The sequence below is a fragment of the Pandoraea bronchicola genome (assembly GCF_902459805.1).
Classification (GTDB): domain Bacteria; phylum Pseudomonadota; class Gammaproteobacteria; order Burkholderiales; family Burkholderiaceae; genus Pandoraea; species Pandoraea bronchicola.
Window position 1 is genome coordinate 112,234 of record NZ_CABPST010000012.1, and the last position, 55,582, is coordinate 167,815.

The 55,582-nt window shown below is 61.7% G+C and carries 61 protein-coding genes (2 of these 61 running past the window's edge); 10 read left to right on the forward strand and 51 right to left on the reverse strand.

The window, feature by feature from the left end:
- Positions 1 to 1,391 carry the 5' portion of a cytochrome c biogenesis protein ResB gene (locus tag PBR20603_RS19495; RefSeq protein WP_246174852.1) on the reverse strand. Its footprint begins 745 nt before the window's first position, so the window shows 1,391 of its 2,136 coding nt (coding positions 1–1,391); it begins with the start codon at positions 1,389 to 1,391; the stop codon falls past the left edge of the window.
- Between the two features lie 166 nt (positions 1,392 to 1,557).
- Positions 1,558 to 2,214 (reverse strand): c-type cytochrome, encoded by a 657-nt coding sequence (locus PBR20603_RS19500; RefSeq protein WP_150561146.1) that lies wholly within the window; start codon positions 2,212 to 2,214, stop codon positions 1,558 to 1,560.
- A 297-nt stretch (positions 2,215 to 2,511) separates the two neighbouring features.
- Between PBR20603_RS19500 and yihA the strand changes: the two genes are divergently transcribed.
- Together yihA and hemB are read left to right on the forward strand one after the other, a co-directional pair.
- The gene (yihA, locus tag PBR20603_RS19505; protein ID WP_150561147.1) at positions 2,512 to 3,180 is read left to right on the forward strand and encodes a ribosome biogenesis GTP-binding protein YihA/YsxC; all 669 of its coding nucleotides are present in this window, start codon (positions 2,512 to 2,514) and stop codon (positions 3,178 to 3,180) included.
- 614 nt (positions 3,181 to 3,794) lie between these two features.
- Positions 3,795 to 4,793, forward strand: coding sequence for a porphobilinogen synthase (gene hemB, locus PBR20603_RS19510; RefSeq protein ID WP_150561148.1), 999 nt, complete (start codon positions 3,795 to 3,797; stop codon positions 4,791 to 4,793).
- Between the two features lie 218 nt (positions 4,794 to 5,011).
- Here the strand turns inward: hemB and dsbD are convergent, their stop codons facing one another.
- The 35 genes from dsbD to rpsL all read right to left on the reverse strand — a co-directional run bounded on the left by dsbD (position 5,012) and on the right by rpsL (position 26,682).
- Complete coding sequence (gene dsbD / locus PBR20603_RS19515; RefSeq protein WP_246174855.1) at positions 5,012 to 7,000, reverse strand: protein-disulfide reductase DsbD; 1,989 nt, start codon at positions 6,998 to 7,000, stop codon at positions 5,012 to 5,014.
- Complete coding sequence (gene cutA, locus PBR20603_RS19520; protein WP_150561149.1) at positions 6,993 to 7,325, reverse strand: divalent-cation tolerance protein CutA; 333 nt, start codon at positions 7,323 to 7,325, stop codon at positions 6,993 to 6,995. The genes dsbD and cutA overlap by 8 nt, the downstream gene beginning before the upstream one ends.
- Positions 7,326 to 7,519: 194 nt before the next feature.
- A complete protein-coding gene (gene rplQ, locus PBR20603_RS19525) occupies positions 7,520 to 7,912 on the reverse strand; it encodes a 50S ribosomal protein L17 (RefSeq protein WP_010804110.1) in 393 nt (130 codons plus the stop codon).
- Positions 7,913 to 8,067: 155 nt separating this feature from the next.
- Positions 8,068 to 9,045, reverse strand: a complete 978-nt coding sequence (locus tag PBR20603_RS19530) for a DNA-directed RNA polymerase subunit alpha (RefSeq protein WP_010804111.1) — start codon at positions 9,043 to 9,045, stop codon at positions 8,068 to 8,070.
- Between the two features lie 102 nt (positions 9,046 to 9,147).
- The gene (rpsD, locus tag PBR20603_RS19535) at positions 9,148 to 9,771 is read right to left on the reverse strand and encodes a 30S ribosomal protein S4 (protein ID WP_042113418.1); all 624 of its coding nucleotides are present in this window, start codon (positions 9,769 to 9,771) and stop codon (positions 9,148 to 9,150) included.
- A 150-nt stretch (positions 9,772 to 9,921) separates the two neighbouring features.
- Positions 9,922 to 10,326 carry a 30S ribosomal protein S11 gene (rpsK, locus tag PBR20603_RS19540; RefSeq protein WP_010804113.1) on the reverse strand — a complete coding sequence of 135 codons (405 nt, stop codon included), beginning with the start codon at positions 10,324 to 10,326 and terminating at the stop codon, positions 9,922 to 9,924.
- Between the two features lie 18 nt (positions 10,327 to 10,344).
- Positions 10,345 to 10,710 carry a 30S ribosomal protein S13 gene (gene rpsM, locus PBR20603_RS19545; RefSeq protein WP_010804114.1) on the reverse strand — a complete coding sequence of 122 codons (366 nt, stop codon included), beginning with the start codon at positions 10,708 to 10,710 and terminating at the stop codon, positions 10,345 to 10,347.
- Between the two features lie 35 nt (positions 10,711 to 10,745).
- The gene (rpmJ, locus tag PBR20603_RS19550; protein WP_010804115.1) at positions 10,746 to 10,862 is read right to left on the reverse strand and encodes a 50S ribosomal protein L36; all 117 of its coding nucleotides are present in this window, start codon (positions 10,860 to 10,862) and stop codon (positions 10,746 to 10,748) included.
- A gap of 19 nt (positions 10,863 to 10,881) precedes the next feature.
- Positions 10,882 to 11,100 (reverse strand): translation initiation factor IF-1, encoded by a 219-nt coding sequence (gene infA / locus PBR20603_RS19555; RefSeq protein ID WP_010804116.1) that lies wholly within the window; start codon positions 11,098 to 11,100, stop codon positions 10,882 to 10,884.
- Positions 11,101 to 11,109: 9 nt separating this feature from the next.
- Positions 11,110 to 12,447, reverse strand: coding sequence for a preprotein translocase subunit SecY (gene secY, locus PBR20603_RS19560; RefSeq protein ID WP_010804117.1), 1,338 nt, complete (start codon positions 12,445 to 12,447; stop codon positions 11,110 to 11,112).
- 23 nt (positions 12,448 to 12,470) lie between these two features.
- Positions 12,471 to 12,905, reverse strand: coding sequence for a 50S ribosomal protein L15 (rplO, locus tag PBR20603_RS19565; protein WP_010804118.1), 435 nt, complete (start codon positions 12,903 to 12,905; stop codon positions 12,471 to 12,473).
- An 11-nt stretch (positions 12,906 to 12,916) separates the two neighbouring features.
- Complete coding sequence (rpmD, locus tag PBR20603_RS19570; protein WP_010804119.1) at positions 12,917 to 13,099, reverse strand: 50S ribosomal protein L30; 183 nt, start codon at positions 13,097 to 13,099, stop codon at positions 12,917 to 12,919.
- 11 nt (positions 13,100 to 13,110) lie between these two features.
- On the reverse strand, positions 13,111 to 13,629 hold the full coding sequence (gene rpsE / locus PBR20603_RS19575) for a 30S ribosomal protein S5 (RefSeq protein WP_010804120.1): 519 nt from the start codon (positions 13,627 to 13,629) through the stop codon (positions 13,111 to 13,113).
- Positions 13,630 to 13,642: 13 nt separating this feature from the next.
- Positions 13,643 to 14,008: a 50S ribosomal protein L18 gene (gene rplR, locus PBR20603_RS19580; protein WP_010804121.1), complete on the reverse strand. Its 366-nt coding sequence runs from the start codon at positions 14,006 to 14,008 to the stop codon at positions 13,643 to 13,645.
- A gap of 11 nt (positions 14,009 to 14,019) precedes the next feature.
- Complete coding sequence (gene rplF / locus PBR20603_RS19585) at positions 14,020 to 14,553, reverse strand: 50S ribosomal protein L6 (RefSeq protein ID WP_010804122.1); 534 nt, start codon at positions 14,551 to 14,553, stop codon at positions 14,020 to 14,022.
- Between the two features lie 15 nt (positions 14,554 to 14,568).
- Positions 14,569 to 14,964, reverse strand: a complete 396-nt coding sequence (gene rpsH / locus PBR20603_RS19590) for a 30S ribosomal protein S8 (RefSeq protein ID WP_010804123.1) — start codon at positions 14,962 to 14,964, stop codon at positions 14,569 to 14,571.
- A gap of 13 nt (positions 14,965 to 14,977) precedes the next feature.
- The gene (gene rpsN / locus PBR20603_RS19595; protein WP_017235792.1) at positions 14,978 to 15,283 is read right to left on the reverse strand and encodes a 30S ribosomal protein S14; all 306 of its coding nucleotides are present in this window, start codon (positions 15,281 to 15,283) and stop codon (positions 14,978 to 14,980) included.
- 7 nt (positions 15,284 to 15,290) lie between these two features.
- Positions 15,291 to 15,830 (reverse strand): 50S ribosomal protein L5, encoded by a 540-nt coding sequence (rplE, locus tag PBR20603_RS19600; RefSeq protein WP_010804125.1) that lies wholly within the window; start codon positions 15,828 to 15,830, stop codon positions 15,291 to 15,293.
- An 18-nt stretch (positions 15,831 to 15,848) separates the two neighbouring features.
- The gene (gene rplX, locus PBR20603_RS19605; protein WP_010804126.1) at positions 15,849 to 16,160 is read right to left on the reverse strand and encodes a 50S ribosomal protein L24; all 312 of its coding nucleotides are present in this window, start codon (positions 16,158 to 16,160) and stop codon (positions 15,849 to 15,851) included.
- A gap of 11 nt (positions 16,161 to 16,171) precedes the next feature.
- Positions 16,172 to 16,540 carry a 50S ribosomal protein L14 gene (rplN, locus tag PBR20603_RS19610; protein ID WP_010804127.1) on the reverse strand — a complete coding sequence of 123 codons (369 nt, stop codon included), beginning with the start codon at positions 16,538 to 16,540 and terminating at the stop codon, positions 16,172 to 16,174.
- Between the two features lie 265 nt (positions 16,541 to 16,805).
- On the reverse strand, positions 16,806 to 17,078 hold the full coding sequence (gene rpsQ, locus PBR20603_RS19615; RefSeq protein ID WP_150561150.1) for a 30S ribosomal protein S17: 273 nt from the start codon (positions 17,076 to 17,078) through the stop codon (positions 16,806 to 16,808).
- Positions 17,075 to 17,269, reverse strand: a complete 195-nt coding sequence (rpmC, locus tag PBR20603_RS19620) for a 50S ribosomal protein L29 (RefSeq protein WP_010804129.1) — start codon at positions 17,267 to 17,269, stop codon at positions 17,075 to 17,077. The genes rpsQ and rpmC overlap by 4 nt, the downstream gene beginning before the upstream one ends.
- A gap of 14 nt (positions 17,270 to 17,283) precedes the next feature.
- On the reverse strand, positions 17,284 to 17,700 hold the full coding sequence (rplP, locus tag PBR20603_RS19625) for a 50S ribosomal protein L16 (protein WP_010804130.1): 417 nt from the start codon (positions 17,698 to 17,700) through the stop codon (positions 17,284 to 17,286).
- 2 nt (positions 17,701 to 17,702) lie between these two features.
- On the reverse strand, positions 17,703 to 18,506 hold the full coding sequence (gene rpsC, locus PBR20603_RS19630) for a 30S ribosomal protein S3 (RefSeq protein WP_150561151.1): 804 nt from the start codon (positions 18,504 to 18,506) through the stop codon (positions 17,703 to 17,705).
- A 9-nt stretch (positions 18,507 to 18,515) separates the two neighbouring features.
- Positions 18,516 to 18,848 (reverse strand): 50S ribosomal protein L22, encoded by a 333-nt coding sequence (rplV, locus tag PBR20603_RS19635; RefSeq protein ID WP_199065170.1) that lies wholly within the window; start codon positions 18,846 to 18,848, stop codon positions 18,516 to 18,518.
- A gap of 7 nt (positions 18,849 to 18,855) precedes the next feature.
- Positions 18,856 to 19,131: a 30S ribosomal protein S19 gene (rpsS, locus tag PBR20603_RS19640; protein WP_010804133.1), complete on the reverse strand. Its 276-nt coding sequence runs from the start codon at positions 19,129 to 19,131 to the stop codon at positions 18,856 to 18,858.
- 13 nt (positions 19,132 to 19,144) lie between these two features.
- Positions 19,145 to 19,972, reverse strand: a complete 828-nt coding sequence (gene rplB / locus PBR20603_RS19645) for a 50S ribosomal protein L2 (protein ID WP_039374943.1) — start codon at positions 19,970 to 19,972, stop codon at positions 19,145 to 19,147.
- A gap of 2 nt (positions 19,973 to 19,974) precedes the next feature.
- A complete protein-coding gene (rplW, locus tag PBR20603_RS19650; RefSeq protein ID WP_010804135.1) occupies positions 19,975 to 20,289 on the reverse strand; it encodes a 50S ribosomal protein L23 in 315 nt (104 codons plus the stop codon).
- Positions 20,286 to 20,906: a 50S ribosomal protein L4 gene (rplD, locus tag PBR20603_RS19655; protein WP_042113423.1), complete on the reverse strand. Its 621-nt coding sequence runs from the start codon at positions 20,904 to 20,906 to the stop codon at positions 20,286 to 20,288. Before rplD ends, rplW begins: the two co-directional genes overlap by 4 nt.
- A gap of 2 nt (positions 20,907 to 20,908) precedes the next feature.
- Positions 20,909 to 21,565, reverse strand: coding sequence for a 50S ribosomal protein L3 (gene rplC / locus PBR20603_RS19660; protein WP_010804137.1), 657 nt, complete (start codon positions 21,563 to 21,565; stop codon positions 20,909 to 20,911).
- A 204-nt stretch (positions 21,566 to 21,769) separates the two neighbouring features.
- Positions 21,770 to 22,081, reverse strand: coding sequence for a 30S ribosomal protein S10 (gene rpsJ / locus PBR20603_RS19665; protein WP_010804138.1), 312 nt, complete (start codon positions 22,079 to 22,081; stop codon positions 21,770 to 21,772).
- Positions 22,082 to 22,199: 118 nt separating this feature from the next.
- Entirely contained in the window at positions 22,200 to 23,408 is a 1,209-nt protein-coding gene (gene tuf / locus PBR20603_RS19670) for an elongation factor Tu (RefSeq protein WP_150561152.1), read from the reverse strand.
- Between the two features lie 82 nt (positions 23,409 to 23,490).
- Entirely contained in the window at positions 23,491 to 25,593 is a 2,103-nt protein-coding gene (gene fusA / locus PBR20603_RS19675; RefSeq protein WP_150561153.1) for an elongation factor G, read from the reverse strand.
- Positions 25,594 to 25,710: 117 nt separating this feature from the next.
- Complete coding sequence (rpsG, locus tag PBR20603_RS19680; RefSeq protein ID WP_010804141.1) at positions 25,711 to 26,181, reverse strand: 30S ribosomal protein S7; 471 nt, start codon at positions 26,179 to 26,181, stop codon at positions 25,711 to 25,713.
- A 126-nt stretch (positions 26,182 to 26,307) separates the two neighbouring features.
- Positions 26,308 to 26,682: a 30S ribosomal protein S12 gene (rpsL, locus tag PBR20603_RS19685; protein WP_010804142.1), complete on the reverse strand. Its 375-nt coding sequence runs from the start codon at positions 26,680 to 26,682 to the stop codon at positions 26,308 to 26,310.
- A gap of 387 nt (positions 26,683 to 27,069) precedes the next feature.
- Between rpsL and PBR20603_RS19690 the strand changes: the two genes are divergently transcribed.
- The 3 genes from PBR20603_RS19690 to PBR20603_RS19700 all read left to right on the forward strand — a co-directional run bounded on the left by PBR20603_RS19690 (position 27,070) and on the right by PBR20603_RS19700 (position 30,804).
- The gene (locus PBR20603_RS19690) at positions 27,070 to 28,464 is read left to right on the forward strand and encodes an aminotransferase-like domain-containing protein (protein ID WP_150561154.1); all 1,395 of its coding nucleotides are present in this window, start codon (positions 27,070 to 27,072) and stop codon (positions 28,462 to 28,464) included.
- 130 nt (positions 28,465 to 28,594) lie between these two features.
- Positions 28,595 to 29,863 carry a hypothetical protein gene (locus PBR20603_RS19695; protein WP_150561155.1) on the forward strand — a complete coding sequence of 423 codons (1,269 nt, stop codon included), beginning with the start codon at positions 28,595 to 28,597 and terminating at the stop codon, positions 29,861 to 29,863.
- Between the two features lie 218 nt (positions 29,864 to 30,081).
- A complete protein-coding gene (locus tag PBR20603_RS19700; protein ID WP_150561156.1) occupies positions 30,082 to 30,804 on the forward strand; it encodes an HAD family hydrolase in 723 nt (240 codons plus the stop codon).
- Here PBR20603_RS19700 and PBR20603_RS19705 read toward each other — a convergent pair.
- Positions 30,752 to 31,543, reverse strand: a complete 792-nt coding sequence (locus PBR20603_RS19705) for an AraC family transcriptional regulator (protein WP_150561157.1) — start codon at positions 31,541 to 31,543, stop codon at positions 30,752 to 30,754. The two genes, PBR20603_RS19700 and PBR20603_RS19705, sit on opposite strands and share 53 nt — an antisense overlap.
- Before the next feature lie 121 nt (positions 31,544 to 31,664).
- Positions 31,665 to 32,063 (reverse strand): CopD family protein, encoded by a 399-nt coding sequence (locus PBR20603_RS19710; RefSeq protein ID WP_150561158.1) that lies wholly within the window; start codon positions 32,061 to 32,063, stop codon positions 31,665 to 31,667.
- A gap of 149 nt (positions 32,064 to 32,212) precedes the next feature.
- Here PBR20603_RS19710 and PBR20603_RS19715 point away from each other — a divergent pair, with 149 nt between their 5' ends.
- The gene (locus PBR20603_RS19715; RefSeq protein WP_150561159.1) at positions 32,213 to 32,521 is read left to right on the forward strand and encodes a DUF4148 domain-containing protein; all 309 of its coding nucleotides are present in this window, start codon (positions 32,213 to 32,215) and stop codon (positions 32,519 to 32,521) included.
- Between the two features lie 299 nt (positions 32,522 to 32,820).
- On the opposite strand, the gene PBR20603_RS19720 is transcribed toward PBR20603_RS19715, so the two are convergent.
- Together PBR20603_RS19720 and PBR20603_RS19725 are read right to left on the reverse strand one after the other, a co-directional pair.
- Entirely contained in the window at positions 32,821 to 33,531 is a 711-nt protein-coding gene (locus PBR20603_RS19720) for a dienelactone hydrolase family protein (RefSeq protein WP_150561160.1), read from the reverse strand.
- Positions 33,532 to 33,806: 275 nt separating this feature from the next.
- Positions 33,807 to 34,214: a DUF302 domain-containing protein gene (locus tag PBR20603_RS19725; protein WP_150561161.1), complete on the reverse strand. Its 408-nt coding sequence runs from the start codon at positions 34,212 to 34,214 to the stop codon at positions 33,807 to 33,809.
- Positions 34,215 to 34,463: 249 nt separating this feature from the next.
- Here PBR20603_RS19725 and PBR20603_RS19730 point away from each other — a divergent pair, with 249 nt between their 5' ends.
- Entirely contained in the window at positions 34,464 to 34,940 is a 477-nt protein-coding gene (locus tag PBR20603_RS19730) for a hypothetical protein (protein ID WP_150561162.1), read from the forward strand.
- Between the two features lie 23 nt (positions 34,941 to 34,963).
- On the opposite strand, the gene PBR20603_RS19735 is transcribed toward PBR20603_RS19730, so the two are convergent.
- On the reverse strand, positions 34,964 to 35,896 hold the full coding sequence (locus PBR20603_RS19735) for a LysR family transcriptional regulator (RefSeq protein WP_150561163.1): 933 nt from the start codon (positions 35,894 to 35,896) through the stop codon (positions 34,964 to 34,966).
- 134 nt (positions 35,897 to 36,030) lie between these two features.
- On the opposite strand from PBR20603_RS19735, the gene PBR20603_RS19740 reads away from it, so the two are divergent.
- Positions 36,031 to 37,230, forward strand: a complete 1,200-nt coding sequence (locus tag PBR20603_RS19740) for an amino acid aminotransferase (RefSeq protein ID WP_150561164.1) — start codon at positions 36,031 to 36,033, stop codon at positions 37,228 to 37,230.
- A gap of 77 nt (positions 37,231 to 37,307) precedes the next feature.
- The gene (locus tag PBR20603_RS19745) at positions 37,308 to 38,594 is read left to right on the forward strand and encodes an MFS transporter (protein WP_150561165.1); all 1,287 of its coding nucleotides are present in this window, start codon (positions 37,308 to 37,310) and stop codon (positions 38,592 to 38,594) included.
- A gap of 74 nt (positions 38,595 to 38,668) precedes the next feature.
- Here PBR20603_RS19745 and PBR20603_RS19750 read toward each other — a convergent pair whose 3' ends face one another.
- The 6 genes from PBR20603_RS19750 to hpaH are packed head-to-tail and all read right to left on the reverse strand — an operon-like array spanning position 38,669 to position 44,712.
- Positions 38,669 to 39,658: a 2-dehydropantoate 2-reductase gene (locus PBR20603_RS19750; protein WP_150561166.1), complete on the reverse strand. Its 990-nt coding sequence runs from the start codon at positions 39,656 to 39,658 to the stop codon at positions 38,669 to 38,671.
- A gap of 4 nt (positions 39,659 to 39,662) precedes the next feature.
- On the reverse strand, positions 39,663 to 40,613 hold the full coding sequence (locus PBR20603_RS19755; protein WP_150561167.1) for a fumarylacetoacetate hydrolase family protein: 951 nt from the start codon (positions 40,611 to 40,613) through the stop codon (positions 39,663 to 39,665).
- Positions 40,614 to 40,625: 12 nt separating this feature from the next.
- On the reverse strand, positions 40,626 to 41,489 hold the full coding sequence (locus tag PBR20603_RS19760; protein WP_150561168.1) for a DODA-type extradiol aromatic ring-opening family dioxygenase: 864 nt from the start codon (positions 41,487 to 41,489) through the stop codon (positions 40,626 to 40,628).
- Positions 41,490 to 41,538: 49 nt separating this feature from the next.
- Positions 41,539 to 43,014, reverse strand: coding sequence for an aldehyde dehydrogenase family protein (locus PBR20603_RS19765; protein ID WP_150561169.1), 1,476 nt, complete (start codon positions 43,012 to 43,014; stop codon positions 41,539 to 41,541).
- A 59-nt stretch (positions 43,015 to 43,073) separates the two neighbouring features.
- Positions 43,074 to 43,859 carry a 4-hydroxy-2-oxoheptanedioate aldolase gene (gene hpaI, locus PBR20603_RS19770; protein ID WP_150561170.1) on the reverse strand — a complete coding sequence of 262 codons (786 nt, stop codon included), beginning with the start codon at positions 43,857 to 43,859 and terminating at the stop codon, positions 43,074 to 43,076.
- Positions 43,860 to 43,902: 43 nt separating this feature from the next.
- Complete coding sequence (gene hpaH, locus PBR20603_RS19775) at positions 43,903 to 44,712, reverse strand: 2-oxo-hept-4-ene-1,7-dioate hydratase (protein ID WP_150561171.1); 810 nt, start codon at positions 44,710 to 44,712, stop codon at positions 43,903 to 43,905.
- A gap of 509 nt (positions 44,713 to 45,221) precedes the next feature.
- Between hpaH and PBR20603_RS19780 the strand changes: the two genes are divergently transcribed.
- Positions 45,222 to 47,408, forward strand: a complete 2,187-nt coding sequence (locus PBR20603_RS19780; protein ID WP_150561172.1) for a TonB-dependent receptor family protein — start codon at positions 45,222 to 45,224, stop codon at positions 47,406 to 47,408.
- 56 nt (positions 47,409 to 47,464) lie between these two features.
- On the opposite strand, the gene PBR20603_RS19785 is transcribed toward PBR20603_RS19780, so the two are convergent.
- The 3 genes from PBR20603_RS19785 to rpoB all read right to left on the reverse strand — a co-directional run.
- Positions 47,465 to 48,889: a mannose-1-phosphate guanylyltransferase/mannose-6-phosphate isomerase gene (locus tag PBR20603_RS19785; RefSeq protein ID WP_150561173.1), complete on the reverse strand. Its 1,425-nt coding sequence runs from the start codon at positions 48,887 to 48,889 to the stop codon at positions 47,465 to 47,467.
- A gap of 229 nt (positions 48,890 to 49,118) precedes the next feature.
- Positions 49,119 to 53,330: a DNA-directed RNA polymerase subunit beta' gene (gene rpoC, locus PBR20603_RS19790; RefSeq protein WP_150561174.1), complete on the reverse strand. Its 4,212-nt coding sequence runs from the start codon at positions 53,328 to 53,330 to the stop codon at positions 49,119 to 49,121.
- A 26-nt stretch (positions 53,331 to 53,356) separates the two neighbouring features.
- A protein-coding gene (gene rpoB, locus PBR20603_RS19795; RefSeq protein ID WP_150561175.1) for a DNA-directed RNA polymerase subunit beta crosses the window boundary here: on the reverse strand, positions 53,357 to 55,582 show its 3' portion. 1,881 nt of this gene lie beyond the right edge of the window; the window shows 2,226 of its 4,107 coding nt (coding positions 1,882–4,107); its start codon lies beyond the right edge, outside the window; the stop codon is at positions 53,357 to 53,359.

Genomic DNA, 55,582 nt, shown 5'->3' on the forward strand with positions numbered 1-55,582 from the left:
AACGGGCCGTCCGGCGTGTCGCGCACCCCCGTCATGAAGACACGCTCACCGTCATCCACCAGAATCGGCAGCATGTAGTTGCGGTACTCCTTCGCCTGCCCGCTGCGATCGCGCAACTTGTATTGCACCGACGGTCCGACGTTGCGCAGATCCTTGCTCAGATCCGTGCGGGCACCCGAGCCGAGTTGGGCACTCAGATCGTCGCGCAACGACTTGCGCGCCACACCGCGCACGTCGCGCTCCCCCCCGCCATTGCTGATGTTCTCGACGTTGATCGCCCGAAAGTCGCTGAACTCGACGGTGTATTCGTCCTTGCCCGCAGCCCCCCCGCGCAATTGCGTCGAGCCGCCCACATCGCCCGAGAATGCAAACGGGCGATCCGACGCGCCGTGCATGGGATACCCGGTCAGCTTCAGCTTGCTGCCACCGTCCTCGAAGCTCGATTGATAGATCGCCACGCCCTTGAAGATGAACGGCTCATTGACCTTCACGGTCGCGTCCATCGTCTTGCCGGTCTCGGGGTCGGTGACCGCGATGTCGCTCGCGAACAGCTTCGGCATGCCCGTCGAATAGTAGTCGACGTGGAATTTCTTCAGTTCGATGGCGAACGGCAGATCCTGCACGACCGAGCCGTCCTGAAAATTCAGAATCGCTGTGGTCGATTTGCCGCCCTCCGGCACGAATGCGTAACCGCGGAACGCCGGATTGTTCGGCGAGAGACGATGCGTCGGTGGAATCTGTGCGATCACGGCATTGCCTTGCAGCGGCGACTTGCCGAACAGTGCCATCTGTACGCGGATCAGCAGATCACTGTCGACTAGGCCACCCAGACAGATGATGACGATTGCACTGTGCGCAAAGATGTAGCCGATCTTGTTAATCGCGCCTGCCTTGGCCGCGACAAGCGTCGCACCGTCGCGCTCGCGCACAACGAAACGGTAGCCGCGGTGTCCGAGATAACCCGTGAGGCGCGGCAGAAGCTCACCACGCGACGCCGGCCCGGTGAACTCGGCCTTGTGACCGAAGGCGCGCAGACTGCCCTCGCGCACGTGATCGCGCCAACTGCGGATGTCCGCAATCATCTTCGGCCCATTGCGCACGATGCACAGCGTCGTGGACGCCATCAGGAAGAAGAGGATCAGCAGGAACCACCACGAGCTGTACACGGTGTACAGGCCGAGCGAACGGAAGACACCGGCCCAGAATGGACCGAACTGATTGACGTAGTTGGGATACGGATCGCCCTGCTTAAGCACCGTGCCAACAATGCTGGCAATGGCGAGCACGGTCAGCAGGCTGATGGCAAAACGCATCGAGCTGACCAGCTCGACACCGTCGCGCACCCATCGTTGCGCGCCTTTGATCTGCATTCCGGAGGTACTGATGCTCATCCTGTTTCCGACAACAAAAAAGGGCGGGGACGCGTATCTCACGCGCCCGCCACCCTGTGTATGCTAAACCAGATCTACCCGGTCGCTCTGCGGCGCCGCTGCTGGTTTCGTTATAAGTCAGCGAATATACCCTGACGTTCACATGGTGTCAGGGCAGGACTGCCGATCAGCGCAAACCGGCGATGTAATCCGCGACTGCCTTGATTTCCTTGTCCGACAACCGCGAGGCTATGGTATGCATCGGCGCGTTGTTCTTGCGGGTCTCGTCGCGGAACGCGACCAGTTGGGCAGCGGTGTATTCCGCCCATTGGCCGGACAGACGCGGGTACTGCGACGGCATGCCGGCGCCGGCTGGTCCGTGGCAAGAGGCGCAGGCGGGAACCCCCTTTTCGGCCAGACCACCACGGTAAATTTTCTCGCCCAGCGGCACCGTGTCCTTGTTGCGCGCGACACCCGGCTTCGCGGTCTGCGAGGCGAAATAAGCGGATACGTTGCGCATGTCCTGTTCGGACAGTGCCGCGACCATGCCGGCCATGATGGGATTGTTACGCGCGGGAGTTTTGCCGGGCTGCGCCTTGAAGTCGGCGAGCTGTTTGTCCAGATATTCGGCGTGCTGGCCGGCGAGCTTCGGATAGGCGCCGCCGGTACTATTGCCGTCTGCCGCGTGGCAAGCGGCGCAGACCTGACTGGCAATGGCCTGTCCCCGGGCCAAGTCTGGTTTGGCGGGCGCCTGAGGCTCGGCGGCTTGTCCTGCACCGCTCAGAAGAAAGCATGCCAGCGCCAACGGTGTTGCAGCGAGAGACTTCCACACTCCTCGGTTCATTCGCACACCTTATATCTGTTTTGTCGGGAAATCGGTCGTTCGAACTCACCGTCCGACGCCGTGTTTCTCCTCCAACCTCACGGCGCGCGAGACGTTCGGGCAAGCCCTGGCAAGGCCAAGGTTAACTTTCATATTGTACAATAAAGTCTTTCCCCGACTTTAGGGGATTTCCATGTAGAAGGCCGCAGTACGGGGCTCCCCGGCCTGTCGCCGGTGGGCATCGAACCCGCCGTTCTGCGCCCCTGCGCCCGCGTTGCAGCCCGATCCCTGTGGCTGCGGCGCTCCCCGGTTTCTGCCATGTCCCTACTTCATCAAGCCCGCTTCTTTACGACCGTCAATCATCTGCGCGACCTGCCGCCCACGGCCGTGCCCGAGGTCGCCTTCGCGGGACGCTCGAACGCGGGCAAGTCCAGCGCGCTCAACATCCTCTGCAATCAGAAGCGGCTGGCCTTCTCGAGCAAGACGCCGGGACGCACGCAGCACATCAACTACTTCGAGATCGCTCACCTCGAGCATCTGTATGGCTATCTCGTCGATTTGCCCGGCTACGGCTACGCCGAGGTCGGCGGCGGGGTGAAGGTCCACTGGCAGAAGCTCCTCGGCGACTATCTCGTGCAGCGCCCGCAACTGCGCGGCCTCGTGCTCGTGATGGACTCGCGCCGGCCCTTCACGGACCTCGACTGCGAGTTGATCGACTGGTTCATGCCGACGGGACGTCCCATCCACGTGTTGCTGACCAAGGTGGACAAACTCACGCGTCAGGAAGCCACTGTCGTACTGCGCGACACGCAAAAACGTCTGGCCGCCCTGCCGCGCACCGACGGTCTGCCGTCCGACGATCCGGCAACGCCGCCGCAGTTCACGGCCCAACTGTACTCATCGCTCAAGCGCACCGGTGTCGACGCCGCGCAGCGCGTGCTCGAGGACTGGCTCGCCATTCCGGCGCGCGACGCCGCCAAGAAGTGAGCTTGTCCTGATCGTTTGTCCTGATCGTTCGCGCGCCGGGAGATCGGGTACGTCCTCGCCGCCCGCCTTCGCTCGCGCGAACGATGTCACCTTGCAGACGCGGGACAGCCTGCCGTCAAACCGTCAAACCGCCAAAGCAGATGGCAGACAGGCTCAGCGGACGCGGCAAATCGTCGCGGTGAACCGCATGGCGCTTCGTCAGTTCGATGGCAATTGGCGTGCGCAAGCGATGGCTTGGCATCCCCTCAGCCGAACGGATGAGGCCTGTCGAATCGGCCGGAAAGCATGGCTGTCCGGGGCGTTGCCATGACGATTCGTGCGCACATAAAAAAACCGCCGTGTAGGCACGGCGGGTTTAAATAAGCCTTATCGTAGAACGACAGGCGCCCGCTCAGGGAGGAGAAGCGGGGGACCCTCGCACACAGTGCGAACGTCCGGTTGGTATGATATACCATGCATTCGAAAGTTTCCCGGCAAGTGCCGTTTTTTGCGCGCCTTCCCTCTTAGGGAATCGTTGAGCCAGACGCAACGACCATCCGTTTTCGGGACACGTCCACACGACCGATTTCGCGGGAATCTTCGAAGCACCACTCTCCGTCCAAAGGACCGATCGCATGAGTTCCTACCCCCTGCTTCGCCCGCGCCGCATGCGACGCGATGACTTCTCACGTCGTTTGATGCGCGAAAACCGCCTGACTTGTGACGACCTCATATATCCGGTGTTCGTGCTCGAAGGCGAGAACCGTCGTGAAGCCGTCGATTCGATGCCTGGTGTCGAGCGTGTCTCTGTCGACGAACTGCTTCGCGTAGCCGATACATGCGTCACGCTCGGCGTCCCGGTGATCGCGCTGTTTCCGAACATCGAGGCCTCGCTGAAGACACCCGACGGCATCGAGGCAGCCAACCCGGACGGCCTGATCCCGCGCGCTGTGCGCGAATTGAAGCGCAACTTCCCCGATCTCGGCGTGTTGACCGACGTGGCGCTCGACCCATACACGAGCCACGGTCAGGACGGCGTGCTCGACGAAAACGGCTACGTCATCAACGATGTGACGACCGGTATTCTGGTAAAACAGGCCCTCACACAGGCCGAGGCCGGCGTGGACATCGTCGCCCCCTCCGACATGATGGACGGGCGCATTGGCGCCATTCGCGAAGCCCTGGAAGCGAATGGGCACATCCATACGCGAATCATGGCCTATGCCGCCAAGTACGCATCGGCCTTCTACGGCCCGTTCCGTGACGCAGTCGGGTCGGCATCGAATCTGGGCAAGGGCAACAAGATGACCTACCAGATGGACCCGGCCAACTCGGATGAAGCGCTGCGCGAAGTCGCGCTCGACATCGAGGAAGGCGCGGACATGGTGATGGTCAAGCCGGGCATGCCGTATCTCGACATCGTGCGCCGCGTGAAGGACGAGTTCCATTTCCCCACCTACGCGTATCAAGTGAGCGGCGAGTACGCGATGCTCAAGGCGGCTGCACAGAACGGCTGGCTGGATCACGACAAGGTCATGATGGAATCGCTGCTTGCGTTCAAGCGTGCGGGCGCGGATGGCGTCCTGACGTACTTCGCGCTTGATGCGGCACGCCTGATTCGCGCGCAAGCCTGAATACGGCACGCGGTCGACGGGATTTGCAAGCGGATTCAGGCGCGCCCCGGCGACTTAGCCGCCGGGGCGTGTGTTAGTAAAATCCTCGTCGCATAAATGAAAACGGCCAGCCCGATCTCGGGTTGGCCGTTTTGCGTTGCACATGACATCAAGCGTGCCGCCAGATCTGCGGACTCCCGCTCGCGGAGGCATTAACTGCCGCTCAGAGACTCAGACGCTCAAACCGCAGGGCCGTATGCTTTCTCAAGGCTGCGCAGGAACTGTTCTGCGGATTGTGCGCCGATGACGCGCGTGCCAGCGACCTCCTTGCCACTGCCATCAAAGAAGATGATGCCCGGCGGCCCAAACAGCCCGAAGCGCTTGAGCAGCGCCTGGTCGTCGGCATTGTTCGCGGTCACGTCCGCCTGCACGAGCACCATCGGGTCAAGTCGTGCCTTCACCTTCGGATCCGTAAAAACGAAACGCTCCATCTCCTTGCAACTGATGCACCAGTCCGCATAGAAATCGAACATCACCGGCCGCCCCGCCGTCGCCAATACCTGATCGAGTTCCGCAACGCTGCGGACGCGCTGAAACCGGATGCCTTCCGCAGTCGCCACACCCGCGTTGGCGCTTCCGGAGGCCACCGCCGTCAATCCGGCGAGGGGTGCGAGCGGATCACGTGCCCCGGCTGCGGCCCCCACCAGCGCGACAGCCCCCAGAAGGGCGACGGCAACGCCGAGGCCCTTGAGAAGACGTCGGACACCGCCGGCCCCCTCGGGCAGGGTATCGAAAACGCGCATGAACGTGGCGGCCACCAGCAGCAGGACGCCCCAACCCAGCAACAGAACCGGCGTTGGCAGCAACGGCCGCACAATCCAGAGGGCAACACCGAGAAGCAGGAAGCCGAAGAAACGCTTCACACCCTCCATCCACGCCCCGGCACGTGGCAGCAACGCGCCCCCGCCCCCCGCGAGGATCACGAGCGGCAAGCCCATTCCCAACGACAATGCGAAGAGCGTAGCGCCACCAAAGACCGCATCGCCCGTCTTCGCGATGAAGGCAAGCGCTGCGGCCAGCGGGGCGGTCACACACGGGCTGACGATCAGCCCCGAGAGCACCCCCATCATGGCAGCACCGACCCATTGACCGGACTGCTGCTTGCGCGCCGCGTCGTCAATTCGGGCACGCAGCGCCGAGGGCAACTGGATTTCGTACACCCCGAACATCGACAGCGAGAGAACGACCATCAGCAACGCAAACAAGGCCAACACCCAAGGCGCTTGAAGGAACGCGATGAGGCCTTGCCCGAGCAACCCGGCGGCTACGCCGATGACGGTGTTCACTACCGCCATGCCGAGCACGTAAGCGACGGCAAGGCGTATCGCCTTACCTCGGCTCGCCTCCTGTCCCGCGACGATCGACAGAAGAATCGGCACCATCGGCAACACGCACGGCGTGAAAGCCAACCCGACGCCAAGCGCGAAGAAAATCCCCAGTGCCAATGCAAAGCTGCCGCCGGAGAGAATGCGCTCTGCCTCGCTGTAGTCCTCTCGCGCCGACAACCAACCACCCGCCGTGCTGGCGGAAGGCGCCGCCGCAGCAACAGCGGCAGCCTGCAAGCCACTCGACGCTTTCGGACCACCGCCGAGCAGCGCTTGCGTGGCCGGCCCTGGCGTCACTGCCGCACTCGAACTCCCGCCCGTTGTACCGCCAACCGCTGCTTCTGAAATCTTGAGCGGCTTGTCCATTGGCGGATAGCACAGCCCCTTGTCCGCACACCCCTGCATGGTGACGTTCAGTGTGAACGGAGCGCCCGCCTGATTGACAGGAATTCGAACATCGATGGGCTCGTGGTACACCTCCATGTCCTTGCCGAAAGTCTCGTCGTGCTTAACCTCACCCTTCGGAAATACCGGCGTCCCGAGTGTGACGGCAGGGTTGTCGGCCGCGAAGGCGAATCGCTCACGGTAGAGGTAGTACCCCTTGGCAACGTCGAAATGCAGCAGAACGGCACCGGGCTGCTCCGTCTTCGATACCTTGAAGGCGACATCCGGATCGAGAAAATCGTCGGCCGCATGCGCACGCCCCGCGCCGAATGAAAGCAAGGCGGCCACGACAAGCCACGCAACCGCCCAAAATCGCACAACGCGACTTCGCATCGAAGCGCTTTGATCGCTGCCAGCTTCCGCAGGCGTCGCCACCACCATCATCGTCGAATCAGACATGCAATTTCCCCCGCGTCTCCTCTTCGACCCAGCGTGCATAAGCTGGCAACGCTGTGGCGGCGGGCCATGCAACGATCTCGGGCACGTCGTAAGGATGATGTTCTTTGATGTACTGCTCAAGCGCGCTATAGCGCGCGGCGGTCGTCTTGATCATGAGCGGCACTTCCACGCTGGTTTCGCGCTTGCCTTGCCAGTGATAGCTTGAGCGCACCGGCGCCATTTGCTGCACGCACGCCGCCAGCCGCTCGGCAAGCATACCGTCGATCGCGGCTTCGGCGCTGGCCTCGTCGGGAAACGTCGTCATGACGATAAGAAGGGCATCCATGGTGTCCGGTAGACCATTCAAACGGAAGGATTGTTCACTGTACACCGAGGCTATGAAAAGTGCGCAATCGGCCGGCGATTTCCGGACTGATGTCACCATGCCTTCGGACAACACCTCAAAATAAAAAAAGCCAGGTCAACGACCTGGCTTCTTCTTACGGCTGACGATCTAGAAAAGACCGTTGCGCGAATCGCTTACTCAGCGACTTCCGGCGCTTCCGTGTCGACTTCCGGACGGTCCAGCAGTTCGACGAAAGCCATCGGCGCGTTGTCGCCCACGCGGAAACCCATCTTCAGGATACGCAGGTAGCCGCCCGGACGGTTGGCAAAACGCGGGCCGAGTTCGTTGAACAGCTTGGTGACCATTTCGCGGTCGCGCAGGCGGTTGAACGCCAGACGACGGTTGGCAACCGAGTCCTTCTTACCCAGCGTGATGAGGGGCTCGACGACCTTACGCAGTTCCTTGGCCTTTGGCAGCGTGGTCTTGATCGCTTCGTGCTGGATCAACGAGTTCGACATGTTACGCAGCATTGCCAGACGGTGGCTGCTGGTACGGTTCAGTTTACGCAGACCATGACGGTGACGCATTTCAACTTTCCTTTAAACAGAGTTTTCGACCTAGCTCTTCTATCGGTGACAAACACCGCGGGCCGGTACCTTCGCTATCGGCCGTATCGGAACACTCCGACGCGCCGCACTTACGTAGCAACATGGCCACCCGAAGGCGGCCATGTCATTACACCTTACTTCTCGAGACCGGCCGGCGGCCAGTTTTCGAGCTTCATGCCCAGCGTGAGACCACGCGAGGCAAGCACTTCCTTGATCTCGTTGAGCGACTTGCGACCCAGATTCGGGGTCTTGAGCAATTCGTTCTCGGTACGCTGGATCAGGTCGCCGATGTAGTAGATGTTTTCGGCCTTCAAGCAGTTGGCCGAACGCACCGTCAACTCGAGATCGTCCACCGGACGCAGCAGGATCGGATCGATCTGCGGCGCACGCGACGGCGCTTCGCTGGCGGCTTCCGTGCCTTCCAGCGCAGCGAACACCGACAGCTGGTCGACGAGGATGCGAGCCGATTGACGGATCGCTTCTTCCGGCGACACCACACCGTTGGTTTCGATGTTCATCACGAGCTTGTCCAGGTCAGTGCGTTGCTCCACACGGGCCGATTCGACCGCATAGCTCACACGCTTGACCGGCGAGAACGACGCGTCGAGGACGATACGACCAATCACCTTGGCCGAATCATCGCCATAACGGCGCACGTTACCCGGGACATAACCACGACCCTTTTCGATCTTGATCTGGACGTCGAGCTTGCCGCCCTTGGCCAGATGCGCGATCACGTGATCGGGGTTGATCAGTTCCACATCATGCGGCACTTCGATATCCGAAGCGCGCACTACACCTTCACCATCCTTGCGCAGCGTAACGGTGACTTCGTCACGGTTATGCAGCTTGAACACCACACCCTTCAGGTTCAACAGGAAGTTGACGACATCTTCCTGCACACCGTCGATGGTGGAGTATTCATGCACAACGCCAGCGATCGTCACTTCGGTCGGCGCGTAGCCCACCATCGACGACAACAGCACGCGGCGAAGCGCGTTGCCCAAGGTGTGGCCGTAGCCACGTTCGAACGGCTCCATCACGACTTTGGCGTGATGCTCACCGACCGGCTCAACCGCAATGATCTTGGGCTTCAACAAACTGGTTTGCATAGGTTTCCTTTTCAATACCCTCGGCTCGTTACACCGATAAGGCTGATGGGTGACAACCTGCACGGAACGCAAAACGCGCCGTGAGGCGCGTCAGCATACGGATTAACGCGAATACAATTCGACGATCAGGCTTTCGTTGATGTCGCCCGCGATATCGCTACGTTCCGGCAGTGCCTTGAAAGTGCCTTCCATCTTCTTGGCGTCAACCGAAACCCAGATCGGGAAACCGACTTGCTCAGCCAGCGACAGCGATTCTTGAATACGCACTTGCTTCTTGGCCTTTTCGCGCACGGTGATCACGTCACCGGCCTTGACCTTGATCGACGGGATGTTGGCGACAACACCGTTCAGCACGATCGCCTTATGGCCGACCAGCTGGCGCGCTTCGGCGCGCGTCGAACCAAAGCCCATGCGGTACACGACGTTGTCCAGGCGCGACTCGAGAACCTGCAGCAGGTTTTCACCCGTGTTGCCCTTGAGACGGTCGGCTTCCGCGAAATAACGACGGAACTGACGCTCGAGCACGCCGTAAATACGCTTGACCTTCTGCTTTTCGCGCAGTTGGTTGCCGTAGTCCGACGTACGAGCACCCGAGGTGCGGCCATGCTGACCCGGCTTGCTATCCAGCTTGCACTTGTCGGCGAGCGAGCGGCGTGCGCTCTTCAGGAAGAGGTCAGTACCTTCACGGCGGGAGAGTTTGGCCTTCGGGCCGATATAACGTGCCACGGTTGTTCCTTTATCTCAAAATTTGACGCAGCGAACTTTGTCCACTACGCAAGTCCGGTACCAATGTACCGGACGGTGGTCTTAGAAATTGCTTCGCGCACGGCCGAGACCGTGCGCGAACCCGCGATTATAGCAGGATTCTGAAGCGTCTTAGATACGACGACGCTTCGGCGGGCGGCAGCCGTTGTGCGGGACCGGCGTCACGTCCGAGATGGCCGTGATTTTGATACCCAGCGCATTCAGCGCGCGAACCGCCGATTCGCGACCCGGGCCCGGGCCCTTGATGCGAACTTCCAGGTTCTTCACGCCGTATTCCAGTGCCACGCGGCCAGCCGACTCAGCAGCAACCTGGGCAGCGAACGGGGTCGACTTACGCGAACCCTTGAAGCCCTGGCCACCCGACGTCGCCCATGCCAGCGCATTGCCCTGACGATCGGTGATCGTGATGATGGTGTTGTTGAACGAAGCGTGGACGTGCACGACGCCTTCTGCAACGCTCTTCTTGACCTTCTTGCGAACGCGCTGCGAAGCGGCGTTGTTCTGTTGCTTAGCCATGAGTTTCCTATCCTCTGGTTACTTCTTCAGCGAGACGCCGGCCTTACGCGGGCCCTTGCGGGTACGCGCATTGGTACGGGTACGCTGACCGCGAAGCGGCAAGCCCTTGCGGTGACGCATACCACGATAGCAGCCCAGATCCATCAGGCGCTTGATGTTCATGGTCACTTCACGGCGCAGGTCGCCCTCGACCGTCAGTTGACCGACTTGATCACGCAGCTTTTCGAGATCAGCGTCGTCGAGGTCCTTGACCTTCTTCGAGAACGGCACACCAGCGGCTTCGCAAATCTGGCGAGCGCGCGTGCGGCCGACACCGTAAATAGCCGTCAGGCCGATAGCGGTGTGCTGGTGGTTCGGGATGTTAACCCCTGCGATACGAGCCATTCGTAATTCCCCAACTAAATAGCGTTAAAGGCCGATTAGCCCTGACGTTGCTTGTGGCGCGGATCCGAACTGCAGATCACGCGCAGCACGCCTTTGCGCTTCACAAACTTGCAATTGCGGCAGATGCACTTAACAGATGCCAAAACTTTCATGACAATTCCCTCTCTCTAATCACTTCGCCCGGAAGACGATCCGCGCACGCGACAGATCGTAGGGCGTCAACTCTACCGTCACCTTATCTCCGGGAAGGATGCGGATGTAATGCATCCGCATCTTGCCGGAAATATGTCCGAGTACTACATGGCCATTTTCCAGCTTTACCCGGAAGGTGGCATTGGGGAGGTTTTCAAGGACCTCACCCTGCATTTGAATAACGTCGTCTTTCGACATGATCCAGGATCAGCGAAGCGTCATGTTATTGCCGCCCTTGAAATTCGCCTTACGGAGCAGCGACTCATATTGTTGCGACATCACATACGACTGCACTTGCGCCATGAAGTCCATTGTCACCACCACGATAATCAGCAGTGAGGTTCCACCGAAGTAGAACGGGACATTCCAACGCAACACCAGGAACTCAGGCAGCAAACACACCAAGGTGACGTAAGCTGCGCCGGCCAGTGTGAGGCGCGTCAGGATCTTGTCGATATACCGCGCCGTCTGGTCGCCCGGACGAATCCCCGGAACAAACGCACCGCTCTTCTTCAGGTTCTCGGCGGTCTCCTTGCTGTTAAACACCAGAGCGGTGTAGAAGAAGCAGAAGAACACGATCGCCAGTGCGTAGAGCATCACGTAGATCGGCTGACCCGGCGACAACTTCGCCGCGATATCCTTGAGCCAGCGCGCGTTATCACCCGCACCAAACCAATTCGCGATCGTTGCCGGGAACAGGATGATCGACGATGCAAAGATCGGCGGAATCACGCCTGCCATGTTCAGCTTGAGCGGCAGGTGCGAAGCCTGACCGCCGTACACCTTGTTGCCGACCTGACGCTTGGCGTAGTTCACAAGGATCTTGCGCTGACCACGTTCGACGAACACGACGAAGAACGTCACGAGCACCACGAGGGCACAGATCACGATGGCCGAGAACGGACCAATCGAACCCGTACCGACAAGCTCGAACAAACCGCCCACAGCATTCGGCAAACCGGCCGCGATACCACCGAAGATGATGATCGAGATACCGTTACCGAGACCGCGTTCAGTGATTTGCTCACCGAGCCACATCAGGAACATCGTGCCGGTCACGAGCGTGATCACCGTCGTCAGGCGGAACAACATGCCCGGATCGACGACGAGCCCCGGCTCGCTTTCCAACGTCACCGCGATCGCTGCTGCCTGGAAGAGCGCGAGCACCACCGTGAAATACCGGGTGTACTGCGTGATCTTGCGCTGTCCGGCCTGGCCTTCCTTACGCAATGCTTCCAACTGAGGCGAAACCATCGCCAACAGCTGCATGATGATCGATGCCGAAATATACGGCATGATCCCCAGTGCGAAGATCGTGAAACGCGACAACGCACCGCCCGAGAACATGTTGAACATGCCCAGGATCCCGCCCGACTGGCGCTGGAACAACTGCGCCAGCTGATCGGGGTCGATGCCCGGCACCGGGATATGCGCACCAATACGGTAGACAATCAGCGCCAGCAGCAGGAAAACCAGCCGCCGACGCAGATCCGCATACTTCGGGCCCTGCGTACCAGGCTTAGCGAGATTAGGAGACTTGGCCAATGCTGGCTCCGGGGTGACCTAACTTACTCTGCAACCGAACCGCCAGCCGCTTGAATGGCGGTGAGCGCACCCTTGGTGACGCCCAGACCCTTCACAACGACTTTGCGGGTGATCTCGCCCGAGGCGATGATCTTGGCCGACAGCGACAGCTCGCTCACCAGACCAGCCTGCTTCAGAACCAGCAGATCGATCTCGTCGACCGGCAGGTTGTTCAGGTCGGCCAGGCGAACTTCGCCCACGAAACGACGCGTCAGCGACTTGAAACCACGCTTCGGCAGACGACGTTGCAGCGGCATTTGACCGCCTTCGAAGCCCACCTTGTGGAAGCCGCCCGAACGCGACTTCTGACCCTTGTGACCACGGCCGGCGGTTTTACCCAGCCCCGAACCGATGCCACGGCCAACGCGGCGCTTGGCGTGCTTGGCGCCTTCTGCCGGCTTAATCGAATTCAATTCCATTTTGCCCTCGCTCAGTCGACGATCTTCACAAGGTACGAGACCTTGTTGATCATGCCCCGCACAGCGGGCGTATCCTGCAACTCGCTGACCGAATTGAGGCGACGCAGGCCCAGGCCCTTGACGGTCGCGCGGTGTTCTTCACGCGTACCGATCAGGCTCTTGACCAGCTTAACTTTCACAGTTTGCTGCGACATATTGATCACCCTTAGCCGAGGATCTCTTCCACCGACTTGCCACGCTTGGCGGCGATGTCAGCAGGAGTCGATTGTTTCTTCAGGCCGTCGAGCGTGGCGCGGACCAGGTTGTACGGGTTCGTCGAGCCAAGGCTCTTCGTCACCACGTTGGTCACGCCCATCACCTCGAACACCGCGCGCATCGGGCCACCGGCGATAACACCGGTACCGTCCTTCGCCGGCGACATCAGGACGCGCGAGGCGCCATGCTGGCCGAGAACGTTGTGTTGCAGGGTGCCGTTCTTCAGGGGCACCTTGAACATATTGCGGCGGGCTTGTTCCATTGCCTTTTGAACGGCAACGGGGACTTCCTTCGCCTTGCCCTTGCCCATGCCGATGCGGCCATCGCCGTCACCAACCACGGTCAACGCGGCAAAACCGAGAATACGGCCACCCTTCACAACCTTCGTGACACGGTTGACCGCGATCATCTTCTCGCGAAGGCCGTCGTCGCGTTCGTCAGCCTGAACTTTCGCTTGCATCTTTGCCATGACGGATCCTTACTTAGAACTTGAGGCCGGCTTCACGGGCAGCGTCGGCAAGAGCCTTAACGCGACCGTGATAGCGGAAGCCCGAGCGGTCGAAAGCAACGCTTTCGATGCCGGCAGCCTTCGCCTTTTCGGCGATACGACGGCCGATCAGCGCTGCAGCGGCAGCGTTGCCACCCTTGCCTTCCTTGTCGCCCAGTTCCTTGCGCACTTCGGCTTCCAGCGTCGAAGCGCTGGCCAGCACTTGCGTGCCGTCTTCCGAGAAAACTTGCGCGTAAATGTGCACGTTGGTGCGATGCACGGAAAGGCGATGCACCTTCTGAGCTGCCAGCTTGATACGAGTCTGGCGAGCGCGGCGCACACGTGATTGTTTCTTGTCCATGTTTCGCACCCTTACTTCTTCTTGGTTTCCTTGAGGATCACCACCTCGTCCGCATAGCGGACGCCCTTACCCTTGTAGGGCTCGGGCGGACGGTAACCGCGAACTTCCGCAGCCACTTGTCCGATGCGTTGCTTATCAACGCCTTTGATGATGATCTCCGTCTGCGTCGGGGTCTCGGCCTTCACGCCTTCCGGCATGGCATGCACAACATCGTGCGAGAAACCCAGCTCGAGCTTCAGGTTGTTACCTTCAGCCTTGGCACGGTAACCCACGCCAACGAGTTGCAGCTTCTTTTCGAAACCCTTGCTCACGCCGGTCACCATATTGTTGACCAGCGCACGTTCCGTACCGTACAGCGCATTCGCTTCGCGGCTTTCATCGGCCGGGGCGAAGGTGACGGTGCCGTCTTCGATCTTGACGATCACAAGCGGGTTGATGCCGCGGGTCAACGAACCCAGGGCGCCCTTGATCGTCAGCACATTGCCAGCCAGCGTTGCTTCAACGCCCTTCGGCAGTGCAATGGGACTCTTACCTACTCGAGACATTTCTACTCTCCTCGGTTAGGCCACGTAGCAGATGACTTCGCCGCCCACGCCGGTGGCGCGTGCTTTGCGATCGGTCATCACGCCCTTCGGGGTCGAGACGATAGCAACGCCCAGGCCGTTCATGACCTGCGGGATGTCGTTGCGGCTCTTGTACACACGCAGACCCGGACGCGACACGCGCTCGAGGCGCTCAATCACAGGACGGCCAGCGTAGTACTTCAGTGCGATGTTCAGCACCGGCTTCGTTTCTTCTGCTTCAACCGCGAAGTCTTCGATATAGCCTTCGTCCTTGAGGACCTTGGCGATCGAGACCTTCAGCTTGGACGAGGGCATCTTCACCGATGCCTTCTCAACCATCTGAGCGTTGCGGATGCGAGTCAGCATATCGGCGATAGGATCGCTCATGCTCATGGTGCTTCTCCTATTACCAGCTTGCTTTGGTCACGCCCGGGATTTCGCCACGGAAGGCGATTTCACGGATCTTGTTACGGGCCAGGCCGAATTTGCGGAAGGTACCGCGCGGACGGCCGGTCAGGTCGCAACGATTGCGTTGACGCGTCGGGTTGGCGTTACGCGGCAGCTGTTGCAGCGCCAGGCGTGCTTCATAACGCTCGTCTTCCGACTTGCTGGTGTCTTCGATGGTCGCTTTGAGGGCGGCGCGCTTGGCAGAAAATTTCTGCGCCAGACGGGCGCGTTTCTTTTCGCGTTCGATAAGTGCCAGTTTAGCCACGATTACCTCAGTTACGGAACGGGAATTTGAACGCCGACAGAAGAGCCTTGGCTTCTTCGTCAGTCTTCGCGGTCGTGGTGATGCTGATGTTCAGACCACGCAGCGCGTCGATTTTGTCGTACTCGATTTCGGGGAAAATGATCTGCTCTTTCACACCGATGTTGTAGTTGCCACGACCGTCGAACGCACGACCCGAAATACCACGGAAGTCACGCACGCGCGGCAGAGCCACGGTGATGAAACGATCCAGGAATTCGAACATACGCTCACCGCGCAGCGTCACCATCGTACCGATCGGGTAACCTTCGCGGATCTTGAAACCGGCGATAGCCTTGCGAGCCTTCGTCACCACCGGCTTTTGACCGGCAATCTTCGTCAGGTCGCCAACGGCGTGCTCAATGATCTTCTTGTCAGCAACGGCTTGACCAAGGCCCATGTTCAGGGTGATCTTGGTGATGCGCGGCACTTCCATGACAGACTTGTAACCGAACTGCTTAGTCAGCTCGGCGACAACTTTGTCCTTATAGAATTCTTGCAAACGGGCCATTATCTATACTCCCTGCGATTAGGCACCGACGACCGTAGCACCGGTCGTCTTGAGGAAGCGGACCTTCTTGCCGTCTTCGACCTTGATGCCCACGCGCGACGGCTTGCCATTGGCATCCACCAGCGCCACGTTCGAAACGTGGATCGGCATCGTTTTGTCGACCACGCCACCTTGCGTGCCCTTCATCGGGTTCGGCTTGACGTGCTTCTTAGCAACGTTCACGCCCTCGACGACCAACTTGTCGCCATCAACGGCCAGGACCGTGCCACGCTTGGCCTTGTCCTTACCCGTCAGCACGATGACCTGGTCACCCTTGCGAATCTTGTTCATGTGTCGGCTCCTTACAGCACTTCCGGGGCCAGCGACACGATCTTCATGAAGCGTTCGGTACGCAGTTCACGCGTAACCGGCCCGAAGATACGGGTGCCGATCGGCTCGAGCTTGGTATTAAGCAGCACGGCGGCGTTGCCGTCGAATTTGACCAGCGAGCCGTCCTGGCGACGCACGCCCTTGGCGGTACGCACGACCACTGCATTGTAGATTTCGCCCTTCTTGACGCGACCACGCGGGGCAGCATCCTTCACGCTGACCTTGATGATGTCGCCAATGCCGGCGTAGCGACGCTTGGAGCCGCCCAGCACCTTGATGCACATCACTTCACGCGCACCGGTGTTGTCGGCTACTTCGAGCCGGGTTTCAGTTTGAATCATGGTGTTATCTTCCCAACTTAATCCGACACATACGCGTCGGTCAGTCTTGGTCCCCGTCAGCACCAAAGGGTGCCGTTTGGGTTGAGTCGTTCAAAAGTGGACAACCTTGCTACCTTGACCTGACCCGTAGAGGATACGAATCGGCTTCGGAAGCCATCCACTCCCTTGCGAAACCAAAGACCGGTTTTAGCGAAAGAAGCGGAAAGTCCGGAATTATACAATGATAATTCCGGACTTGCAAGTCAAGCCTTCGCTTCAGCTCACCTTAGATGATACGGGCGGCTTCCACGAGACGGGAGACCGTCCAGGCCTTGGTCTTCGACAGCGGACGAGTTTCTTGAATCTCGACCGTATCGCCTTCCTTGATCTGGTTGGTCTCATCGTGCGCGTGGTACTTCTTCGAACGCACGATGTACTTGCCGTAGAGCGGGTGCTTCATTTGACGCTCGACCAGCACGGTAACCGTCTTGTCCATCTTGTCGCTGATAACTTTACCCACGAGGGTACGCTTCAGCGAGGTCTTAGCGGTATCGTTCATTTCTGGCTCGCCTTCTCAGTCAACACGGTACGCACACGCGCGATGTCCTTGCGCACCTTCTTCAGCTGGCTGGTGTTGCTCAGCTGTTGGGTGCCCGCTTGCATGCGAAGACCGAATTGGGCCTTCAGCAGATCCGACAGTTCCTTGTTCAGGCCGTCGACATCCTTGGCACGAAGTTCGGATGCTTTCATTTCAAATTCTCCCCTCAGGCGCCAAGGCGACGTACGAAGAACGTCGTCTGAATCGGCAGCTTGGCAGCAGCCAGGCGGAACGCCTCGCGTGCCAGCGCTTCATCCACACCGTCCATTTCGTACAGCATCTTGCCCGGTTGAATCTCGGCGACGTAGTACTCCGGGTTACCCTTACCGTTACCCATACGCACTTCTGCCGGCTTTTGCGAGATCGGCTTGTCCGGGAAAATACGGATCCAGATACGACCACCGCGCTTGATGTGGCGGGTCATGGCACGACGCGCGGCTTCGATTTGACGAGCCGTCAGACGACCACGACCGACCGCCTTCAGGCCGAATTCGCCGAACGACACTTCGTTGCCACGGGTGGCGACGCCAGTGTTACGGCCCTTCTGCTCTTTGCGATACTTTCTGCGTTTCGGTTGCAGCATGATTATTCTCCAGTCTTGGCGTCGCCTTCAGGCTTGCCAGCCGGACGGCGTGCACCACCGCGCTTCGCACCGGCCTTATCGCCAGCGTCGTCACGACGGGGGCGACGGTCGCCCGGACGCGCGTTGCGGCGCGGACGCTTTTCTTCGGCCGGCTCTTCAGCCACCGGAGCGTCGTTGCGGCCCAGCGTGTCACCCTTGTACACCCACACCTTGATACCGATGATGCCGTACGTCGTCTTCGCTTCCGCAGTTGCGTAGTCGATGTCAGCGCGCAGCGTGTGCAGGGGCACACGGCCTTCGCGGTACCACTCGGTACGGGCGATTTCGATACCGTTCAGACGGCCGGCGCTCATGATCTTGATGCCTTGGGCACCCAGACGCATCGCGTTCTGCATCGCACGCTTCATTGCGCGACGGAACATGATACGGCGCTCGAGCTGCTGAGCGATCGAATCAGCGATGAGCTGCGCATCGGTTTCCGGCTTGCGGATTTCCTCGATGTTCACATGCACGGGCACGCCCATGCGCTTTTGCAGCTCGGCCTTGAGGATTTCGATGTCCTCGCCCTTCTTACCGATCACAACGCCCGGACGCGAGCTGAAAATCGTAATACGAGCGTTCTTTGCCGGACGTTCGATGATGACACGGCCAACCGAAGCGTTCTTCAGCTTCTTCTTCAGATATTCGCGAACGCCGATGTCTTCCTTCAGCATCTGCGCGAAATTCTGATTGTTGGCGTACCAACGCGAAGCCCAGTTACGACTGACAGCCAGACGGAAGCCAGTCGGATGAATTTTCTGTCCCATCGTGACCCCTTAGTTGCCCAGCGTCACAGTGATGTGACAGGTTTGCTTCTCGATCTTGTTACCACGGCCTTTTGCACGCGCCGTGAAACGCTTGAGCGAGGTGCCCTTGTCGACAAAAATGCCCTTGACGCGCAGTTCGTCGATGTCAGCACCTTCATTGTGCTCGGCGTTGGCGATAGCCGACTCGAGCACCTTCTTGATGATGACCGCGGCCTTCTTCGGCGAGAAGGTCAGGACATTGAGTGCACGCTCCAGCGGCAGGCCACGAATCTGGTCAGCGACCAGACGCGTCTTCTGCGCCGAGATACGGGCACCGCGATGAATTGCTTTCACTTCCATGATCGGCCCCTTATTTCTTCGCCTTCTTGTCGGCCGCATGGCCCTTGAAGGTACGGGTAAGTGCGAACTCACCCAGCTTGTGGCCGACCATGTTTTCCGTCACGTACACCGGCACGTGCTGACGGCCGTTATGCACGGCGATCGTCAGGCCGATGAAATCGGGCAGGACGGTCGAACGACGCGACCAGGTCTTGATCGGCTTTTTGTCACGCGATGCAGCTGCCGCTTCCACTTTCTTCAGCAGATGAGCGTCGCAAAACGGACCTTTTTTAACAGAACGAGTCATTTGCTAGCTCCAATTAACGCTTCTTGCGACGCTGAACGATCATGCTGTCGGTGCGCTTGGTCGAGCGGGTACGCTTACCCTTGGTATGCTGACCCCACGGGCTGACCGGATGACGACCAGCAGCCGTACGACCTTCACCACCACCATGCGGGTGATCCACCGGGTTCATCGCCACACCGCGAACGGTCGGGCGAATACCGCGCCAACGCTTTGCACCGGCCTTGCCGAGTTGGCGCAGGCTGTGCTCTTCGTTACCGACTTCACCGATGGTGGCGCGGCACTCGATGTGCACGCGACGAACTTCACCCGAACGCAGACGCACTTGAGCGTACGTGCCTTCGCGAGCCAGCAGCATTGCCGAGGTACCAGCAGCACGGGCGATTTGCGCGCCCTTGCCCGGTTGCAGCTCGATGCCGTGAATCGTGGTACCGACCGGAATGTTACGGATCGGCAGCGTGTTACCGGCCTTGATCGGCGCTTCCGAGCCGCTCACGAGTTGCTGACCGACGGTCAGACCCTTCGGTGCCAGGATGTAACGACGCTCGCCATCGGCGTAGCACAGCAGAGCGATGTTCGCGCTGCGGTTCGGATCGTATTCCAGACGCTCAACCTTCGCCGTGATGCCGTCCTTGTTGCGACGGAAGTCGACGATACGGTAGTGCTGCTTGTGACCGCCACCCATATGACGGGTGGTGATGTGACCGTTGTTATTACGGCCAGCGGTCTTGCTCTTGGTATCGAGCAACGGGGCGAACGGCTTGCCCTTATGCAGATCCTTGTTGACGACCTTGACCAGCGAACGGCGGCCCGGCGACGTCGGTTTCGTTTTGACGAGTGCCATGATTACTTGGCCTCCGCTTCAAAATTGATTTCCTGACCCGGCTTCAAGCTCACGTAAGCCTTCTTCTCGTGGTCGCGACGACCCATGAAGCGGCCAAAGCGCTTTTGCTTGCCCTTGCGGTTCAGGATTTGCACCGACTCGACTTCCACCTTGAAGAGAAGCTCAACTGCAGCCTTCACTTCTTGCTTGTTCGCGTCGCGTGCAACTTGGAACACCACTTGTTCATTCTTGTCAGCCACCAGCGTCGCCTTTTCGGAGATCACCGGCGCGAGCAGGACCTGGTACAGACGATGGTCGTTTTTACGCACGTCGCTCATGACAGCATCTCCTCAATCTTGGCGATCGCGCCCTTCGTCAGCAGCACCTTCTTGAAGTAGATGAGCGACAGCGGGTCGGCGAAACGCGGCTCGGTGACGGCAACGTGAGCCAGATTGCGCGAGGCCAGGAACAAGTTCTCGTCCACGCTATCCGTGATCAGCAGCACCGAGTCAAGACCCATGGCCTTGACCTTGTCAGCGAGCAGTTTGGTCTTCGGAGCATCCAGCTTGATGTCCTCGACGACCGACAGACGACCTTCACGGGCGAGCTGCGACAGAATCGAGCACACACCGGCGCGGTACATCTTCTTGTTGACTTTGTGGGTGAAGTTCTCTTCCGGCGAATTCGGGAAGATACGGCCACCGCCGCGCCACAGCGGGCTCGACGACATACCGGCACGAGCGCGGCCCGTACCCTTCTGACGCCACGGCTTCTTGGTCGTGTGCTTGACCTGTTCACGGTCCTTCTGCGCACGATTGCCGCTACGGGCGTTGGCTTGATAAGCCACCACAACCTGATGGATCAGCGCTTCGTTGTAGTCACGGCCGAACACGACGTCCGACGCGTTGACAGCAGCGCCTTCCTGACCTTGCTCATTCAGGAGCTTCAGTTCCATTGTTACGCTCCCTTCGCGAGTTTGGCCTTGACTGCCGAGGTCACGAAAACCTTGCCTTCGTTAGCGCCCGGAACGGCACCCTTCACGAAGATCAGGTTACGCTCAGCGTCAATGCGCGCGATTTCGAGATTCTGCACCGTCGTGGTGACATCGCCCAGGTGACCCGTCATGCGCTTGCCCGGGAACACACGACCCGGATCCTGCGCCATACCGATCGAGCCCGGCACGTTGTGCGAACGCGAGTTACCGTGCGATGCGCGGCCCGAAGCGAAGTTGTAGCGCTTGATGGTACCGGCGTAGCCCTTACCGATCGACACGCCTTGCACGTCGACCTTCTGGCCTACCTGGAACAGATCGACGCCAACGACTGCGCCCGGCTGCAGTTCAGCAGCTTTGGCAGCGTCAACGCGGAATTCCTTGAGGATTTCACCGGCTTCGACACCCGCTTTCGCGAAGTGACCGGCGGCGGCCTTAACGACGCGCGTAGCGCGGCGATTGCCGAAAGTGACTTGAACGGCGGTGTAGCCGTCCGTTTCATCCGTCTTGATTTGCGTCACGCGGTTGTTAGACACGTCGAGCACGGTGACGGGAATCGAATCGCCGTCGTCCGTGAAAATACGCGTCATGCCAACCTTGCGACCGACAAGGCCAAGGCTCATGATTTTCTCCATTCCCGACTGCGATTGGCCGGGGCTAAATGACAAAAGGATGGTCCACGGATGTGGGCCATCTTTTCAAAACTACACTTGAGCCCGCCATTATAGACGGACTTTTATCGCTTGACAAGTGTTGCTAAATCGCATAACAAAGCCCCGCCGGTCCAGCATTGGCGGGGCTTTCAAGAGCAAAGTCGCTCGCAAGCCTTACTGCAGCTTGATCTCGACGTCGACGCCAGCCGGCAGATCCAGCTTCATCAACGCGTCGACGGTCTTGTCCGTCGGATCGACGATGTCCATCAGGCGCTGGTGCGTGCGGATCTCGAGCTGGTCACGCGACGTCTTGTTGACGTGCGGCGAACGCAGGATGTCGAAACGCTCGATGCGCGTCGGCAGGGGCACCGGGCCCTTGACGATCGCGCCGGTGCGCTTGGCGGTTTCAACGATTTCGGCGGCCGACTGGTCGATCAGGCGGTAGTCGAAAGCCTTCAGGCGAATGCGGATTTTCTGGTTCTGCATGGAAATTCTCCAAAGAGCATGGCAGCCCTCGTTCGGGTGCCGGGTAAATCACAAAGAGCAAACAGACTTAGAGAAACAGGCGCCGGCAGTCCCGGCACCCGTCTCATCGAATCCGCAATTAGTCTTCAATCTTGGCAACCACGCCGGCGCCGACGGTACGGCCACCTTCGCGGATTGCAAAACGCAGACCTTCTTCCATGGCGATCGGCTGAATCAGCTCAACCTTGATCGACACGTTGTCGCCCGGCATGACCATTTCCTTGCCTTCCGGCAGGGCGATCGAGCCAGTCACGTCCGTCGTACGGAAGTAGAACTGCGGGCGATAGTTGTTGAAGAACGGGGTATGACGGCCGCCTTCGTCCTTCGACAGGATGTAGACCTCGCCCGAGAACTTGCGGTGCGGCTTGATCGTGCCCGGCTTGGCCAGAACCTGACCACGCTGAACTTCTTCACGCTTCGTGCCGCGCAGCAGAATACCGACGTTGTCGCCAGCCTGACCTTGGTCGAGCAGCTTGCGGAACATTTCGACGCCCGTGCAGGTCGTCTTGTCGATCTTCGGCTTGTCGCCGTCCATGGCGATACCGACGATTTCGATTTCTTCGCCGACCTTGATGATGCCGCGCTCGATACGACCGGTCACCACGGTACCGCGACCCGAGATCGAGAACACGTCTTCCACCGGCATCAGGAACGTGCCGTCAATGGCGCGCTCCGGCGTCGGGATGTACGTGTCGAGGGCGTCAGCCAGCTTCATGATGGCTTCTTCGCCCAGCGGGCCCTTGTCGCCTTCCAGCGCCAGCTTGGCCGAACCCTGGATGATCGGCAGGTCGTCGCCCGGGAACTCGTACTTCGACAGGAGTTCGCGAACTTCCATTTCGACCAGCTCGAGCAGCTCGGCGTCGTCGACCATGTCGCACTTGTTCAGGAACACGATGATGTACGGCACGCCAACCTGACGGGCCAACAGGATGTGCTCACGCGTTTGCGGCATCGGGCCGTCAGCAGCCGAGCAAACCAGGATAGCGCCGTCCATCTGGGCAGCACCGGTAATCATGTTCTTGACGTAGTCGGCGTGGCCCGGGCAGTCAACGTGTGCGTAGTGGCGCGCAGCCGTTTCGTACTCGATGTGTGCGGTGTTGATGGTAATACCGCGTGCCTTTTCTTCCGGTGCTGCGTCGATGTCAGCGTAGTTCTTGGCTTCGCCGCCGAACTTCGTCGACAGAACCGTTGCGATAGCAGCCGTCAGCGTGGTCTTGCCGTGGTCAACGTGACCGATGGTGCCAACGTTCACGTGCGGCTTATTCCGCGTGAATTTTTCCTTTGCCATTTCCGAATCCTCAGATACTGAATAGACGATTAAACAGTGAGTAGGGTGCCGCATCGCATGATGCGGTCACCCACCAAATCAATTACTTGTTCTTGGCGCTGATGATGCCTTCGCTCACGTTCTTCGGAGCTTCAGCGTAGTGCTTGAACTCCATCGTGTACGTGGCGCGGCCTTGCGTGGCCGAACGCAGCGACGTCGAGTAGCCGAACATTTCCGACAGCGGAACTTCAGCGCGCACGATCTTGCCGCCGCCGACCATGTCGTCCATGCCCTGGATAATGCCGCGACGGCTCGACAAGTCGCCCATCACGTTACCCATGTAGTCTTCCGGCGTTTCCACTTCCACGGCCATCATCGCCTCGAGAATGACCGGGTTGGCGCGGCGCATAGCTTCCTTGAAAGCCATCGAACCGGCCATGCGGAACGCGTTTTCGTTCGAGTCCACATCGTGGTACGAACCGAACGTCAGGCGAACCTTGACGTCCACGACCGGGAAGCCAGCCAGAACACCGTTCTTGAGGGTGTCTTGAATACCCTTGTCGACCGCCGGAATGTATTCGCGAGGAATGACACCGCCCTTGATCTCGTCCAGGAACTCGTAGCCCTTGCCTTGCTCGTTCGGCTCCAGCGTGATGACCGCGTGACCGAATTGGCCGCGACCGCCCGACTGCTTGACGAACTTGCCTTCGACGTCCGCTGCCGACTTGCGAATGGTTTCGCGGTAGGCCACTTGCGGTGCGCCGATGTTGGCTTCCACGCCGAATTCGCGCTTCATACGGTCAACCAGAATTTCGAGGTGGAGCTCGCCCATCCCCGAAATGATGGTCTGACCCGATTCTTCATCGGTTTGCACGCGGAACGACGGATCTTCCTGCGCCAGGCGGTTCAGGGCGAGGCCCATCTTTTCCTGGTCGACCTTGGTCTTCGGCTCGACAGCCTGCGAAATCACCGGCTCCGGGAACACCATGCGCTCGAGCACGATCGGGGCGGTCGGGTCGCACAGCGTGTCACCCGTGGTCGCATCCTTCAAACCGACGGCTGCGGCGATGTCGCCTGCGCGCACTTCGTCGATTTCTTCGCGCTGGTTCGCGTGCATCTGCACGATACGGCCCAGGCGTTCCTTCTTGCCCTTGACCGAGTTCAGCAGCGTGTCGCCCTTGTTCACAACGCCCGAGTAGACGCGGAAGAAGATCAGCTGGCCAACGAACGGGTCGGTCATGATCTTGAACGCCAGCGACGAGAACTTCTCATCGTCCGACGCACGGCGCTCGACCGGCTGCTCCTTGTCGTCCGTGCCCTTGACCGGCGGAATGTCGACCGGCGACGGCAGGAAGTCGATCACGGCGTCCAGCATACGCTGCACACCCTTGTTCTTGAACGCGGTACCGCACAGCATCGGCTGAATTTCGCAAGCGATGGTACGCGTGCGCAGACCGTTGATGATTTCAGCCTCGGAGAGGTCGCCCTCTTCCAGGTACTTGTTCATCAGGTCTTCGCTCGACTCGGCAGCGGCCTCAACCATGCCTTCGCGCCACTTCTGGGCTTCCGCTTGCAGCTCGGCCGGAATATCGACGTAGTCGAACTTCATGCCTTGCGACGCTTCGTCCCAAATGATCGCCTTCATCTTGATGAGGTCGACCACGCCCTTGAAGCTTTCTTCGGCGCCGATCGGCACCACCACCGGCACCGGGTTGGCCTTCAGACGGTTCTTCAGTTGGTCGTAGACCTTGAAGAAGTTCGCGCCGGTACGGTCCATCTTGTTGACGAACGCCAGACGCGGCACGCCGTACTTGTTGGCCTGACGCCAAACGGTTTCCGACTGGGGCTGCACGCCACCCACAGCGCAATACACCATGCACGCGCCATCGAGAACACGCATCGAGCGCTCGACTTCAATCGTGAAGTCGACGTGACCCGGGGTGTCGATGATGTTGATGCGGTGCTTTTGGTAATTGTTCGCCATGCCGGACCAGAAGCAGGTCGTGGCAGCCGACGTAATCGTAATGCCACGCTCTTGTTCCTGCTCCATCCAGTCCATCGTCGCGGCGCCATCGTGCACTTCACCGATTTTGTGGTTCACACCGGTGTAGAACAAAATGCGCTCGGTCGTCGTGGTCTTACCTGCGTCGATGTGAGCGCTAATACCGATGTTGCGGTAGCGCTCGATAGGGGTTGTACGAGCCACTTTAAGCCTCTTTCAATGTAGCCGCCATTTTTGAGGGGGCTACTAACACAAACGGGCGAGGCGCAATTTCTCATGCGCACCCGCCCCGGTTTCTGCTCTAGGTACTGCCTGCCAGCGTCAGAAGCGGAAGTGCGAGAATGCCTTGTTGGCTTCGGCCATGCGGTGAACTTCGTCACGCTTCTTCATGGCGCCGCCACGGCCTTCCGAGGCTTCGATCAGCTCACCTGCCAGACGCAGGGCCATCGACTTCTCGCTACGCTTTTTCGCGGCCTCACGCAACCAACGCATCGCCAATGCCATACGACGCGACGGACGCACTTCGACCGGAACTTGATAGTTTGCACCGCCAACACGGCGGCTCTTGACTTCAACCACCGGCTTCACGTTACCGAGAGCGGTGTTGAAGACTTCCAGCGGATCCTTGCCCGCCTTGGTTTGGATCTGCTCGAAAGCACCATAAACGATGCGCTCTGCAACCGACTTCTTGCCGGCAAGCATGAGCACGTTCATGAATTTAGCGACATCAACGTTGCCGAACTTCGGATCGGGCAACACTTCGCGCTTGGGGACTTCGCGACGACGCGGCATGATTTCTTCCTTAATAAATTCAGTTGGAGCTTCGCTCCAGGCCACCTACTAGCCAATCTCAGGCCGAGTGACCACTTACTCAGTGACGATGTACCACCATCACCGAACGTATATCCGCTTAGCCGCTTAGGCCTTCGGACGCTTCGCGCCGTACTTCGAACGGGCCTGCTTACGGTCCTTGACGCCTTGCGTGTCGAGGCTACCGCGCACCATGTGGTAACGCACACCCGGCAAGTCCTTCACACGACCGCCGCGAATCAGCACGACCGAGTGTTCCTGCAGGTTGTGGCCTTCACCGCCGATGTACGAAATGACTTCGAACCCGTTGGTCAGGCGCACCTTGGCAACCTTACGCAGAGCGGAGTTCGGCTTCTTCGGCGTCGTCGTGTACACACGGGTGCACACGCCACGACGCTGCGGGCAGTCCTGCAGGGCCGGGCTCTTGCTCTTGATTTGAGCAGAGGTGCGCGGCTTGCGGACCAATTGGTTAATCGTTGGCATTGTGATTTCCTAAACGTGTCAAAAGCATGAAAGCCAAGGCGGGCCGTCATGCGACTTTACTGCGTACTCCCCGGCCGCTCTTGCGGATTGTCCGCATCTAAACGCTTGATGCATAAGCACTTTGCATTAGACACAGGCATACCGCCGGAAAAACCGGAGCCTGCGACTATACCTGCGGTCATTGCAAGTGTCAATGGACTCGCGTGCAGTTTTGTCCGGTAAGTCGTTGATTGTTAACGCGTTGCCGTATCGATCAGCGCAAGCGTACCGGCTCAAGGTGCGGCAACGCCGCCCGAATTCAAGCCTTGCGATGCCCATGTATGCAAACTACACTGCAAATATTGCGGAAGAACGCAATAATTCTCCATACATAATACCGACATTGCCATGGACGCCTTCCACGACAGCCTGCGCGCCACCTTCTGGAAACCTGCCCTTGCCACTGGCAAGGGGCCGCGCTATCTGCGTCTGGCCGGCTTCATCGAGCAGTCGGTGGCGGATGGGCGTCTGCGCCCGGGCGACCGCCTGCCGGCACAGCGCGAGTTAGCGGCGTGGCTAGGTATCGATTTCACAACGGTCACGCGTGCGTACAACCGCGCGCGCGAGCGCAACGCCATCGAGGGGCGCGGCCCGCTCGGCACGTTCGTGAGCACGCCGCGCGTGGCGCTCGATCAGGTGCTGGATCTCGGGATGAATATTCCGCCTGCGCCAGCCGGCCTGTTTCTCGGCGAGATGCTGCAGAAAGGCATCGACGAAGTGCTCCGGCACACGGATGCGTCGATGCACATGGCGTATCAACTGGGGGATGGTGGCGTTGCGGACCGGCAAGCTGGCGCCTTGTGGCTCGCGCCGATGCTCGGGGCGGTCTCTCCGGCCGACGTCCTCGTCAGCCCCGGCGCGCAGGCCACACTGGCGGCTCTGCTGCTGACCGACACCGCGCGCGACGAAACGGTGCTTTGCGAGCCGATCGTCTACCCGGGCCTGCACAGCGCCGCACGCACGCTCGGCCGTCGAATCGCGCCAGTCGCCACCGACGACGACGGCATGCTGCCCGACGCCCTGAGCACGGCCGCGCGAGATCATGGGGCGCGTCTGGTCTATCTGAATCCGACACTCCAGAACCCGACCACCCGCACGATGCCCGAGCGCCGCCGCCGCGAGTTGCTCACCGTCGCCGAAAAGCTCGATCTGACATTGATCGAAGACGATCCCTACTGGCGCCTCGCGAAGGACGCGCCGCCGCCACTCGCCCGTCTGGCACCGCATCGCGTGCATTACGTGGCCACGCTGTCGAAATGTCTCACACCGGGGCTGCGGACCGCCTATGTCAGGCTTGCCAACGCGCGTCAACGCGACCACTTCCTGAACACGTTGCACGCCTTCGCCCTAATGGCTCCACCCCTGATGACAGGGCTCGCCACGCAGTGGATTCACAACGGCATGGCGGATCGCATTCTGGATGGCGTAAGGGAAGCCGCTGCGCAGCGGCAGGGCATCGCCGCAGAAATTCTGGGGGACGCGGGTGCCATCCCCGCTCAGGGAATTCATCTCTGGCATGCGCTGCCGGCCCCGTGGACGGCCCGCGAACTGACGATGGCCGCCCGCGCCGAAGGACTCGCCGTCACGCCCGCCGACGCCTTCTGTCCGAGCGCCGACGCCCCCAACGCCATCCGCATTTCGTTGGGCGGCGTGCGCGATACCGAGCGCCTGGCCAGCGCGCTCAAGCGCCTCAAGTCGCTGCTGCGCGAAGCGCCGCCAAGTCTGCGCACCGCGATCGTTTGAATGGGACAGTGCACTAGCCTATGCCGAACTCCGAACGCAGGCGCCCCGACGCAACAGTCTGAAGTGGCGTAGCGCCCATACTCCGGCGCATCGCGGGAACGGACCCGTGACCACAACTGGAGTGACAGCTATGCTTATGCCCCTGCTGAATTGGAATTTGGTGACGAACGCGCTCGCCATCTCACAAGGCCTGCCGCTATCTCACGTGGCGGCTCGCAAGCACGACATGATGTCGGAGCTCAGGCAAGTCGCGCTAGCGCCAGCCTCCGCCACGCAAAGTCTGGGTTATCTCCTCACGCCAACCACGTTCGACTGGTCGCAGGCGCCCACGACCCGCGCACAGGTTTTCGCAGAACGGCTGTCAGACGTGCGGCCGGTTTGCGTGAGCGGCAGCCGCAGCGAAGCCGAGCATTGTCCGCTCGATCTTCCCGCAGACACGAGCGTCGAAGTCAGCGCCAGCCGTCTGATGCTGGCGGGCTGCGAAGCCTCGCTGCCCGCCCCCGTCCGGACGGTGCTCTCAAGGCAGGGCCGCGACGCCCGCGCGCTCGAGCAGGCGTTCTCCGAGACCTTTGAGGCCGAATCGCAGGGCAAATACGCCGTGCCGTCCATTGAAGAACGCCTGACTCGGCAACTTCGCCAAATGTCGCCCGACATACAACGCATGCTGCGCCACGCCGACACCTACATTGAAGTGCCGCAGTTAGCTTTCCCGCACATGCTGACCGGCGAACCGGACGCGCAGCGCGACCACGTCCCGGGACCGCTCCCGGACGGGCGGATTCTGCGCTCGGCTGGGGAACCCGAGGTGCATGACGCCATGTTTGGCGCCTATATCCGCATACCTGTGAACGGCCGGCCCCAGACGCTGTTCATCTCGCTGGCAACACCGGTGACTGTCCAGCGGGTGTTCCAGGACACGCTCACGCACGCGCGTCGGCATGTGCCTCACCTGTTCGGCGAAGTCCCCGAGTCCTATACGGCGGCCCGCATGCAGATGCGGGCCGTGGGACCGGGCGGCGACATCGTGCGCACGCTCGCCGAGCTGCTTCATGACGGCCATCAGCGCTATGGGGGGTTCGCGCGCGGCGAGACGCGTGAGGCGCCTGCCACCGAAGCGCGTCGCCATGCCAGGCACACGCCGTGCCAACCGGACCTTGCGGCCCAGCCCTCTCCAGCGACGCAAGCGCCCCCGCACTCATCCACCGCCTCTGCTGCTTCCACCGCTTCCCCGATCGAGGGACGACAACCTCAGGCGAGCGCGGCACCGGCACAGGCCCCATCTCACGCACGCACACGGCGTGACCGGAAGCCATCCCTCGCCGAAATGCAGCAGGCGCTCGCCCAGCTTGAGCGTCTTGCCCGTGAATACGCGTCGCAGTCGCGCCCCCGTTACGGCTGATCCGACGACGCATTCCCCGGCCCGCGAAAGGCAGCCTGCGCGCCGTCTTTACGCGGGATGGCCGGGCAAACTATCCTCGAACTATCAAATCCGACAGTCTCCGTGTCGCATGCGGCGTATCCCCTGTCACTCAACGAGTTTTTTTCGTCGTCGCGAATTCGTACACTCCCTCATTTCGACGGCAAGACGTCCGTCCTGACACGAGTCCACATTCAGCCATGCAGGCGAGTTTCGAAAAAGACAGCATTCTGGTGCTCGATGTCGATGGCACTCTGACCGATTCGGTACGCATTCACCAGCGCGCGCTGCTCGGCGCGATGGAGTCGCTGGCGTTCGAAGCACTCAACACCGATTGGGGCAGCTACCCCCATCACACCGACACCGGCATTCTGATTCACGCCCACGCCGAGCACGGCCGGGCGCTGCCTCAGCCGCACGACCTGGCGCGCTTCGAGCATGAAATCGACGAGCGCTTCACCGCCCTGCTCAACGCCCACGGTCTGGCCGAAATTCCCGGTGCGCGCGCTTTTGTCGAAGCCGCTCACCGCTCGCGCTGGGGCGTGGTCTTCGCGACCGGCGGCATCCGGCAGGTCAGTCACCGCAAGCTGCGTTCGGTGGCGATCGACTACACGGACGCCATGCTCATTACCGCGTCCGAATACAGTTCACGCGAGCAGCTTGTCGCGGAGGCGATCAAGCGGGCGAAGGCGGGTTATGGCATTACCAATCCGCGCGCGATCGTCTCGATGGGCGATGGCATGTGGGATCTGAAAGTGGCACGCCAGCTCGGCATCGAGTTCATCGGCATCGGCTCGAAGCGTCTGCGCTCGCCCCTCTATGCCGAAGGCGTGCCCGTCTACGACGACATGTGGGACGCCATGCACTGGCTCACGCCAGGCCGCGGGCGCGCGTCAGGTACTCGCTTGGCGTCACGCCCATAAAGCGGCGGAACATGGTGGAGAACGCGCTCGGGGTGTCGTAACCGACTTCGAGCGCCACCTGCGTGATGGGCCGCCCCGCGCCCAGCAGCGGCAGCGCGCCAAGCAGACGCATCTGCTGACGCCACTCCCGGAACGGCACACCGAACTCCGTCATGAAGCGCCGCTCCAGCGTGCGGCTCGACGCACCGACCTCGACCGCCCAGTCCTGCAGACTGCGGGTGTCGGCCGGCGTACTCAGATAAATGTCGAAGATCTTGCGCAGACGAGCGTCGCGGGGCACCTGCAAGTGCAGCGGCGAGTCGCTCTTCCACTCGACCTCCGCGAGCAACAGTGCCATGACGAGCGCGTCGCGGCCATCGGGCGACCAGTCTTCGGGAAGCGTCATCGCGCGCAGGATCAATTCGCGCAGCAGCGCAGAAACACGGATGACCACGGGCATGTCGGGTGCCGAGATACCGCTTCGGACCACGTCGACGTAGATCGTGCGCATTTCGACCCTGCCGCGCATGCGCACTTCATGCGCGACCTCCCCCGGAATCCACAACGCGCGTTGCGGCGGTATCACCCAGAATGACGTGTCGGTGCGTACTTCGAGAATGCCGGCACTTGCATACATCAGTTGCGCACGCTGGTGGGTGTGCGCACGCACGACGAAGCCATCCGGATAATCTTTCGCCAACGCGCAGACGGGGCGGTCATGACCCTGAAATTCCAGGGGTACCGCACTTGTGATCGGCATCGGCACCAGGCCTTTCAAAGGCGTTATTTGGGACGTTTTTGGCGATGTCGCCAGCGTAACACCGGGCACGCACGCCCACCAAGCCGAATCCCTTACCGCGCCGTTGCACGGTGCGCACAGTTCAAAATGGCTTGACGATCACCAACGCCACCACCCCTGCCATCGAGAGCAGCGTGACGGGCAAGGCCCGCTGAAATAGCGCCGGCGATGTGGTGGCACCGTCACGTTCGAGCCGTCTGAGCGTGGCAGACAATCGGCCATGCAGTCCCGAGATGACCAGCACCAGCGCCAGCTTGGCCATGAGCCACGGTGCGCTCCACCAGTTCGCCATGATCGCCAGCGTGGGCCCCGTCAGCCACACCACGATCAACGCAGGCGATGCCAGTCCATAGTCCGCCCGCCGCGCAATACGCCGCCACTCCGGCTGCGCGAGGCGCCCGCCCAGCGCCATCGTCACCATTCCGGCAATGAACGTGATCACTGCCATCAGATGTACGGCCTTCATCCACAGGTAGAGCATGGGGTCTCCTTGACTATCGGTCTATTATTTCTTAACAAGAAAGAATTGCTTGTCTGAAGTCGACTTTATCGTCAGCGCGCGCATCAATACACTTCAACTGTCGACGATGAATACAACATCGCCTCTTTCAAAAGACAGGAGAAAACACCATGCAACGCGCTCTTATTACCTCTGCTCTGGTTTCCGCAATGCTGGCCGTCTCGGCCGGTTCGGCTTTCGCAAGCGACGCCTTCGACGGCCCTTCGGAATTCTCGTGGGTGCCGCAAACCAGCGCCCTGAGCCGCGCCCAGGTGCGTGAGGAACTGATCCAGGCCCAACAGGCCGGCCTCGTGGTGCAACACGACGCCGTGTATCCGAAGGCCGCCCCCAGCGCACGGCCGGTATCGGCCAGCGCCCCGGTCAAGATGGGTTCGGCCGGCGGCCAGCAACGCGCCGGCACGACCTACTTCGGTTCGTAATGTAACCCGCCGCGCCGCAAACCTCTCACAAGAGGTCGCGGCGCGGCATGCGTTCTGCGCATAACGAAGCGCCGGTATCCGCCGGCGCTCAGTGTGATCTCCGGTCGTCCCCGACCCAAGACTCCTGTCGCTGTGCGTGGTGGTTCAACGCACAGGACTTTGCCCGTCGCTCCGGCGACGGGCTTTTTTAGCGGACGTCCATCGCATTCGCGACGTCCGCAAGATGCGACATGGCGAGTCCGGAAACGAAGAAGCCCGCCAAAGCGGGCTTCTTGCCGTCTACCGCACAACGTCGAGGTCTACTTCGCCAGCGACTTCGCGAGGAATTCGAGCGCACGGCCGTGAGCCAACGCGGCCGACGGCTGGTGATACGAACCTCGCGCCCAGCAGTTGAAGCCGTGATCGGCCCCCGGATACACGAACACTTCGGTGTTCGGGCGCGACTTCACGGCATCGCTCACCGACGTCACGATATCCGGCGTGATATGGCTGTCGAGCGCGCCGTAGTGGAACTGCACCGGCACGTTCAGATTGGCCACTTCGCCCAGATAGTTGTGAATGCCGCCACCGTAGTACGGCACGGCGGCGTCGACCAGCCCGCGTGCAGCGCTCAGATACGCCAGCAGACCGCCGAAGCAATAGCCTACCGCCGCGACCTTTTCACCACGGTCGAGCTTGCCGCGCAGCGCCTTGACCGTGGCTTCGATGTCCTTCACAGCCTTCTCGACGTCGACCGACTTGCGCAGTTCCATCGCGCGCGCCCAGTCGTCGCCCGAGTAGCCAAGTTCCACGCGCGGGGCGTCGCGCCAGAAGATGTCGGGCGCAAGCACCACATAGCCGTCCATCGCGTACTGATCGGCCACGCCACGAATGTGTTCGTTCACGCCGAAGATTTCCTGCACCAGTACGACGCCCGGTGCATCTGCGGTCTTACCCGACGGCGGCAATGCCAGATAGGCATCGAAAGCGCCGTCCACGGTTTCGACACGGATCCATTGACTGTTCGACACGGGAGTTACTCCATCAAAGAAGGGGGGAAATGCCTGCGCCCGGCAGTGACTGTGCGCCCGCAAGGATGGGGCGCGGCAGCCAGAAGCGACAGCGCGCAATCGGGCCGAATCAGTATAGGCACTTTTGCGCTGCCGCACAGCGCGCGCCGAGGTCCGCCGGACAAGGCTTTGCGGCCGATGGACGGGCGCGCATCGTCACCTTGTTCAGCCGGCTCTCTTCACATCGGTGGCCGCGCGCTGCGGAACGTTTCGACGACCGAACCCGAATCGCGCGTTCACGCCGTAAGCGCGCCATCCAGCAGCTTCGCCACACCACCGAAGGCCGCCGCCTGCGACGAGCCGATGCCGTACAGCGCACTCAATGAAGGCCCGGGATTCAGAAAGTCCACACGAACATCGTCGGCAGACACCGCCCACACCATCACTTTGAGCGGCAACTCCAGCCCCGCATGGGGATTGGCCGCCATCACCGGCGTACCGCCCTTCGGGTTGCCGAAGAGCAGCAACCGCGTCGGGCGCAGTTCCAACCCGGCGGACGCGGCCGCCGCGCTCTGATCGATGTCGGCGAAGATCGTCATGCCGTGCTGCTTGAGCGCATCGATCACGCGTGTGAGCGTGGCGTAGAAGTCCACCGGGCTTCGCCATGAAGTGACGGTGGCGGGATGCACGAAATCGGTTGTCATACGGGTCTCCTCGAACGCGCAGGCCGCAGTCGACAGCAACGCCTGCGCGGAGTTTGCACGGCGACGGCGTCAGTGTAACGCCGCACGCGGCCCTTGCAACGCAGCGCCCCCCAGTCCCACTGCGCCTGGGTCGTCCTTCGTTCGGCTCGCCTTACATGCCGTTACCGTCCCCGGGCTGTGCCTCGTATGCGCGATACGCTTGCCTCAGGCGTTCGACACTCCCGCGAACGCATCTAATACGGAGTCCATATGATGAAGCTATCGATGCGCCATACCGCGAGCACGCTTGCATTCCTGCTGACCGTGACAGCCGCCGGTATCGCCACCGCAGACCCACTGCCTCCTGCCGCGCTTGCGCCAAGTGCGCCCCCCGCCGCCGATGTCCGCGAGATGCCACCGCCGCCGGGCATGGGGCCGCACTTCGGCGGCTCGGGCCCGCGTGGTCCTGCCGGCCCGGGCGGCCCCGGCTTTGCCGCCGTTCGCACCATCGAAGAAATCGCGCATCTCTACCGCGTCGGCGGCCATCCGGAGAACGTCTTGCCGTTCTATCGCGAAACGCTTTCGCAAACACGCGACCCGATGCTGCGCCACCATCTGCGCGAAGCCATCGCGCGCGAGATGTTGAAACCGGCCGACACGACGGCCGCCATCGCGACGTTGCGCGAGCAGCTGAACGAGGACCTCGCGGCGCTGCCGCCTCCCGCCTCCGACGCCAAGCGCCGCTGATCGCAAGTGCTATCGCCGTCTGTTCAAGCCGAAGGCGCCGCCATGATTCGTTCGTTCCATAGCGGCAGCCATTCCAGCAGAAACTGCGCGAATCCCTCCGTAGCGGGCGAGGCGGCGCGAGACAAGGGGCGATAGACACACACCTGCCGGATGGTCTCGGGCGCCACAACGCGCCGCATGACCAAACCGAACGGATGGGCCAGCGCCGCCACGTAGCCGGGTGTCAGCGTGGCGGCCAGCCCTTGCGCCGCGACACCGAGTGCGGTCGTCACGTTGTCGACGACATCGATGGGCGTGATACGCGCGTCGGCCGGCGCGGACAACCGCATTTGCGCGACGCTGCGTTCATGATCGCGTCCGGCGGCAACCAGTGGCGTGTCGCGCAAGTCAGCCCAACGCACACGACGACGACGGGCAAGCGGATGATCCGGTGTACACCACAACACCCACGGACTGTCGAACGCGGGCTCTCCCGCGACGTGCGCGCCGGTGGCGCGATTGGGGCCGATGGCGAGATCGAGATCGCCATTGGCGACATGATCGATGAGCGCATCGACGGGCGTATCGACCACGCGCACGACGACCTTCGGCCGCGTGGCGGCGTAAGCGCGGATGGCCGCAGGCAGGGCCATCCCGGCAAGCACAAGCGGCGCCCCCACACGCACGATGCCGGCCGCGCGGTTGCGCAGATCGTCGGCGGTCTTCTCGGCGGCCTGCACATGGCGCAGCACCGATTCGGCCGAGGCGAGGAAATCGCGCCCCGCGCTGGATAGCGCCACGCGCCGGGTAGTGCGGTCGAAGATCCGGAAACCCAGCACCGATTCGAGTTCGGCAACGAGTTGGCTCACGGCGGACGACGTGAGCCCCAGCCGTTTGCCCGCCTCCGCAAAGCTGTGCAATTCGGCGATGGCCACCAGCGCTTCGAACTGGCGGAGTGTGACGCGTGTCAGGGGCATGGCGTGTCGATTATCAAGTTTCGCTTACGAATAGACCAAAATCGATTGATTGTTCCGTAAAGGGGCCTCGCCCACAATCGATTTTCAAAATTCCCCGTCGAATCCCCATCGAATCGGTAAGGAGCGAGACCCTCATGTTTTCCCACGTCGACGCCTATCCCGGCGACCCCATCCTTGGCCTGAACGAGGCTTTCGGCCACGATCCACGACAGCACAAGGTCAATTTATCGATTGGCATCTACTTCGACGACAACGGGCGTCTGCCGGTGATGCAAGCCGTGCGCGAGGCCGAGGCCGCCGTGCTGGCGGATATCGGCCCTCGCCCCTATCTGCCGATGGCCGGCACGCCAACGTATCGCGACGCCGTGCAGGCGCTCGTCTTCGGCGACGAGAACGCCGCGCGACGCGAGCAACGCATTGCCACGTTGCAGACGCTGGGTGGTGGTGGCGCGCTGCGTGTGGGGGCTGACTTTCTCAAGCGCTACTTCCCCGAGAGCACCGTCTGGATCAGCGATCCGAGCTGGGACAACCATCGCGTGGTGTTCGAGAGCGCGGACTTTCCCGTGCAGTCTTACCCGTATTACGACGACGCCACGGGCGGGCTGCGTTTCGACGCCATGCTCGAGACGCTGGCGTCGTTGCCGCCGCGCAGCATCGTGTTGCTGCATGCCTGCTGTCACAACCCGACTGGCGTCGATCTCACGCCGGCGCAATGGCAGACGCTCGTGCCGGTGCTGCGTGAGCGCGGCCTCATTGCCTTCGTCGACATGGCGTACCAGGGCTTCGGTGACGGCCTCGAAGCCGACGCCTTCGCCGTGCGCGCGCTGACCGATGCGGGTGTCCCGACCGTGGTGGCCAATTCGTTCTCGAAGAACTTCTCGCTGTACGGCGAGCGATGCGGCGCGCTGTCGGTGGTATGCGCCACGGCGCACGAGGCGTCACGCGTGTTCGGCCAACTCACCGGCACGGTGCGCGCGAACTACAGCAATCCGCCGACGCATGGCGCGCGGCTCGTCGCACAAGTGTTGACGACGCCCGCGCTGCGGCGCGCGTGGGAAGCCGAACTGGACGGCATGCGCACGCGCATCGCCACGATGCGGGCGCAGATTCACGCGCGACTCGCGGCGCACGTGAGTGGCGAGAAACTCTCCCGCTACCTCGCGCAGCGCGGCATGTTCACGTACACGGGACTGTCGGCCGCACAGGCCGATGCGCTGCGCGAGACCCACGGCGTCTATCTGCTGCGCTCCGGGCGCATGTGTGTGGCCGGCCTGAACACGCGCAACGTCGACACCGTGGCACATGCCATCGCGCAGGTGCTCGCCCAGGGCTGAGACCGCCCGGCAGGAAGACACGGAGTGCATGCCTCCGACGAACGCATGCTCAACACATAACAACGACTGGAGACAACATGACCACTGCCACTGCCGCCGGTGCCCGCATCGGCCGCGACGCTTCCTCACACACCTGGCGCGCGGTCGTATCCGCGTCCATCGGTAACGCGCTCGAATGGTTCGATCTCGTCGTGTACGGTTTTTTCGCCGTCACCATCGCGAAGCTGTTCTTCCCCGCGCACGACGACACGACCTCCCTGCTGCTGACGCTCGGCACGTTCGGCGTGTCGTTCTTCATGCGGCCGCTGGGCGCCGTCGTGATCGGCGTATATGCCGATCGCCGGGGACGTCGCGAGGCGCTGACACTGACTATCCTGCTGATGATGGCGGGCACGGCGATCATTGCCTTCATGCCCACGTACCAGACGATTGGCGTGTTGGCGCCAATGGGCATCGTGCTGGCGCGCATGATTCAGGGCTTCTCGGCAGGCGGCGAGTTCGGCAGCGCAACGGCCTTCCTTGCCGAGCACGCACCGAAACGGCGCGGCTTTTTCGCGAGCTTTCAGGTGGCGAGTCAAGGGCTGACGACATTGCTCGCAGCCGGCTTCGGCGCGGTGCTCACAAGCACGCTCTCGCCAGAGCAGATGCAAAGCTGGGGCTGGCGCGTGCCGTTCCTGTTCGGTTTGCTGATCGGACCGGTGGCGTATTACATCCGTCGCCATGTCAGCGAGACGCCCGAGTTTCTCGAGGCCGAACCGACGCAAACGCCGCTGCGCGACACGTTCGAGCATCAGAAGATGCGCTTGCTGCTGGCTGTCGGCGCCGTGGTCGTTGCAACGGTCTCGACTTATCTCGTGCTGTACATGCCGACGTATGCGATCAAACAACTCGGGTTGCCCGCATCGGTGGCTTTCGCGGCAACGGTAGCAACGGGGATCGTGCAGATGTTCCTGTCGCCGGTCGTGGGGGCGTGGTCCGATCGTGTGGGGCGTGCAAAGCCGATGATGATCGCGGCAGCGGCATTGCTGGTGTTGATCTGGCCGATGTTCTGGCTGCTCTCGACCTACCCGAGCTTCGGCATGATGCTCGCTTTGCAGACGTTGCTTGGGGTGCTGATGACGGTGTACTTCGCACCGCTGCCGGCGCTCGCGTCGGAGATCTTCCCGGTGAAGACCCGCACGACGGGTTTGTCGCTCTCGTACAACCTGTCGGTGACGTGCTTCGGCGGCTTCGCACCGTTCATTCTGACGTGGCTGATCAACGTGACGGGCAGCAAGCTCGCACCGAGCTTCTACATGATGGCCGCTGCCGCCGTGGGCCTCGCCGCCCTGAGTCAGGTGTACCGGCATACGGGGGTGCGGTGATGCCGGGCGGCTGACCGGCCAATAAAATAAGGGGCGCCGAGGCGCCCCTTTTCTCACGTCGTCAGTCGACCGGCCTACTGCGGATATAACCCATGCACGCGCCCGAAGAGGCGCGTAAGGCCGAGCAAGGCGTCGATGTTGGGCGTGGGGACCGACACGCGCTGCCCGATCTCCCGAACCACGCTGACCAGCGCATCGAGTTCGATGGGACGCCCGGCTTCCACGTCCTGCAACATCGAGGTTTTGAACGCGCCCAGCTTCGCCGTCACCTCGTGGCGGTCTTCCGGCGACTGATCGATCGCACAGCCAATCTTCGCGCCGATAGCCGCCGCCTCGCGCATCGCCGCCGAACAGAACGTGCGCACGAGCGGATCGTCCAGTAAGCGGTCGATGGTCGCGCCCGTGATCGCCGATACCGGGTTCATCGTCAGATTCCCCCACAGCTTGTACCAGATGTCGAGACGCACGTTCTCCGACGCCTTCACATCGAATCCCGCCCGCTCGAGCCGTGCGGCGAGCCGCTGCACGCGCTCGCTCATGCCGCCGCCCGGTTCGCCGATGATGAGGCCTCGCCCCATCTTGTGATCGACCAACCCCGGCGCCGGTGTCGCGGCACTTGCATGCACCACGCAACCGATGACGCTCGCCTGCGGAATCGCGGCGCCAATCGCGCCATCCGGATCGACGCTCGTCAACGTGTCGTCGCCAAAGGGCGCCACCCCCTTGCAGAACCACCACGGCACGCCGTTCATCGCGGGCAGCACCAGCGTCTGCGGCCCGAGCAACGGTGCGACGGACGCGGCGACCTGCGTGAGCGCCGGTCCCTTCACCGCAATCACGACCAGGTCCTGAACGCCGAGTTTGGCGGCATCCTCCAACGGATGTGCCGCCGCGACCGGCGCCGCCGTCAACGTCTCGCCTTGCTTCACTCGCCAGCCGCGCTCACGCAGCGCCGCCAGCGTCGCGCCGCGCGCCAGCGCACTGACCTGCGCGTCCCCCGTTGCGGCGAGCTTCAAACCGAGCAAGCCACCGATGGCGCCCGCGCCAATGATCGTCACCTTCATTCCTTCACTCCTGTCGATGGGCCGCGAGGCGATAGTTTTCCTTGAATCGCTCCGGCACACGTTCGTCAAAACCCAGCGCCACCCGGCGCACTTCCGGACTGTCGCCCGGCGCATGCCCCACACCGAGCGCCGCCGCGCGCGGCGCATCGATACGCACGACCATGCCGCAGAGCCGGCCGAGGCCGGTGATCTCGCACTCCACGAAATCACCGGCCTCCACGGAGCGCGAATGACAGGGCGTGCCCATCAGAATCACGTCGCCCGGCATCAATGTGATATGCCGCGCAAGATCCGCGATCACGTAATGCGGGCCCCAGATCGTCTCGTCGCCGATGTGCGCTTCCTGCACGACACGTCCATTGCGATAGGTGCGCAAGGTCTGCTCGAACAAATTGACGCCGCGCACGATGCCCGGTCCGATGGGCAACAGCGTGTCCGCCCCCTTCACACGCAGCATCGACCCCTGATCCGTATCGCGAAAGTCCTGCAAGCCCATATCCAGCGCCGGGCAGAACCCTTCGATGTAATCCCACGCCTCGTCAGGCAACACATTCCGGCACGTGCGCCCGATCACCACGGCGTACTCACCCTCATAGTTCAGATATCGGCAATCCGCCGGCTTGAGGATCTGCCCGCCGTGTCCGTTGAGCGACGTTGGAGGCTTCGTAAAGTACGTCGGCGTGTCGGTCGGCTTCGGCTTGTTGCGCGTCTCCATGCTACGCGAGCGATACGAGATATGCACGGCGATGATTTTTGACGGATCCACCGGAGGCAGATGCGCCACCGTCTGCGGATCGACCATGCGACCGTCATCGAGCCGCAGCAGTCCACGCTCGTTGCCTTGCTCGATGATCGTGCCCCAGAACGCACTGCCGCCCAACAAAATGCGACGGCGTTCGACGCGCGGGCCGCACATCACGGCCGGCAATTCTCGTAGTGGAAATTCGAAGTTCATGGTCTCGCCTTGTCAGAGGGTGTCGAACCAGATATGCACATTGCCGGTGCCGCGCGCGTTCTCGTACTCTGATAACACCGTGCCCGCGTGACGGCACGCCGCGCCGCCCAGCGCGCCGACCATCTGCAAATAGTGCGCCCCGTGCGCCTCCCACGGCCGCTTGCGGTAATCGTCGTCCCAATCCGCCAGAATCTGGTCGTGACGCCCTTCCCGGAATGCCTCGATCGCCCGTTTGTCGCTCTCGATGTTCTCCGGACGCGACACATTGCTCTCGTGGAAGATGCGCGGATGATTGGGCTTCCAGTCAATGCCGTTGAACCTGTGACTCAACGCCCCCGACGCCAGCATCACCACGCGCAGATCGCTGCGGCGAATCGCCTCGCCGATCACTTCGCCCGACTGCAGGAAGTGTGGCGTCTCGCAGTTCTGGCACGAACTCACGGTGACGATCGGCCACGCGTCGAGCCGCATTTGCTTGATGACGTTGATCGTCGGGTAGTGACGCGGCAGATCGGGATGCTGCACGGCACGCGCACGCACGCCACGCTCGCGCGCGACGGCTTCGACGCCCAGCGCCAGCGCTGGATGCCCACGATAGTCATACGGCACGCCGTGCAGGTACCAGGGCATTTCATCGGAGATATACATGCCCGAGTAGTGCGCCCCGCCATCGATGAGGTGATAGCCCGTCGTGAACCAGTGAGAGTCGAAGATCACGATGACGTCCGGACGGGCCGCCGCGATACGCTCACGCACCCGCGCATAGCCGGGGATCAGGTCCGAATCCGCGCCCGCGCCCTGCAACACGCGAAACTCCTCACACTGCATCAGGCCGGGGTGATGCGACACCAGTGCCGCGCCGACGATCTGTCCCATGTTGCTCTCCTCTGTTCTCATCTCGTTGTCATGTCGCCGCGCTGACGCATCAGCGATGGCTGAAGCTCGCCTTGAACGGCTGCTTGGGCACGACGACATCCTTCACGTCGCAAAAGAATTCGAAACTCCAGTCGCCGCCTTCGCGGCCAATGCCCGAGCGCTTGATGCCGCCGAACGGGGCGGCCAGGTCGCGAATGCCGAAGCTGTTGATCCAGATGAAGCCGGTGCGTACGCGCTGCGCCACCGCGATGGCATGCGCCTCGTCGCCATAGCAGACGCCACCCAGTCCGTAGTCCGTGCCGTTGGCCATGGCCACGACCTCGTCGTCGTCTCCGAACGTTTGCAGCGTGAGCACTGGCCCGAAGACTTCCTGTTGCACGATCTCGTCGCCCTGACGCAGGCCAGTGAGTAGCGTCGGCGCGAAGTACTGCGCACCGAACGCATGCCGCGTGCCGCCCCACAGCACGCGGGCTCCGGCCGCTACGGCACGCTCGACGAAACCCTGCACGCGCTCGAGTTGACGCATGTGAATAATCGGGCCGATCTCGGTCGCCGCGTCGCGCGGATCGCCCACGACCAGCCGCTCGACCTGCGCGCGCAGTTTCTCGGCGAATGCAGACGCCACATCGGCATGCACAAGCAAACGCGTGCCCGCCAGGCACACCTGCCCGGCATTGCGATACATCAGCGCGGCGGTCGCGGCGGCAGCGTCGAGATCGGCATCCGCCAGCACAATGAAGGCCGACTTGCCGCCCAGTTCCAGACTGCAAGGCACGAGGTTCTCCGCCGCCGTCTTCGCAATCCACTTGGCCGTCGCCACCGATCCGGTAAACGAAATGCGCGCGAGCCGCGCGTCGCTCACGAGCGCGGCCCCCGTTTGCGCACCCGTGCCTTGCAGCAGATTGAACACGCCCCGGGGTAACCCCGCCTCGTGAGCGCAGTCGGCGAGCAGCGAGGAAGTGAGCGGCGCCCACTCCGGCGCCTTCAACACCACCGTGTTGCCAGACGCGAGCGCCGGGCCGATCTTCCACGTCGCGAGCATCAGCGGCGAATTCCACGGGGTGATCACCGCGACGACGCCTGCCGGGTCGTGCCGCACGAGGTGACGCGCCTGCGGCGTCTCGATCACGCGGTCCTGCAAGGTCAGGGCATGTTCGGCGAACCATGTGATGTTTTGCATGGCGCGCGGCACCACGCCGTGCGCCATGCGCGAGCGCAATACGCCGGCGTCGGAACTCTCCAGCGTTGCGAAGGCATCGGCGCGGCGTCCGATCGCTTCGGCGAATCGCTGAAGATACGGCTGACGCCCTGCCGCACCCAGCGCTGCCCACGCCGGAAACGCCTGGGCCGCCGACGCGACCGCCGCTTCGACGTGCGCCAGACTGCCGCTGGCGATGTCGCCAAGCCGGGTCTGGTCGATGGGCGAAACACACGCGAAGGTGTCGTCGGACGCCACACGGCGGCCATCGATATAGTGGTCGGGCGAAACCGATACGCCTGCGACGTCAAAACGGGGAGCACTCATGCCATGTCTCCAGGGGAATGTTTGGGGGATGCGTGGGGGCGCGGCGTGCTTCGCGCCGTTCAGCGCGTCTGGCCGTTGCCGATGGTGAATTTCGCGGCAAGCGAACGGCTCGCACTCGCGAGCAAGGTGGTGTCGATACCCACGGCGATGAAGGTCACGCCCAGGTCGAGGTAGTGATGGGCAAGCGCCTCGTCCACACAGAGAATGCCGGCCGCCTTGCCCGCACGGCGGATACGCGCGATGCCGTCTTCGATGGCCTTGCGCACCTCGGGGTGCGTTGCCTGACCGAGATAGCCCATCGATGCGGCGAGGTCAGCCGGGCCGATAAACACGCCGTCGACGCCATCGACGGCAGCAATATCGTCGACCTGTGCCAACGCATCGGCCGTCTCCACTTGTGCGAGCAGACAGGTTGTCTCGTTCGCCGCGTGCAGATAGTTCTCGTAGCGATTCCACCGCGACGAGCGCGCCAGTCCGCTGCCAACGCCGCGTGTGCCCTGCGGCGGATAGCGCATGGCGCTGACGAGCGCCCGCGCCATAGCCGCAGATTCGACCATCGGCACGAGCAGCGTCGTCGCACCAATCTCCAGCACCTGCTTGATAAGTGTTGCGTCACCCTGCGGCAACCTCACGACGGGATGCGTCGGATACGGCGCCACCGCCTGCAGCGTCGCTAACATCGTGCGCAGATCGTTCGGCGCATGCTCGCCATCGATCACCAGCCAGTCGAAGCCGCTGCCCGCGCACAACTCGGCGGCATACGGCGTGGCGAGCCCCAGCCACAGACCGACCTGGCGCTCGCCGCGTGCGATTGCCTGCTTGAAAATATTCGGGGGTGTTTTCATGACATCGGCTCCAGTAAGGTGCGGATGGGGGCGGATCGCCCCCTCAGACAAAGCGCACGCCAATGGCGCCGAGCGAGCCGTAATCGGCATGGAAGACGTCGCCTGCGGCGCACGCCACAGGCCGCGTGAACGACCCCGCCAGCACGATTTCGCCCGCCTGCAATCCTTCGTCGAAGGCGCCCAGCTTGTTGGCCAGCCACGCAATGCCGTTGCCGGGGTGATTGAGTACGGCCGCACTCAGGCCCGACTCTTCGATCACGCCGTTGCGATAGAGCAGCGCGCCCGTCCAGCGCAGATCGACGGCGTCCGGCTTCACGGGACGCCCGCCAAGAATCACCGCCGCATTGGCGGCGTTATCGGCAATCGTGTCGAAGACCTTGCGCGGCGCTTTCGTGTCGCGGTCGAACAGCTCGATGCGGCCATCGATCAACTCGAGCGCCGGCGTTACCCACGCGGTGGCGTCGAGCACGTCGAACAGCGTGACGCCGGGCCCCTTGAGCGGCTTGGCCAGAATGAACGCCAACTCCACCTCGAGACGCGGCACGATGAAGCGCGAGGCCTCGAGCGTCGCACCGTCGGCGACGAGCATGTCGTCGAGCAGCGTGCCGTGATCGGGTTCGGTGATCTGGGCCGCGACCTGCATGGCGCGCGACGTCAGACCGATCTTGTGCCCGATCATGCGACGGCCCTGCGCGTACTTCAGCGCCAGCCACGCCTGCGAAATCGCATAGCTGTCGGCAATCGTCATGTCGGGATAGCGACGGGAAAACTGCATGACCGGCGTGCGGCTGCGTTCGGCGTCGTGCAACTCGCGGGCAAGGGCCTGATGGGTCGAGGTGTCGAGCTTCGGCATCGCGTTGTCTCCATAGCGCCGCCCGGCGCAGGCGACGTGTTCTTGTAGGTCGATAGGCGCTATTCTTGCGGCCGCCCGCGCTGCGGACAATCAATCGATTTTGGGCGATTGATAAGCAAAACTGGATAATCCGACGTCGCCTGACGTCACCCGATCCGCGCGGGAATGTCCCTACTGTCGCAAGGTCGCCACAACTTCAACTCTCCGTTGCGTCATGTTCGGCAACACCAATCACCCGCGATTTTTTACCCATCGCACCGCCATCTAACGGCTTTCGTCAATAACACCGGCCTTTCTCACTTATTTTCCACGCGCTCCCGGTCCGCACGAGACATGAGTGACGCGAGTTAATGGCCTCCAATTAAAAATGAGAGTGATTTGCATTTATAATCCGCATCGCTTTATTACCGCGCATTACGCACATTACGCACAACGATCCGCACGCCGCTGCCTCTGTTTCTGCCAGCGGCCACGCTCGTCACACACTGCAGTCACGAAGGTCCGTCAAGATGAAGATGCCAGTCAGTCGCCGTGCACACGCGGCAGTCAACGCCGCCGCCAAGGGTAGCGCCGCCGGCCTCACCCGAGCCAATCGTCACACCTCCCATTCCCGTCTGCCCCGTGCGACCGCCTGCGCCGCCGCGTTGTTCATGGCAACGCTCGGCACCACGCACGCGCAACAGGCCGCCACGGCGACCGAGTCCAGGGCCGATGTCGAACTCGGTGCGGTCAATGTGTCGGGCGACTGGCTCGGCACGGGCCTCGACAACAGCGCGAAGACATTCCCCGGTGCCCGCACGGTCGTGAAGAAGGAGCAGATTGAAGCGTCCGGCGCGACCAGCATCGGCGATGTCATGCGTCGCATTCCGGGCGTACAGGCCACGGACAATTCGAGCACTGCGGGTAGCGCAATTTCGCTGAACATCGGGGTACGCGGCCTCACGGGGCGTTTCACGCCGCGCTCGACGGTGCTGCTCGACGGCATTCCGATGGCAGTGGCCCCCTATGGCCAGCCGCAGTTGTCGTTCGCCCCGGTGAGTCTCTTCAACGTCGAGAGTATCGACGTGGTACGCAGCGGTGGCGCCGTGCGCTATGGCCCGCAGAACGTGGGGGGCGTGATCAACTTCAAGACCCGCTCGATTCCGAACACGCCGGGGTTGAGCGCCGACGCGACGGTGCGTGAAAACATCTACACGGCAGGCGGCGGCGCGAACACGCAATACGGTCTGTTTCTGGGCACGCAGATGGACAACGGCCTGGGCCTCGCGCTGCTGTACTCGGGCATGGTCGGGCGCGACTGGCGCAAGGGGAGTGATGAGCGCGTGAACGACCTCGCGCTGAAATGGCGCTACGACATCACGCCGAGCCAGCAGGTGTACGGCAAGATCTCCTACTACGACGTGAAGTCCAGGACGCCCGGCGGCCTGAGCGTCGCGCAGTACAATGCCGATCCGTTCCAGAACACGCGTCCGAACGATTATTGGAGCGGCAATCGCACCGGTCTCGACTTCGGCTACCTGAACACGATCTCCGAGACGCAGGAATTCGAAGTCCGCACGTTCTATAACGAGAGCTACCGCCAGAGCACGCTGGTCAACTCGACCTTCACGCAGACCACGCACCAGCCGCGCAATTATCAGACGTTCGGCGTCGAGCCGCGCTTCACGCAGCGCCTGTTCGCCGGCCCGACGGCGCATGACGTGACCGTCGGCTACCGCTACGTTCACGAGCGCGGCGACGACAACAACTGGAGCACGACGCTCGCCACCGGCCGCAACTCGGCCACGCAGACTTTCAACAATTTCACGAGCGCGAACGCGTTCTACATCGACGATCGCATGGCGTGGGGCAAATGGCGATTCACGCCGGGCGTGCGCTACGAAATCATCAGTTCGCAACGCGTGGACAACGCGTCAGGCGCGACCTATCGCACGGACAACAACAAGGCGCTGCCGTCGGTCAACCTGTCGTATCTCGTGAACGACGCGTGGACGGTGTTCGCGGACTACAGCACGTCGTTCGGCCCGGTGCAGAACACGCAGTTGAACTCGATGTCGGCCGCAAATCCGCTGGTGCCCGAGCTTGCGCGCACGTATGAAATCGGCACGCGCTGGACGGACAAGCGCTGGAAGGCCGAACTGACCGCGTTCAAGATGAAATTCGACAACCAGATTCTGCAGGTGGCCGGCACGAATCCGCCCGTCTTCCAGAACATCGGCGCGACGAACCACGACGGTATCGAAACCGCGATCGACTACACCTTCGATCGCGACAGCGTTCTGCGCGGGCTGAACGTGTATGCGAACTTCACGTACACGCGTGCGATCCAGAAGTCGGGCACGACCGCCGGCCTCGACGTGCCGTTCTACTCGCGCTTCACCGACACGCTCGGCGCGCGATATGAGATCGGTCAGTGGACACTCAACGTCTCGACCACCCACCAAAGCTCGCAGTACTCGGATCTGGCGAACACCGAGGCGGAACCGGCCGACGGCAGCAATGGCAAGGTGCCGGGCTTCCGTGTGTGGAATCTGCAAGCCATGTACAAGATCCCGGGCTACAAGAACGCCGATGTCACCGTGGGTCTGAACAACGTCTTCGACAAGCGCTTCTATACGCGCAACGTCGACAACAACGCGGGCCGCATGGTCGGCGCGCCGCGCATGGTCTACGTGCAAGGGCACTTCGGGTTCTGAGTTTCAACCGCGGGCCACTGCCCGCGGTCGCCCCCGACTTGCGCTGACTTCGTCACTTACTTCGATCGACCGTAGTCGTCCTGAAAACGGACGATATCGTCTTCGCCCAAATACGCCCCCGATTGCACCTCGATCAGTTCCAGCGGCACCTTGCCGGGATTCTCGAGCCGGTGAGTCGTGCCGAGCGGGATGTAGGTGGATTGATTTTCGGTAAGCAGCATCGTCTCGTCGCCGTGTGTCACTCTCGCAGTGCCCTTCACCACGATCCAATGTTCGGACCGATGGAAATGCATCTGCAGGCTCAGTGATGCCCCCGGCTTCACGACGATCTTCTTCACCTGGAAGCGCTCACCCACGCAGATCCCTTCGTAGTCGCCCCATGGCCGGAAAACCCGCTGGTGAAACACCGACTCGGTGCGGCCTTCGGCGATGAGCGTCTCGACCACCCGTTTCACGTCCTGCACGTGATCCTTCGAGGTCACCAGCACTACATCCGGCGTCTCGACAATCACAAGGTTCTCCACGCCAATCGCTGCGACCAGCCGGCTCTCGCTGCGCACATAGCTGCCCTTGACGCCATGCGCCACGACATCGCCGAGCAGGCTATTGCCGTTCTCGTCGCGCTCGGCAATCTCTGCGACCGCCGACCACGAGCCGATGTCGTTCCATCCGAGTCCGTCGGCATCGACCACCGCCACCCGGTGCGCCTTCTCCATGACCGCGTAATCGATGGAGTCCGACGGGCAGGCCTCCAGACTTGCCTGATCGAGGCGGAAGAAGTCGATGTCGACCGCGCCGCGCTTGACGGCCTCCTTCACCTGCGTGAGCATCTCCGGCGCCAGCCGTTCGAGTTCGTCCAGATATGCCGCCGCCTTGAACAGGAACATGCCGCTGTTCCAATAGCAGTTGCCCGCGGCAATCAGCGACGCCGCCGTGCTGGCGTCGGGCTTCTCGACATACTGATCGACATGGAAACCGCTGGCACACACTTCGGTAGCGTCGCCCCGGCGGATATAGCCGTAGCCGGTATGCGGCGACGTCGGGGGAATGCCGAACGTCACAAGATACCCGTCGTTGACGAGCGTTCGGGCCGCACGCACCGCTTCAAGGAATTTTGACTCATGTGCAATGGCGTGATCCGAGGGGAGCACCAGCAGCGTTGCGTCGGGGTCCTGACGCAGCGCGATCAGCGCCGCAGCGGCGACCGCCGGTGCGGTATTGCGAGCCACGGGTTCGAGCACGATGGCACTCGGTTTCGTATCGATAGCGCGCAACTGCTCGGCCACGAGAAACCGCTGCTCGTTGTTCGAGATAATCAACGGAGCGGCAACGCCCTCGAGCGCGCCGATCCGCTTGACTGTCTGCTGCAACAAGGTGTCTGCGCCGTTGAGCGAGAGATACTGCTTAGGGTAGCTCGCTCGCGACAGCGGCCATAAGCGTGTACCGCTGCCACCACACAGAATTACAGGAGTTATCGACATATTCCGGTTCGTAGGACGCGACGCGACATCGCCTTTATGGAGCAAAAATTATATCGTCATTTCAGGGACTTAAATCCGCGCGGTGTGACAGCTCACCAACGGGCCTCGAAATACTGATTCGCAGAGCGAATGACCACAAAAAAAACGGCACCCTGCAAAGGGTGCCGTTTCTGCAACGACTTCGTGTTCAGGTTGGCAGCGCCCGCTTTCGCTAGCGCCGCCTTCCTGATTACTCTGCCGTAGGCGCTTCCACCGAGCTCGGCATCGGGGCAAACGCTTCTTCCAGAGCGATCTGGTCGTGACGCTCGCGATCCGACGTCTCGCGGGCCTTGCGGGCCTTGTGATACGCCAGACCCGTACCTGCCGGGATCAGTCGGCCGACGATAACGTTTTCCTTCAGGCCACGCAGGTCGTCCTTCTTGCCCATGATGGCGGCTTCGGTCAACACGCGCGTCGTTTCCTGGAACGATGCCGCCGAGATGAACGAATCCGTCGACAGCGACGCCTTCGTAATACCCAGCAACACGTTCTCGTACTGCGCCGGACGCTTGTCTGCGGCGTTCATCGCGTCGTTCTCGTCGAGCATGTCCGAACGCTCGACCTGTTCGCCGGTGATGAAGCGCGTATCGCCCGAATCGACGATCTGCACACGACGCAGCATCTGGCGAACGATCACCTCGATGTGCTTGTCGTTGATCTTCACACCCTGCAAACGGTACACGTCCTGAACTTCGTCGACGATGTAACGGGCCAGCGCCTCGATACCCTGCAGACGCAGGATGTCGTGCGGGTCGGCCGGGCCGTCCACGATCATTTCGCCCTTGTTCACCACCTGACCGTCGTGCACCAGCACCTGCTTTTCCTTCGGAATCAGGAATTCGTGCTGGTTGCCGTCCAGATCGGTAATGACCAGACGCTGTTTGCCCTTCGTGTCCTTACCGAACGACGTGGTCCCCGTGACTTCGGCCAGAATGCCGGCGTCCTTCGGTGCACGCGCTTCGAACAGCTCGGCCACACGCGGCAGACCCCCGGTAATATCGCGAGTCTTCTGCGCTTCGGTCGGGATACGTGCGAGCACTTCGCCCACCGGCACGTGCTGACCGTCCTTGATGGTGATCAGTGCGCCCACCTGGAAGCCGATCGTCACAGCGTGATCGGTACCCGGGATCTTCACTTCCACACCATTCTCGTCGAGCAGCTTGACCTGCGGACGCACGTTCTTCGACGCCGGACCACGACGCTTCGGATCGATCACGACCAGCGTGGACAGACCCGTCACATCGTCGATCTGCTTGGCAACCGTGACACCTTCCTCGACGTTCTCGAACTTGGCGAAACCGCCGTGTTCGGTAATGATCGGGCGCGTCAGCGGATCCCACGTTCCCAGTTGGGCACCGGCCTTGACCTGTGCGCCATCCAGTTGCAGCAGCGTGGCGCCATACGGCACCTTGTGACGCTCGCGCTCGCGGCCATGATCGTCCGTGATCAGGATTTCGCCCGAACGGGAGATCGCGATCTGCTCGCCACGGCCATTCGTCACGTAACGCATGGTCGCCGTGAAGCGAACCGTACCGTTCGACTTGGCTTCGATCGACGAGGCCACTGCCGCACGCGATGCCGCACCACCGATGTGGAACGTACGCATCGTCAGCTGCGTGCCCGGTTCACCGATCGACTGTGCTGCGATCACGCCGACAGCTTCGCCGACGTTCACGCGCGAACCACGACCCAGGTCGCGGCCGTAGCAGGCTGCGCACAGGCCGTAACGCGTATCGCAGGTCAGCGGCGTGCGCACGCGCACTTCGTCGATGCCCAGCGTTTCGATCATCTCGACGACGTCTTCGTCGAGCAGCGTGCCGGCCTCATACACCGTCTCTTGCGTTTCCGGATTCACGACATCAGCCACTGCCACGCGACCCAGGATACGGTCACGCAGGGCTTCGACCACTTCGCCGCCCTCGACCAGCGCCTTCATCGCCACGCCGTTGCTCGTGCCGCAATCGTCTTCGACCACGACCAGATCCTGCGTCACGTCGACCAGACGACGCGTCAGGTAACCCGAGTTTGCCGTCTTCAGTGCCGTATCGGCCAGACCCTTACGTGCACCGTGGGTCGAGATGAAGTACTGCAACACGTTCAGGCCTTCGCGGAAGTTCGCGGTAATCGGCGTCTCGATAATCGAGCCATCCGGCTTGGCCATCAGGCCACGCATACCGGCGAGCTGGCGAATCTGGGCGCTCGAACCGCGAGCACCGGAGTCGGCCATCATGTAAATCGAGTTGAACGACTCCTGATCCACGATGTTGCCATCGCGATCGGTCGTCTTTTCTTTCGAGAGCTGCTCCATCATCGCCTTACCCACGGCGTCACCGGTAGCCCCCCAAATGTCCACGACGTTGTTGTAACGCTCTTGCGCCGTGACCAGACCCGACATGTACTGACGGTCGTATTCCTTGACCTTCTTCGACGCTTCGCCGATCAGCTCTTCCTTCTTCGTCGGCACGAGCATGTCGTCGACGCAGATCGAGATACCGGCACGCGTTGCCAGGCGGAAGCCCGACTGCATCAGCTTGTCGACGAAGATCACCGTCTCGCGCAGACCGCAGCGGCGGAACGCCGTGTTGATCAGCTTCGAGATTTCCTTCTTCTTGAGCGACTTGTTCAGCACCGAGAACGGCAGCCCCGGCGGCAGAATTTCCGACAGGATCGCGCGGCCGACAGTCGTCGGGTACAGCGTGATCTTCGGCGTCTTTTCGCCCGTTTCCGGATCGACCGTGTACTCCGTGATACGCACGTTCACGCGCGAAGCCAGTTCGACTTCCTTGTTGTCGTACGCACGCAGCACTTCCGAGACGTCGATGAACGACAGGCCTTCGCCGCGGCCGTTGATCTTGTCACGCGTCGCGTAGTACAGACCCAGCACGATATCCTGTGACGGCACGATCGACGGATCGCCGTTAGCCGGGAACAACACGTTGTTCGAGGCCAGCATCAGGGTACGCGCTTCCATCTGCGCTTCGAGCGACAGCGGCACGTGAACGGCCATCTGGTCACCGTCGAAGTCGGCGTTGAACGCCGCGCAAACCAGCGGGTGAAGCTGAATTGCCTTGCCTTCGATCAGCACCGGCTCGAACGCCTGAATACCCAGGCGGTGCAGCGTCGGTGCGCGGTTGAGCATGATCGGGTGCTCGCGGATCACCTCTTCAAGGATGTCCCACACCACGGCCGTCTGGTTCTCGACTTCCTTCTTCGCAGCCTTGATGGTCGTGGCCACGCCCATCACTTCCAGCTTGTGGAAGATGAACGGCTTGAAGAGTTCGAGCGCCATCAGCTTCGGCAGACCGCACTGATGCAGCTTGAGCGTCGGGCCCACGGTAATCACCGAACGGCCCGAGTAGTCAACGCGCTTACCCAGCAGGTTCTGACGGAAACGACCGCTCTTACCCTTGATCATGTCGGCCAGCGACTTGAGCGGGCGCTTGTTCGCACCGGTCATCGCCTTGCCGCGACGGCCGTTATCGAGCAGCGAGTCCACAGACTCTTGCAGCATGCGCTTTTCGTTGCGCACGATGATGTCCGGGGCCTTCAGCTCGAGCAGACGCTTCAGACGGTTGTTACGGTTGATGACGCGGCGATACAGATCGTTCAGGTCCGAGGTCGCGAAGCGGCCACCGTCGAGCGGCACCAGCGGACGCAGCTCGGGCGGGAGCACCGGCAGCACTTCGAGCACCATCCACTCGGGCTTGATGCCCGAGCGCTGGAAGGCCTCGAGCACCTTCAGGCGCTTGGCGTACTTCTTGATCTTGGCTTCCGAGCCCGTAGCTTGCAGCTCGGCGCGCAGATGCTCGACCTGCTGGTCGATGTCGATCGAGCGCAGCAACTCGCGCACGCCTTCCGCGCCCATCTCGGCACGGAATTCGTCGCCGTATTCCTCGACCTTGTTGTAGTAATCCTCTTCCGTCATGATCTGGCAACGCTTGAGCGGCGTCATGCCAGGTTCGAGGACCACATAGGCTTCGAAGTACAGCACGCGTTCGATGTCGCGCAGCGTCATGTCGAGCACCATGCCCAGACGCGACGGGAGCGACTTCAGGAACCAGATGTGCGCGACCGGCGAGGCCAGCTCAATGTGGCCCATGCGCTCACGACGCACCTTCGCCAGCGTGACTTCCACGCCGCACTTCTCGCAGATCACGCCACGGTGCTTCAGGCGCTTGTACTTGCCGCAAAGGCATTCGTAGTCCTTGATCGGACCGAAGATCTTTGCGCAGAACAGACCGTCACGCTCGGGCTTGAAAGTCCGGTAGTTGATCGTCTCCGGCTTCTTCACTTCGCCGAACGACCACGAGCGGATCTTGTCCGGCGAAGCCAGACCGATCTTGATCGCGTCGAACTGTTCGTCCTGCTGGACTTGCTTGAATAGATCGAGCAAAGCTTTCATTGCTTTCTCCTGTTGCCTGAACGCGATTAACCGCGCTCGAGGTCGATATCGATACCGAGCGAACGGATTTCCTTGACCAGCACGTTGAACGATTCCGGCATGCCGGCATCGATCACGTGATCGCCCTTGACGAGGTTCTCGTACACCTTCGTACGACCCGTCACATCATCCGACTTCACGGTCAGCATTTCCTGCAGCACATACGATGCGCCATAGGCTTCCAGTGCCCACACTTCCATTTCACCGAAGCGCTGACCACCGAACTGAGCCTTACCGCCCAACGGCTGTTGCGTCACCAGCGAGTACGGACCGGTCGAACGCGCGTGCATCTTGTCGTCGACCAAGTGGTGCAGCTTGAGCATGTGCATGAAGCCGCACGTGACCGGACGCTCGAAGGCTTCGCCCGTACGACCGTCGAACAGCGTGACCTGGTTCTTCGAAGGCGTCATGCCGAGTTCCTTCGCGATGTGATCCGGGAACGCCAGATCCAGCATGCGACGGATTTCCTCTTCATGCGCACCATCGAACACCGGCGTTGCGAACGGCACGCCGTTTTGCAGGTTGCGCGCGAGCGACATGATTTCGTCGTCCGACAGGCTGTCGATATCTTCTTGCTGACCGCTCTCGTTGTAGATCTTCGTCAGGAACTTGCGAACTTCCTGGACCTTGGTGTGCGCTTGCAGCATTTCGCCGATACGCCAGCCCAGACCCTTCGCTGCCCAGCCGAGGTGCGACTCGAGAATCTGACCCACGTTCATCCGCGACGGCACGCCGAGCGGGTTGAGCACGATGTCAGCCGGACGGCCATCGGCCATGTACGGCATATCCTCGATCGGCACGATCTTTGAGACCACGCCCTTGTTACCGTGACGGCCGGCCATCTTGTCGCCAGGCTGCAGACGACGCTTGACCGCCAGGTACACCTTGACCATCTTCAGCACGCCCGGCGGCAGTTCGTCGCCTTGCGTGAGCTTCTTGCGCTTCTCTTCGAAGGCCAGATCGAACTGGTGACGCTTCTGCTCGATCGATTCCTTGATCTGCTCGAGCTGTTGCGCACCTTCGTCTTCTGCCAGACGGATGTCGAACCAGTGGTAACGATCCAGATCGGCCAGGTATTCCTTGGTGATCTTGGTGCCCTTGGCGAGCTTCTTCGGACCGCCATTGGCCGTCTTGCCCACCAGGAAGCGCTCCAGACGCTGGAATGCATCGCCTTCCACGATACGCAGCTGGTCGTTCAGGTCCAGGCGGTAGCCCTTCAGTTCATCGTCGATGATCTGCTGAGCGCGCTTGTCGCGCTGGATACCTTCACGCGTGAATACTTGCACGTCGATGACGGTGCCGCTCATGCCCGAGGGCACGCGCAGCGAGGTGTCCTTCACGTCCGACGCCTTCTCGCCGAAGATCGCGCGCAGCAGCTTTTCTTCCGGCGTGAGCTGGGTTTCGCCCTTCGGCGTGACCTTGCCCACCATCACGTCACCGGCTTCGACTTCCGCACCGATGTACACGATGCCCGACTCGTCCAGACGGCTCAGTTGCACTTCCGCCAGGTTCGAGATGTCGCGCGTGATTTCCTCAGGTCCGAGCTTCGTGTCGCGAGCGACCACGTTCAACTCTTCGATGTGGATCGACGTGTAACGGTCTTCCGCAACGACACGCTCCGAGATCAGGATCGAATCCTCGAAGTTGTAGCCGTTCCACGGCATGAACGCGATCAGCATGTTCTGACCCAGCGCCAGCTCACCCAGATCGGTCGACGCGCCGTCGGCGATCACATCGCCGCGCGCCACCTTGTCGCCCACTTCCACTATCGGGCGCTGGTTGATGTTGGTGTTCTGGTTCGAACGCGTGTACTTGATCAGGTTGTAGATGTCCACGCCGACTTCACCGGCAACGGCTTCATCGTCGTTCACGCGAATCACCACACGGCCTGCATCGACGTAGTCGACCACACCGCCACGGAACGCCTGCACGGTCGTGCCCGAGTCAACCGCCACCGTACGTTCGATACCCGTACCGACGACCGCCTTTTCCGGACGCAGGCAAGGCACGGCCTGGCGCTGCATGTTCGAACCCATCAATGCGCGGTTCGCGTCATCGTGCTCGAGGAACGGAATCAGCGAGGCTGCCACCGACACGATCTGCGACGGGGCCACGTCCATGTACTGGATGCGGTCCGGCGTGACCATCAGCGTTTCGCCCGCTTCACGCGACGAGACCAGTTCATCGGTCAGTTCGCCGTTTTCGCCGATCGA

Bases quoted from the DNA above. Each gene is read 5' to 3' on its own strand.
- PBR20603_RS19760 (WP_150561168.1), bottom strand. From the start codon at position 41,489: ATGGGACAGATCGTCGGCGCGGCACTGGTGTCGCATCACCCCGGCCTG.
- PBR20603_RS19750 (WP_150561166.1), bottom strand. From the start codon at position 39,658: ATGAAGGTGACGATCATTGGCGCGGGCGCCATCGGTGGCTTGCTCGGT.
- PBR20603_RS19755 (WP_150561167.1), bottom strand. From the start codon at position 40,613: ATGAACTTCGAATTTCCACTACGAGAATTGCCGGCCGTGATGTGCGGC.
- rpsS (WP_010804133.1), bottom strand. From the start codon at position 19,131: ATGACTCGTTCTGTTAAAAAAGGTCCGTTTTGCGACGCTCATCTGCTG.
- rpmJ (WP_010804115.1), bottom strand. From the start codon at position 10,862: ATGAAAGTTTTGGCATCTGTTAAGTGCATCTGCCGCAATTGCAAGTTT.
- rplD (WP_042113423.1), bottom strand. From the start codon at position 20,906: ATGGAACTGAAGCTCCTGAATGAGCAAGGTCAGGAAGGCGCTGCTGTC.
- PBR20603_RS19725 (WP_150561161.1), bottom strand. From the start codon at position 34,214: ATGACAACCGATTTCGTGCATCCCGCCACCGTCACTTCATGGCGAAGC.
- PBR20603_RS19765 (WP_150561169.1), bottom strand. From the start codon at position 43,014: ATGAGTGCTCCCCGTTTTGACGTCGCAGGCGTATCGGTTTCGCCCGAC.
- PBR20603_RS19745 (WP_150561165.1), top strand. From the start codon at position 37,308: ATGACCACTGCCACTGCCGCCGGTGCCCGCATCGGCCGCGACGCTTCC.
- rpsH (WP_010804123.1), bottom strand. From the start codon at position 14,964: ATGAGCATGAGCGATCCTATCGCCGATATGCTGACTCGCATCCGCAAC.
- hemB (WP_150561148.1), top strand. From the start codon at position 3,795: ATGAGTTCCTACCCCCTGCTTCGCCCGCGCCGCATGCGACGCGATGAC.
- PBR20603_RS19530 (WP_010804111.1), bottom strand. From the start codon at position 9,045: ATGCAAACCAGTTTGTTGAAGCCCAAGATCATTGCGGTTGAGCCGGTC.
- rpsG (WP_010804141.1), bottom strand. From the start codon at position 26,181: ATGCCGCGTCGTCGCGAAGTCCCCAAGCGCGAAGTGTTGCCCGATCCG.
- PBR20603_RS19715 (WP_150561159.1), top strand. From the start codon at position 32,213: ATGCAACGCGCTCTTATTACCTCTGCTCTGGTTTCCGCAATGCTGGCC.
- PBR20603_RS19735 (WP_150561163.1), bottom strand. From the start codon at position 35,896: ATGCCCCTGACACGCGTCACACTCCGCCAGTTCGAAGCGCTGGTGGCC.
- yihA (WP_150561147.1), top strand. From the start codon at position 2,512: ATGTCCCTACTTCATCAAGCCCGCTTCTTTACGACCGTCAATCATCTG.
- PBR20603_RS19705 (WP_150561157.1), bottom strand. From the start codon at position 31,543: ATGCCGATCACAAGTGCGGTACCCCTGGAATTTCAGGGTCATGACCGC.
- PBR20603_RS19695 (WP_150561155.1), top strand. From the start codon at position 28,595: ATGCTTATGCCCCTGCTGAATTGGAATTTGGTGACGAACGCGCTCGCC.
- rpsC (WP_150561151.1), bottom strand. From the start codon at position 18,506: ATGGGACAGAAAATTCATCCGACTGGCTTCCGTCTGGCTGTCAGTCGT.
- rpsJ (WP_010804138.1), bottom strand. From the start codon at position 22,081: ATGCAGAACCAGAAAATCCGCATTCGCCTGAAGGCTTTCGACTACCGC.
- rplR (WP_010804121.1), bottom strand. From the start codon at position 14,008: ATGGACAAGAAACAATCACGTGTGCGCCGCGCTCGCCAGACTCGTATC.
- rplX (WP_010804126.1), bottom strand. From the start codon at position 16,160: ATGAACAAGATTCGCAAGGGTGACCAGGTCATCGTGCTGACGGGTAAG.
- hpaH (WP_150561171.1), bottom strand. From the start codon at position 44,712: ATGCCGAAGCTCGACACCTCGACCCATCAGGCCCTTGCCCGCGAGTTG.
- PBR20603_RS19500 (WP_150561146.1), bottom strand. From the start codon at position 2,214: ATGAACCGAGGAGTGTGGAAGTCTCTCGCTGCAACACCGTTGGCGCTG.
- rplF (WP_010804122.1), bottom strand. From the start codon at position 14,553: ATGTCTCGAGTAGGTAAGAGTCCCATTGCACTGCCGAAGGGCGTTGAA.
- rplQ (WP_010804110.1), bottom strand. From the start codon at position 7,912: ATGCGTCACCGTCATGGTCTGCGTAAACTGAACCGTACCAGCAGCCAC.
- rpmD (WP_010804119.1), bottom strand. From the start codon at position 13,099: ATGTCGCAGCAAACTGTGAAAGTTAAGCTGGTCAAGAGCCTGATCGGT.
- rpoC (WP_150561174.1), bottom strand. From the start codon at position 53,330: ATGAAAGCTTTGCTCGATCTATTCAAGCAAGTCCAGCAGGACGAACAG.
- rpsL (WP_010804142.1), bottom strand. From the start codon at position 26,682: ATGCCAACGATTAACCAATTGGTCCGCAAGCCGCGCACCTCTGCTCAA.
- PBR20603_RS19700 (WP_150561156.1), top strand. From the start codon at position 30,082: ATGCAGGCGAGTTTCGAAAAAGACAGCATTCTGGTGCTCGATGTCGAT.
- rpsM (WP_010804114.1), bottom strand. From the start codon at position 10,710: ATGGCTCGTATCGCAGGGGTTAACATCCCGAACCACCAGCACACCGCT.
- hpaI (WP_150561170.1), bottom strand. From the start codon at position 43,859: ATGAAAACACCCCCGAATATTTTCAAGCAGGCAATCGCACGCGGCGAG.
- PBR20603_RS19785 (WP_150561173.1), bottom strand. From the start codon at position 48,889: ATGTCGATAACTCCTGTAATTCTGTGTGGTGGCAGCGGTACACGCTTA.
- rplO (WP_010804118.1), bottom strand. From the start codon at position 12,905: ATGGAATTGAATTCGATTAAGCCGGCAGAAGGCGCCAAGCACGCCAAG.
- rplN (WP_010804127.1), bottom strand. From the start codon at position 16,540: ATGATTCAAACTGAAACCCGGCTCGAAGTAGCCGACAACACCGGTGCG.
- rplE (WP_010804125.1), bottom strand. From the start codon at position 15,830: ATGGCCCGTTTGCAAGAATTCTATAAGGACAAAGTTGTCGCCGAGCTG.
- rplW (WP_010804135.1), bottom strand. From the start codon at position 20,289: ATGAGCGACGTGCGTAAAAACGACCATCGTCTGTACCAGGTCCTGCTC.
- PBR20603_RS19690 (WP_150561154.1), top strand. From the start codon at position 27,070: ATGGACGCCTTCCACGACAGCCTGCGCGCCACCTTCTGGAAACCTGCC.
- rplB (WP_039374943.1), bottom strand. From the start codon at position 19,972: ATGGCACTCGTCAAAACGAAACCGACGTCGCCGGGCCGCCGTTCGCTG.
- rplP (WP_010804130.1), bottom strand. From the start codon at position 17,700: ATGCTGCAACCGAAACGCAGAAAGTATCGCAAAGAGCAGAAGGGCCGT.
- rpsQ (WP_150561150.1), bottom strand. From the start codon at position 17,078: ATGAACGATACCGCTAAGACCTCGCTGAAGCGTACCCTCGTGGGTAAA.
- rpsE (WP_010804120.1), bottom strand. From the start codon at position 13,629: ATGGCAAAGATGCAAGCGAAAGTTCAGGCTGACGAACGCGACGACGGC.
- PBR20603_RS19730 (WP_150561162.1), top strand. From the start codon at position 34,464: ATGATGAAGCTATCGATGCGCCATACCGCGAGCACGCTTGCATTCCTG.
- cutA (WP_150561149.1), bottom strand. From the start codon at position 7,325: ATGGATGCCCTTCTTATCGTCATGACGACGTTTCCCGACGAGGCCAGC.
- PBR20603_RS19780 (WP_150561172.1), top strand. From the start codon at position 45,222: ATGAAGATGCCAGTCAGTCGCCGTGCACACGCGGCAGTCAACGCCGCC.
- tuf (WP_150561152.1), bottom strand. From the start codon at position 23,408: ATGGCAAAGGAAAAATTCACGCGGAATAAGCCGCACGTGAACGTTGGC.
- rpmC (WP_010804129.1), bottom strand. From the start codon at position 17,269: ATGAAAGCATCCGAACTTCGTGCCAAGGATGTCGACGGCCTGAACAAG.
- rpsK (WP_010804113.1), bottom strand. From the start codon at position 10,326: ATGGCTAAGCAACAGAACAACGCCGCTTCGCAGCGCGTTCGCAAGAAG.
- rplC (WP_010804137.1), bottom strand. From the start codon at position 21,565: ATGAGCCTTGGCCTTGTCGGTCGCAAGGTTGGCATGACGCGTATTTTC.
- dsbD (WP_246174855.1), bottom strand. From the start codon at position 7,000: ATGTCTGATTCGACGATGATGGTGGTGGCGACGCCTGCGGAAGCTGGC.
- infA (WP_010804116.1), bottom strand. From the start codon at position 11,100: ATGTCGAAAGACGACGTTATTCAAATGCAGGGTGAGGTCCTTGAAAAC.
- PBR20603_RS19740 (WP_150561164.1), top strand. From the start codon at position 36,031: ATGTTTTCCCACGTCGACGCCTATCCCGGCGACCCCATCCTTGGCCTG.
- PBR20603_RS19710 (WP_150561158.1), bottom strand. From the start codon at position 32,063: ATGCTCTACCTGTGGATGAAGGCCGTACATCTGATGGCAGTGATCACG.